Origin of the sequence: Mycobacterium sp. E1386, assembly GCF_001672745.1 — a bacterium.
Lineage (GTDB): Bacteria > Actinomycetota > Actinomycetes > Mycobacteriales > Mycobacteriaceae > Mycobacterium.
The window spans coordinates 1-53,497 of sequence record NZ_LZKH01000174.1 but is presented as its reverse complement, the minus strand read 5'-3'; the positions used below and the strand labels follow the sequence as shown (position 1 = coordinate 53,497).

Here is a 53,497-nt window from a genome sequence, read left to right as displayed (position 1 = left end):
GTGTAGCTTTGTCGCCGACAGCGGACTGCGTCCGCGCTACCCGGCCGTAGAGGTTTACCGGGTGGAGGTCGCCGGCGATCCGGGCGCCCCCTACTTCGCGGACGTCGACCGGTTGCCCCGGGTGGACGGCGGACCGGAGGCGCTGCTGCGCCTCGACGAGCGGCGCCGGCTGCAGGGCCTGCCGACGCTGGGCCCCGCGCTGATGACCGCCGACGCGCGCGGCGCCGGATTGCCGGTGCCCTCGGTGACCGTCACCGACACCCCGGTGGCCCGCGAGACCGATTACGGCCGGGTGGACCAACATTCGTCGGCCATCCGGGCCGCGGGCGACGCACGGCATACCTACAACCGGGTGCCCGACTATCCCGTCCCCGGGGCCGACCCGGTCGTCGGCGCCTGGAGCGGCGGCCGGATCACCGTGTCGAGCTCGTCGTCGGACTCCACCGCGATGCCCGACGTCGCGCCGGCGACCTCCCCCGTCGCCGCCATCGACGGCGACCCGGCGACCGCGTGGGTGTCCAACTCGCTGCAATCGGCGGTGGGCCAGTGGCTGCAGGTCGATTTCGACCACCCGGTCACCAACGCGGCGATCACCCTGACACCCAGCGCGACGGCCGTCGGCGCGCAGGTGCGCCGCATCCTGATCGAGACCGCCACCGGCAGCACCACCTTGCGGTTCGACGAGCCCGGCAAGCCGCTCGCCGCCGCGTTGCCCTACGGCGAGACGCCGTGGGTGCGGATCACCGCCGCGGGCACCGACGACGGGTCCCCGGGCGTGCAGTTCGGCATCACCGACCTGTCGATCACCCAGTACGACGCGTCCGGATTCGCCCACCAGCTCGACCTGCGGCACACCGTGCGCGTCCCGGGGCCGCCGCCCGGCGCGGCGGTCGCGGGCTGGGACCTGGGTTCCGAGCTGCTGGGCAGGCCGGGATGCGCGTCGACGCCGGAGGGCGTGCGCTGCGCGCCGTCCATGGCGCTGACACCCGAAGAGCCGGTCAATCTCAGCCGGACGCTGACCGTTCCGGCACCGATGTCGGTGACCCCGTTGGTGTGGGTGCGGCCGCGGCAGGGGCCCAAGCTGGCCGACCTGCTCGCCGAGCCGAACACCACCAGGGCACGGGGCGACTCCGACCTGGTGGACGTCCTCGGCTCGGCGTATGCGGCGACCGACGGCGACCCGGCGACGGCATGGACGGCACCGCAGCGGGTGGTGCAGCACAAGACCCCGCCCACCTTGACGCTCACCCTGCCGCGGCCCACCGAGGTCACCGCGCTCCGGCTGGCGCCGAGCCGGTCGGCGTTGCCCGCCCATCCGACGATGGTGGCGGTCAACCTGGGCGACGGCCCGCAGGTGCACGCGTTGAAGCCCGGTGAACCGCAGACACTCCCACTGCATCCCCGGGTGACCGACAGCGTCACCGTCAGCCTGTTGGACTGGGAAGACGTCATCGACCGCAACGCGCTGGGTTTCGACCAGCTCAAGCCGCCGGGGGTGGCCGAGCTGTCGGTGCTCGGTGCCGACGGCACCCCGATCGCGCCCGCCGACGCTGCCCGCGATCGCACGCGCGAGATCGCCGTCGACTGCGATCACGGCCCGGTCATCGCGGTCGCGGGACGGTTCGTGCACACGTCGATCAGCACCACCGTCGGCGCTCTGCTCGACGACGAGCCCGTTGCGGCCCGGGCGTGCGACCGCGACCCGATCGCGTTGCCGGCGGGGCAGCAGGAGTTGCTGATCAGCCCGGGCGCCCAGTTCGTCGTCGACGGCGTTGCGCTGTCCCCGCCGGCCGCGGCCGCCGCCGCGCCCGGCCCAGTCGGGGTTCCGGCGTGGCGGGTGTGGGGCCCGGACCGTCGCGAGGTGCAGGCTCCGCCGTCGGCCACGTCGCGGGTGCTGGTGGTCCCGGAAAGCATCAACCCCGGATGGGTGGCGCGCACCAGCGCCGGGGCGCGGCTGACCCCGGTCGCCGTCAACGGGTGGCAGCAGGGCTGGGTGGTGCCGCCGGGCGATCCCGGCACGATCACGCTGACCTTCCCGTCCAACGCGCCGTACCGGGTGGGGCTGGGGTTGGGGCTGGCCTTGCTGCCGCTACTGGCCATGCTCGCGCTGTGGCGCACCAGAGGCAGGCCGGCCGACGACGCGCCCGCCCAGCCGTGGCGGCCGGGGCCGTGGGCGGCGGTCGCGGTGCTGGCCTGCGGGGCGGTGATCGCCGGCGTGGTCGGGGTCGTGGTGGTCGGCGGCGCCCTGGGCCTGCGGTACGCGCTGCGCCGCCGGCGCGTGGACGGGGCCACGATGGTCCTGAGCGCGGGCGGGCTCATCCTGGCCGGCGCGATGTTGTCGCGGCATCCCTGGCGGTCGGTGGACGGCTACGCGGGCCATTCCGCGAATGTTCAGCTGCTGGCGCTGATTTCGCTCGCGGTGGTCGCCGTTTCCGCGGTGACGATGGGCGATGCGGCGGGCCGCGCCCGCGACGAATAGCGGTCGGGGGTATTGGCTGACGGTTTACCGGCTGCTTGACTGGATATGCGGGTATGTGTGACCGCCACCGTCCAAGGAGTTACGGCCATGGGCTGGTTTTCCGCTCCCGAATATTGGCTCGGCAGACTGGTGCTCGAGCGGGGCACCGCGGTCGTCTACCTGCTCGCGTTCGTCGCGGCCGCGGCGCAGTTCCGGGCGCTCATCGGGGAGCACGGCCTACAGCCGATTCCGCGGTTCTTGGCCGGGCAGTCGTTTTGGCGGGCGCCCAGCCTGTTTCATCTGCATTATTCCGATCGCCTGTTCTCGGCGGTTTCCTGGTTCGGCGCCGCGCTGTCAGCGGCGATCGTCGCCGGTGCGGCAGATGCGGTGCCCGTCTGGGCGGCCATGCTGATGTGGCTGGCGCTGTGGGTGCTCTACCTGTCGATCGTCAACGTCGGTCAGACCTGGTATGCGTTCGGGTGGGAATCGCTGTTGCTGGAGAGCGGTTTTCTGCTGATCTTCCTCGGCAACGACCAGGTGGCGCCGCCGGTGCTGACCTTATGGATGGCCCGGTTGCTGCTGTTCCGAGTGGAATTCGGCGCCGGGTTGATCAAGATGCGGGGCGATCCGTGCTGGCGCGACCTGACGTGTTTGTACTATCACCACGAAACGCAGCCGATGCCCGGGCCGTTGAGCTGGTTCTTCCACCATCTGCCCAGGCCGCTGCACCGAATCGAGGTGGCGGGCAACCATTTCTCGCAGCTGGTGGTGCCGTTCGGATTGTTCGCGCCACAACCGGTGGCCGGCATCGCCGCCGCGATCATCGTCGTCACCCAGCTGTGGCTGGTGGCGTCCGGTAACTTCGCCTGGCTCAATTGGGTGACGATCTTGTTGGCGTTCAGCGCGATCGACGACTCATGGGTCGGTTCGGTTGGTTTGCATGATCGTCCGGCGTTCCCGGCGACGCCGGTGTGGTTCGCCGCATTGGTGATCGCGTTCGCGGCGGCGGTGTTGTTCATGAGTTACTGGCCGGTGCGCAACATGCTGTCCTCGCGGCAGCGAATGAACATGTCGTTCAACTCTTTTCACCTCGTCAACACCTACGGCGCGTTCGGCAGCATCGGGCGCGTCCGCCGCGAGGTGGTGATCGAAGGCACCGAGGACACCCGCCTCAGCGACCAGACGGTGTGGAAAGAATACGAATTCAAGGGCAAGCCCGGCGGCGTGCGCCGGCTCCCGCGCCAGTGGGCGCCCTACCATCTGCGCCTGGACTGGCTGATGTGGTTCGCCGCCATCTCGCCCGGCTACGCGCAGCCATGGCTGACCCCGTTTCTGCAGCGGCTGCTGCGCAACGATCGGCCCACGCTGCGCCTGCTGCGGCGAAATCCATTTCCGGATTCACCACCGCGCTATGTGCGTGCGCAGCTCTACGAGTATCGCTTCACCACCCCCGCCGAACTGCGCCGCGAGCGGGCCTGGTGGCATCGGACACTGATCGGTGGCTACGTCCGGCCGCTGGCGCTGAAGACGGCGACGTCACAGCACGGCTGACCGAGGCCGTGTCGCCATCGTGGGGCGAGGGCGCGAAAGTTTGCCAAATGCCCATCGAACTGAACGTCGACGGTGTATAGCGGTCACTGTGAGCTACGTAGGTATTAGCTCAGCAGGAGGATGGGACCATGGCCACCACACGGATGATCGGCGCAGCCGCCATGTTCGCCGGTTTGGCTGTCGTCACCGCTGGTGCCGCGTGGGCCGACACGACGATGAGCGGCCACTACACCTGGACCTCGACAACCCCTCGGGGCTCGGCGATGTCCGGCGACTACTACTTCACACCCTGCGGCGACGGATGCGCTTCGGTGGCAACCACACCCGGTGGACAGGCCGTTGCCCTGGCGCGGCTGATCAACGGGCAATGGACGATGGAAGGCACCTGGGCCATCCGGTGTGCCGACGGTAGCTCCGGTCCCAATGAGCCGTACCACGACACGTGGGATCCGAATACCCTGGAAGGCACCAGCACCCTGACGTATAACGTGCCGGCCTGCGGCCACCCACCGGGATATCAACAGACCAATCACCTTCAACTCAGGCAGGTGCCCTGACGCGAAATGCCAGTCTTGTCAAGGACTTACGCCACGGTAAAGGAGTCGAGCATGAGAACAGCCCTCATAGGGTTGGCAACGGTGCTGGCCCTCTCCGGCTTCCTGTGGACCGCCGACCTGATGCTGGGCGCCGGCACCGCCCACGCCGTCTGCTCCACGAACAACGGCGGCAACCAGCCGCCGGAGTGCGCCCCGCCCGAGGGACCGCCGGGCTGCTACACCTCACACATCTGCAGCCAGATGTGGTGCCCGAACCTGGGCGAACTGCGGCGGATGCCGGACTGGGACAGAAACGTCTGCCACACCTATTACTTCGCGCCCGACTCGGGCCTGCCCGCCCTGATGGTCCAGGGACAGCCGCCGGGATTACGGCTGCCGCCCAACACCGGCGTCTGCCCGCCGCTCGCCTGGATGTGCCCGTGAATTACAGCGTCTCGTCCAGCTCGCCGAGCCGGTCGGTCAGCCGCAGGTTCTCCGAGTAGTCGACCGGGCAGGAGATCACCGACACCCCATCGTCGTCGAGTGCGGCCCGTAGCGTCGGCAACAGTTCCTCCGCACTGTTGATCCGATACCCCTTGGCGCCAAAGCTTTCCGCGTAGGTCACCACATCGGGGTTGCCGAACTTCACGTAGTAGTGGGCGCCGAGCTCGAGATCCATTTTCCACTCGATCAGGCCGTAACCGCCGTCGTCCCAGATCAGCACGACCAGTGGTATACGCTCGCGGACGGCGGTCTCGATTTCCTGCGAGTTCATCAGGAACGCGCCGTCCCCGACGACCGCCAGCACCTTGGACTCGGGACGCGCCAACTTGACACCCAGCGCGCCGGGTAACGCAAACCCCATGGTGGACAACCCATTTGATACCAGGCAGGTGTTGCACTCATACGTCGGGTAGAGCCGCGCCATCCACATCTTGGTGGCGCCGGTGTCCACCAGGACGACGTCACTGCGGCCCAGCGCGGCGCGGGTATCGGCCACCACCCGCGCCGGAGCGAGCGGATAGCGCGAATCCTCTTGCCCCCGTGCGAATTCCTCGGCCAGCAGGCCGTGGCCGGGCACCTCGGGATCGGCCTCGTAGGCGTGGCCGTCGAGCCCGTCGGTCAATGCGTCCAACGAGGCGCTGATGTCGCCGATGATCCCGACGTCCACCGAATAGTGCGCGTCGACCTCGGCCGGGAACCGGTGGATGTGGATGATCTTCTTGTCCGCCTGCGGGTTGATCCGGACGGGGTCGAACTCCTGCAGCTCGTACCCGACCGCAATGACCACGTCGGCGTTGTCGAAGCCGAAGTTGACGTAGTCGTGCCGCATGAACCCCAGGGTCCCGATGCTGTTGGGATGGTCGTCGGGCATCACGCCCTTGCCGTGGAAGGTGTTGGCCACCGGGATACCGAATTGCTCGGAGAACCGGACCAGCGCCGCGGTCGCGTTGCCGCGGGCGGCGCCGTGCCCGGCCAGCACCACCGGCCGCTTCGCCTGGCGCAGGATGTCGACCGCGCGCTCCACCTGACCGGGTGCGGGCGCATCGGGGCGGACGACGTTGCGCGGCAACGGCGTCAGGTCGTAGTCGGTCTCGTCGGCGTCGATGTGCTCGGGCACCGCGAGGTAGACCGCCGCCGGGCGTTCGGTCTCGGCGACCTTGAACGCCTTGCGGAACATCTCGGGGATGGCCCGCGCCGTGGGGACCCCGGCCGCCCACCGAGTGATGGGCGCGAACATCGACACCAGGTCGACGTACTGGTGCGACTCCTTGAACTCCCGGTCGTGGCCCACCTGCGCGGAGATCGCGACCAGGGGGGTGCTGTTGGTGGTGGCGTCGGCCACGCCGAGTTGCATGTTGATCGCGCCCGGCCCCAGGGTGCTCGACACCACCGCGGCGCGGCCGGTCACCCGTCCGTACATCTCGGCCATGAAGGCCGCGCCCTGCTCGTGCCGGGTGAGCACGTAGCGGATGCTCGACGACGCCAGCGCCTGCACGAAGCGGATGTTCTCCTCCCCCGGCAGCCCGAAGACCACGGAAAGGCCCTCGTTTTCCAGGCACTTGACCATCAGCTCGGCGGCTTTACTCATCCGGCACCTCCCTCGAGGGAACGATAGTGGCAGGCTGGGTGTTGGAACTTTTACCAACCCCGAAGCGAAGGATGTCAGCGTGCCCATCGCCACCATCAACCCGGCTACCGGCGAGACAGTCAAAACCTTCACCCCGGCAACCGACGAAGAAGTCGATGCGGCCATCGCCGCCGCCTACGCCCGGTTCCAGGACTACCGCCATAACACCACCTTTGCCCAGCGCGCGGGGTGGGCAAACGCCACCGCCGATCTGCTGGAAAAAGAGGCCGACGACGTCGCCGCGATGATGACCCTGGAAATGGGCAAGACCTTGAAGTCGGCCAAGGCCGAAGTGCTCAAGTGCGCCAAGGGCTTTCGCTATTACGCGGAGAACGCCGAAAAGCTGCTGGCCGACGAGCCGGCCGACGCGCAAGCGGTCGGCGCCAAGCGGGCCTACACCCGCTACCAACCGCTCGGCGTGGTCCTGGCCGTGATGCCGTGGAACTTCCCGCTGTGGCAGGCGGTGCGGTTCGCCGCACCGGCGCTGATGGCCGGCAACGTCGGCATCCTCAAGCACGCCTCGAACGTCCCGCAGACCGCGCTCTACCTCGCCGACGTCATCGCCCGCGGCGGGTTCCCGGAGGGCTGCTTCCAGACACTGCTGGTCTCGTCCAGCGCCGTCGAGCGCATCCTGCGCGACCCGCGGGTCGCGGCCGCCACCCTGACGGGCAGCGAGCCGGCCGGGCAGTCGGTCGCCGCCATCGCCGGCGACGAGATCAAACCCACCGTGCTCGAGCTCGGCGGCAGCGACCCGTTCATCGTGATGCCGTCGGCGAACCTGGACGAGGCCGCCAAGACCGCGGTCACCGCGCGCGTCCAGAACAACGGCCAGTCCTGCATCGCCGCGAAGCGGTTCATCATTCACACCGACATCTACGACGCGTTCGTCGACAAGTTCACCGAGCGGATGCAGGCGCTCAAGGTCGGCGACCCGACCGACCCGGACACCGACGTCGGGCCCCTGGCCACCGAGTCCGGCCGCGACGACATCACCAAGCAGGTCGACGACGCGGCCGCGGAGGGCGCCACGATCCGGCTCGGCGGCAAGCCGCTCGACGGCCCGGGGTGGTTCTACCCGCCGACGGTGGTCACCGACATCACCAAGGACATGGCGCTTTACACCGAAGAGGTGTTCGGCCCGGTGGCGTCGATGTACCGGGCGAAGGACATCGACGAAGCGATCGAGATCGCCAACGCCACCACGTTCGGGCTGGGCTCCAACGCCTGGACCAACGACGAGGCCGAGCAGCAGCGCTTCATCGACGACATCGAAGCCGGCCAGGTCTTCATCAACGGCATGACGGTGTCCTACCCCGAGCTGGGGTTCGGCGGCGTCAAGCGGTCTGGTTACGGCCGCGAACTCGCCGGCCTCGGTATCCGCGCCTTCGTCAACGCCAAGACCGTGTGGGTCGGCGACGTCGACGCCGGGGACGCAGCCGGCGGCAGCAAGGTCGAGTAACCGCCTCAGGCGGACGCGGCCGCCAGGGCCTTCTCGTCCTCGTCGGCGAAGGTGTCCTCCAGGTGCAGCGGAGAGTAGTCGAGGTCGATCTCTTCGAGCGGCCGCCCCCGCGCGCTGGAGATGGTGCCGAAGCGCCGCATGCCCTTGTCAGACGCGTACTGCATGAACTCGTCCACCGAGAGGCCGAAGGGCATCGGGTCGTACAGGGAGAAGCCCTCTTCGATGAGGCGCAGCCCCAACGGCATGAGCTCGTTCATGCGTGTTTCGAACACGCCCCAGTTGGCATCGTCGGCGGCGACGTGGCGACGGCAGGTGAAGGTGCCCCACGCCATGTGGCGGCGCTCGTCGTCGCCGATGCGCCGGACCAACTCCTGCATGCCGGGCAGGATGCCGCGCTCCACGCAGATCTTGTGCCAACCGAAGTAGCCCGTGAGCGCCAGCATGCCTTCGACCATGTGGTTGTAGGTGACCGAGGCCCGCACTTGGGCGGCCGGTGACGGGTCGACCGACAAGGCGTTGAGGCAGTCGGGCAGCTCCTCGTAGAAGATGGTCCGGTAGGTGGGGATGTCGTCGAGGTACTGGTGCAGGTCGTCGGTGACGCCGACGGCGTCGAGCCACATGCGGAACACCTGAACGTGCTTGGCTTCCTCGAACGCGAACTGCGTCAGGTACATCTCGTCGCCCAGCCGGCCCTCGACCCGCATCGCGGACATGAACGGTTGAATGTCCTCGGTGACCGCTTCCTCGCCGGCGATGAATTCCGCGCACAGCCTGATGGCGTAGTGACGTTCGTCCTCCGAGAGCTGCTCCCAGTCGGCGCGGTCGCGGGAGAAGTCGATGTCGGCCGGGTCCCAGAACTTCGCGTTGCCGCCGGCGAACAACCGCAGCGGCAGGCTGTCCCAGTTGAGTCCCCCTCGAACCATCGAGTTCGTATGCGTGCGTGTCATGAGACCTCCTCGGATCGTTGTGGGGCTGACTGGACGGGCGGGCGCGCTGACGCCGCGAAGGCGGCGGCCAGCACACCGACGAGCCGGCGCACGGCCAGGGCCGGCTGCTCCGGGGTGGGTTCGTCGAGCCCGAGGATCGGGTCCAGGCCGCGCATGTAGGGCGCCAGCGCCAGGTGCGGAAAGATCAAGAGCAGCAACGACATCAGCGCGTCGGTATCCGAGTCGGCGCGCAGATCGCCGCGCGCCTTCGCGTCCCGAACGAGGGGCCGCATCACTTCCAGGTAGTGCCGGTGGATGACGTTCTGCACGCTGACGCGGGCTTCGGTGTCGACCTCGAGGGTCGCCGCGGCGTGCAGCGCGCGCTCGTGCGGGTGGTCGGCGAAGTAGGCCACCCACGCGTCGAGCCAGTCGGTGAGGAAGTCGAAGAACGGCCGGCTCGGGTCCAGCTCCTGGATGCGGTCCTCCATGTACGCGCGCACCCGCTGGCTGGCGATGTCGGCGATGAAGGCGTACAGGTCGCGCTTGTCCGCGAAGTACTGGAACAGGCTGCCTTTGGCGACACCGGCCCGCCGCGCGATGACGTTGAGGCTGCCGCGGGAGAACCCGTGCGCCCCGAACTCGTGTTCCGCGGCTTCGATGATCGCCGCCCGTCGGGCGGGGTCGACCCGCCCCCAAGTCACCGTTGGCAATGCGCCCCCTAACGTCGATGACCACTGGTCATATTACGGTGAGCTGCGTCACAGTCAAGGGTAGGCGCATCGCTTGCGGCCGAGCATCACGCCAGCGTGGCGTTCGCGTCTAAGGCCGCATCTGGTACGCGCCGTTGAGGGGAAGGATGTGCTCCTTCCAGATCTGCGCATAGCGGGAGGGGTCGTGCACCGGGCGGCGGATCATCCGCGTCGCGAATCGGGCTTGGTCGTCCGTCGTCGCGGGTTTGCCGCTCAGCTCCACGGCATAGCCGTTGAAGTCGCGGACCAGCACGGCGAAGATCTCGTCGATCAACGTCTCGTCGACGTCGGACAGCGCGGCCTCCTCGAGGATGAGCTGCGCGTAGGGCACCGTCGCGAACAACTGGCCCACGGCGAACGCGAAGTCGACGTCCCGCTGCTGCGCGGCATCGGGGGTCGCGCTGGCCAGCATGTCGGCGAGCACGTCGATCTGCTTGCGCAGCAATGCCACGTTGGGCAGGTGCCCGAAGCCGTCGAACGGCGCCCGCCAGTCGTGGAAGCGCACCTTGCCCAGACCCCCGGTCGGTCCTTGCGCGAACAGGAACGTGTCATCGGCCGCGTCGTCGCGCCGGCCGATGATCGGCAGGTCGGCGTTGGGGGCGAACAGGAAGTTGGGCATGAACTTGGCGAGCAGCCCGATGTTGATGTGCACCGTGCCCTCGAGCCTTGGCAGCAAACCGATCTCGCGGGTCACGGCCTCGAAGAAGGTGTCCTTCTCCACCCCTTTGGCGGCGATCACGTCCCACAGCGCGATGACGACCCGCTCCCCTTCGCTGGTGATCTTGGCCTTGGTGAGCGGGCTGTACAGCAGGTAGCGCCGGTCATCCGCCGAGGCGCCGCGCATGTAGTCGCAGGCTCGGGTGGCGACCAGCCTCATCGCGACCAGCCGCAGGTAGGCGTCAGTGAGCAGCCGCCGCACATGGCTGAAGTCGGTGACGACGGTCCCGTACAGGACGCGGTTGGAGGCGTGGGTGACCGCCTCGTACATGGCGTGGGTGCACATGCCGACCGCGCCCCAGCCCAGGTTGTACTTGCAGACGTTGACGGTGTTGAGCGCGGCGTGGAAGGCCCCGGGACCGCGGTGCAGGATGTCGGCCTCGGTGACCGGGTAGTCGCGCAGCGCGTAGTTGGCGACGTAGTTCTGCGAGTTCACCACGTTCTTGATCAGGTCGTACCGGTCGTGCTGGGAGTCGGCGGCGAAGAACACATACTCGTCAGACCCGGCGATCTTGCCGAAGGTGGAGACCATCCGCGCCACGTTGGCGTTGCCGATGTAGTACTTCTCGCCGCTCGCGGTCCAGCCGTTTTCCGACGGCGTCAGGATCATGTCGGTCTGGTAGACGTCGGCGCCGTGGGTCTGCTCCGACAGGCCGAAAGCGAACACCTCGCCAGCCTCCAACTGTGCGGCGGCCTTGCGCTTGGCGTCGGTGTTGTCGCTCATCCAGATCGGGCCCAAACCCAGCGCCGTGACCTGGAAGGGGTACCAGTAGCTCAGCCCGTAGAAGCCCACGATCTCGGCGAACTCGCTGATCCGGTAGGTGTCCCAGCGGCAGGCACTCGCTTCTGAGGCACCGTACTCGGACGGCGTCAGCAGCGAGGCGAAGATGCGCTCGCGCCCGATGTGGTCCAAAAAGTCTGAGTACCACACCCGTTCGTGATCATCGGACTTCAGCCGCGCCTTGCCCCGCGACTCGAAGAAGTCCACCGTCGCGGCCATGATCTCCCCCGAGCGACGGTCTGGATATTGACGTTGCAGATGGTTGGGATTGAGCAGCATGACGGGGCTCCCGCGGGGTTCCGGTTCGGACGAGGGTGACGGTACTGCACCGCCGGGGCCGTCGGGGCGGACCGGAATAAATCGGCACTGTTGTCCGACCACCGAGTCGACCTAGCATCAGTCCCGTGTCAGAACTCAATACCGCCCGCGGCGCCATCGATACCTCCGACCTCGGCGTGACGCTCATGCACGAGCACGTGTTCATCATGACCACGGAGATCGCCCTGAACTACCCCGAAGCCTGGGGCGACGAGGAACGCCGGGTGGCCGACGCCGTCGACCGGCTCAACGAGCTGAAGTCCCGCGGGGTGGACACCATCGTGGACCTCACCGTGATCGGGCTCGGCCGCTACATCCCGCGCATAGCGCGCGTCGCCGCGGCCACCGACCTGAATATCGTTGTGGCGACTGGGCTTTACACCTACAACGACGTGCCGTTCCGGTTCCACTACGAGGGCCCGGGCGGCATGTTGGACGGTCCGGAGATCATGACGGAGATGTTCGTCCGCGACATCGAGCAGGGCATCGCCGACACCGGCGTCAAGGCCGGGATCCTCAAGTGCGCCACCGACGAGCCGGGCCTCACCCCCGGCGTCGAGCGGGTGCTGCGCGCCGTCGCCCAGGCGCACAAGCGCACCGGGGTGCCGATCTCCACGCACACCCACGCCGGGCTGCGGCGCGGGCTCGAACAGCAGCGCATCTTCGAAGAGGAGGGCGTCGACCTGACCCGGGTGGTCATCGGCCATTCCGGTGACAGCACCGACATCGGGTACCTCGAGGAGCTCATCGCCGCGGGCTCGTATCTCGGGATGGACCGTTTCGGCCTCGACGTGATCTCGCCGTTCGAGGAGCGGGTGAAGATCGTGGCACAGATGTGCGAGCGCGGGCACGCCGACAAGATGGTGCTCTCGCACGACGCCAACTGCTATTTCGACGCGCTGCCCGAAGAGCTGGTTCCCCAGATGGCGCCGAATTGGCATTACCTGCACATCCACAACGACGTCATCCCCGCGCTCAAGGAGCGCGGCGTCACCGACGAGCAGCTGCACACCATGCTGGTCGACAACCCCCGCCGCATCTTCGAGCGCCAGGGCGCATATGAGTGAGCCGGTCGCGCCGATCGGCACCCAGATCGCCGCGCTGGCCCAACTCGCGCCCGACGAGCCCGCCGTCACCTGTGACGGGCTGACGCTCACCCGCACCGAACTCGACGCCTCCACGAACCGGTTGGCCCGCGCCTACGCCGACCGCGGCGTCGGCGTCGGCGACTACGTGACCATGGTGCTGCCCAACTCCGTGGAGTGGATCCAGGCCGCGGTGGCGTGCTGGAAGCTGGGCGCGGTGCCCCAGCCGCTGTCGGCGCGGCTGCCGGACGCGGAGCTGCAAGGGCTGCTGGAGCTGCGGCCGCCGGCCCTGCTAGTGGGCCGCGAGCATCCCCAAATTCCCAGTGTCCCAGCCGGTTTCACCCCCGGCCCGGAATGCTCCGACGCGCCGCTGCCGGAAGCGGTGTCGCCGGTGTGGAAGGCGATGGGGTCCGGCGGCAGCACCGGCCGGCCCAAGCTCATCGAATCCGGCGGTGACAGCCGGATACCGGCCGCCATCGGCTATCCGCTCGGCGCGCAAGAGGGCGACACCACCCTCGTCCCGATCCCGTTGTCCCACAACACCGGTTTCACCACCGCGACGCTTGCCCTGTTGATGCGCCATCACCTGGTGTTGATGAGCCGGTTCGACCCGGAGCGGTTCCTGCGGCTGATCACCGAACACCGCGTGACCTTCCTGACCACGGTGCCGACGATCATGCAGCGGGCGCTGCCCGTCTACCACGCCGATCCCGGGTCCTACGACCTCTCATCCATCCGGCGGTTCTGGCACATGGGGGCGCCGTGCCCGCCCGCCGTCAAGCAGGCGTGGATCGACCTGCTTGCCCCGGAGAAAGTCTGGGAACTCTACGGCGGCACGGAATTACAGGCGCTCACCTTCATCTCCGGCGACCAGTGGCTGACCCACCGCGGCTCGGTGGGCGTGGTGGTTGCCGGCGAGATGAAGGTGCTCGACGACGACGGCAACCCCTGCCAGCCCGGCGTGGTCGGCGAGATCTACATGCGTCCCGGCGCGGGCAGCGCGCCCACCTACCGCTACGTCGGCGCCACGGCGAAGAGCCGCGACGGCTGGGATTCCCTCGGCGATCTGGGCCATTTCGACGCCGACGGGTTCCTGTACCTTTCCGATCGTCGCGTCGACATGTTCACCGTCGGCGGCCGCAACGTGTACCCAGCCGAGATCGAAAATGCGTTGTCGGCACACCCGGACGTGTTGTCCTGCCTCGTGGTCGGCGTTCCCGACGTCGATCTGGGACAGGTGCCCTACGCGCTGGTGCACGCGGCAGACGGTTCCACGCTGGACGCCGCCGGGGTGCAGGAATTTCTGCGCGAGCACCTCGCGGCGTACAAGGTGCCGCCGACCCCCGACTTCGTCGAATTCGTCGACGCCCCGTTGCGTGACGACGCCGGCAAGGCCCGGCGGTCCGCGGTGCGCGCCGAGATCGTCGCCCGCCTGCAGGCGGCGGAAGCGAGCTGACGTCTGTAGTGCGCCCCACATCGGCCAGAGAATTGGGCTGTTTCGCGCTCGGTGTTTACGAGCTACGCGCTAGATGGTCACCAGTTTGCATATTCGGGGGTTCGGCGTCTCTCACCCTAGTGCGCCATGCCGAAACGGATACACGGCACAACCAGTCGCTCAGTAGCCAGCTTGGCGGATTAACGAGCTGAAAGGTCCCGCGCACGCTGCGAGATGAGGCGGCAATGCATGAGCGGTCACGGTGACTGGCCTACACCGACGTCGGTTGCCTAAACTTTCGCTCGTGCATGAGATATTACGGGTGCATACAGCGGGTTTGCAGGCGATGGCCACCCGCTGGGCCGCCTCTGCTGAGGCACTAAACGCGACGGCGTCGCCGGCCAATCTCGGCTTTTCGTGGCAGCCCAGCACGGCCGCAGTCAATGCCGCCCACGCCGAAGTCACTGTCTTCTCCATGGCATTGGCCACGCGGGTAAGTTCTTGCGCTGCGCACGTCGCTGAAGCAGACACCCGCTACCTTGCCAACAAGGCTCAAGCGGCTAATCGTCTGGCCTCTGTGATGCAACCGGTGACCAGCGTGTAGCGATGGCCGCGATCGCAGGGGTTCCTGGGCTGTCAGCGCTGTTAGCCTGGCCCACTGACCATCTCACGGATGCGGCCGTCCAATGGGAGACCGTTGCCGAGCGCAGCTATGCACTGTCCCACCAGGTCTGGCGGGAAGCCGTCTCGGTCGATTGGCGAGGTGAAGCCGCCGATGCGGTGCGCGTCACGACGCACGCCGACATGCGAACCACCAGCGCGGCAGCCGACCAGCTACAGGCGGCGGCCCGTGTCGCGCGCAACGCATCCTCGGATTTGCACGTGGCCCGCTCCCGCCTCCGCTATGCCGTACAAGTTGCCCAGAGTGCGGGATACGAGGTAGGCGAGGACCTTTCGGTTACCGATCGCCTGAGCGGCGGATCGACCGCACAGCGAGCAGTTCGCCAAGGCGAAGCGCAAACACTCGCCAGCGATATCCGTCAGCGCGCTGCCCAGCTCGTCGCACTGGACCAACAGGTCGCTGGCAAGATTTCCACCGCCCTAGCTGGCATCGGCGCCAGTTTCCCGCGACACCCAGCCCTTGGCAGTCCACCGAAAGACAGCCACGTTTACAGCGTTGACAACCACACCTTTAAAGATGACCCAGCCCGGCCGCCATGGGAGCCACCGCCACCGCCATACCCTCAAGGACCGCCTGCAGGCCCAGGATTGCCACCTGAAGGCCTTCGCCCACCTGTCGAAGGACCACTGACCACAGGACCAGCTAGTAAGCCGAGTGTCGCGTCGAAAGGTGGCCAGAGCTTGTGGGACAAGGACGGTGGCGAGTGGCGATACGACCCCGGCCAGGATTCACGTCACTACCCGCATTGGGATTACAACCCGCACGCACAGAAATTTGATCAGTGGAGAAACGTCGGAATCAACGACCTCCCAACCCATAAGGAAGGGGTAGCTCCGCCGCGCTCGGGCACGGTCGGCACCCCGCCCGCCGCCCCAGCCCCGCAACCCGCACCCCCTGCGCCTAAACCACCAGCGCCAAAGCTCGGTGAGGGGCCGATGATTGGCGGCGGACCCTCCTTCGGACCACAAGTAGTCCCGCCTCCCCACGCCCATCCGCACTGGCTTGGTGAAACCAACATCGAAGAATGGGAGGAAGGTCCGGCCGGCAGCCACTAACACAATCTGGCCATTACGATCTTGTTTAACGGTGAGAAAGCACGGTGCTTATGAGCCTGATCTATGCCGAACTGGCCGAGAAGTTGCACTTCGGCGATGACGCGGTGTTGTTGGCCATGGACGACGCCGGGGTAAGTGAAGTGCGGGCCGCGGTGACCCAAGCGGCGCAGCATGGTTCGGCTCAACTGGACCATGGTGCGACGATTCACCAGTTTTTCATCGAACCCGGCGCAGCTGAGGTTGAGTTCCATGAAGGTCTCGTGGTTTGGCGGCTCGATGCCGCCAAGGCGGAGGAAATCACGGTATTGCTGGACTCAATGGTCGACTCTGGAATCCCCGAAGGCCACCACTATGTGGATATCTCCAAGCCTGCAGACATGCTCGTCCTCTCGCGAAACGAGTACCCCCTGAACCTTCTACCTCCCGAAGCCGTATACCCCCCGCCCGCCCATTCTGCTTTTTGAGGACCGTCGGGTCGGCAGCTACTACGTCTGCCTCGCCGAGATCGCGAACACGCTGGGGCACACGGCCGACGTCTCGGTCCTGGATTCGGTTGGCGTGCAGGCGTTCTGCATGACCCGGGGCGGACCACAAGGTGCCCTATAACGTCGAGTTCGTCCAGCAGACCTGCGGTCGCAACAAGCCGACTCGCAAGCGGCCTGACACGCGCCAAGAATTCTCCAAGCCTGCGGGCTCATCATCTGGCAATGCAGATCGAACCGCTGAGTACCGAGCTGATCGAACGCTACCTGCGATCGCGTGAGTTGCGCTTCTTCCGCAGCGATGACGGCGAGGAGTTCATGATGCTGCCCAGCTACGAGCGCGGCAAGCTGCACGTGAACCTGCGTATCAACGGTTTGCGGCGCGATGTCTTCGAGATCTCGATCAGCCCCGCCGGGCACTACCCCGCCACCGAGCGGACGCGCCTGATGGAGTTGGTCAACGACTGGAATCGCGAAACCCATTGGCCCAAGGCGTTTGTGCGCGAGACCGCCCGGCCCAGCCATGTCAGCGTGGTCGGTGAGAACGCTTACCTGCTGAGCGACGGCATCCACGTCGAGGGGCTGGGTAACCTGGTCCGATCCACCGTCGAGTACGGTGCCGATCTGTTCCAGAAGATCGAGCGCGCAGTCTGCCTGCCGTCCGCCGACACTCTGGAAGAGTGGATGGACCGTACCGGCTAGGGCGCGATCGCGTCCGCCTCGGCGTCCACGGCGTCTGCGGTTTCGGCCGGCCTTTCGCGTTTCTCCCAGTGCCGCAACGCTTCCCGGCAGGGCGACTCTACCAGCCCGTAGCTGACGGCGGCGATCGCCCAGCCGAAGACCATCGTCAGCGCCAACACCGCGGGCATGCGGCCGGTGAACGCGAACGTCCCGAGCACCGGGAACACCATGGCCAGCGCGGCCAGATGCCACACGAACAGGCCGTAAGACCACCGGCCCAGCGTCACCATGCCGGTGCTGCCCAGCAGCCGGTGCGCGGTGTCGACCCGGTCCAGCACCAGTGGGGCGACGAGCGCGAACGCCACCAGCGAGCCCGCGGCCGTCTTCACCGCGAACTGGGTGGCCGTGCCGGGAATCAGGCCCTCCGGGCCCGCCAGCGGGGAGGCCGCCAGCAGGTAGGCCAGCACGGCGACGGCGGCCATCGGCACCCGCCGGCGAGCGCAGCGGTGCGGCAGGCCGACCGGGCTGTGGACCCATTCGGCCAGCAGCATGCCCGCGGCGAACCAGGAGAAGAAGGCCGGCGGCCAATTGAGCGGGTTGGTGCCGGATCCGGAATGGATGGGCACCCAACCCCAGGCCCAGCTCAGCGCCGCCAGCGCGGCGATCGTCGGCACCCGCGCGCCGACCGGCAGCCGCCGGGCCAGCAGCGCCAGCAGCGGCAACGCCAGGTAGAAGCTCACCTCGACCGAGAGGCTCCACATCTGGGTCAGCCCGCCCGTCAGGGTGAGCGGCACATAGATCTGGGTGAGGGTCAGGTTGGCCAGCCACACGGTCGGGCTGGCGTGATCCGCGTCGGGCAGCAGCGACAGGATCACGACGACCGCCACCACGTAGGCGGGCATGATGCGCACCACCCGAGACCGCAGATAGTGGCCGGTGCGGGGACGCGGTCCCAGGCCGCGTGCCGCCGCTGCGTGGCCGCGCCACAACAGGAAACCCGACAGCGCGAAGAACACCGCGACGGCGAGATCGAAGCGGCCGAAGAGCCGGCCGGGGACACCGCTGGAGTGCCCAGTCTGGAAAGCGACGTGCGTGACGACCACGCCCATGGCGGCGCAGGCGCGCATCCCCTCCACGGCGGGCAGGAAGCTGCGCGTCCCGCCCACCTGCCGGCCATCGGTCATCCCCACAGTCTGCATCTGATGGGTGGGGAGAACGAATGGGTACACCCGAGGCACCCGTGCGCGATAGCGACAGGTTCGTAAGCCGAGGCCTTACGTTCTGCTGTTAGGGTCGAACGGGTTTGCCTCGGTGCTTGCTCAGGTCGGGGCGGGTCGCGGCTGACGGCGCAAGAGAGCACTAGGAGGGCACAGCAACGTGAACCGAGCAGTCATGTTGCGGTTCGCCGCATGCGGGATCATCGGTCTCGGGGCCGCCCTGCTGATCGCCGCGCTGCTGTTGTCGACGTACACCACCAGCAGGATCACGAAGGTCCCGCTCAACATCGACAGCACGCTGATCAGCGATGGCACCGGGACCGCGCTGGACTCCGCGTCCCTGTCGACCGATCACGTCGTCGTCAACCAGAACGTCCCCCTGGTCTCCCAGCAGCAGGTCAGCGTCGAGTCGCCCGCCAACGCCGACGTGGTCACGCTGCAGGTCGGAACCTCGGTCCGGCGCACCGACAAGCAGAAGGACAGCGGCCTGCTGCTGGCGATCGTCGACACCGTCACCCTCAACCGCAAGACCGCGATGGCGGTCTCCGACGACACCCACACCGGCGGCTCGGTCCAGAAGCCGCGCGCGGTCAACGACGAGAACCCGCCCACCGCGATGCCCCTGCGGCACGACGGGTTGTCCTACCGGTTCCCGTTCCACACCGAGAAGAAGACGTACCCCTACTTCGATCCGATCGCGCAGAAGCCGTTCGACGTCAACTACGACAGCCAAGAAGACGTCAACGGCCTGACCACCTACAAGTTCACCCAGAACATCGGCTACAACGCCGACGGCAAGCTGGTCGCCCCGGTGCCGTACCCGTCGCTGATGGCCGGCAACGAGGATGCCAAGCAGACCACCTCCGCGGCGATGTGGGGCGTGCAGGGCGGCGACCCGAACGAGCAGATCACCATGACCCGCTACTACGCGGCGCAGCGGACCTTCTGGGTGGACCCGGTCTCGGGCACCATCGTCAAGGAGACCGAGCACGCCAACCACTACTTCGCCCGCGACCCGCTCAAGCCGGAGCTGACGCTGGCCGACTACAAGGTCACCTCCAACCAGGACACCGTGGAATCGCAGGTCAACGCCGCCCGCGACGAGCGCGACCGGCTGTCGCTGTGGTCGCGGGTGCTGCCGATCACCTTCACCGCGGTCGGTTTGATCGCGCTGGTCGGCGGCGGCCTGCTCGCCTCGTTCAGCCTGCGGACCGAGAGCGCGCTGACCGATCCCGGCCTGGACCGGGGTGACCAGGACTTCTTCGGCCGCAGCGGGCTCGAGGAGCCGGTGCCCGGCGCCGAGGCCGAGACCGAGAAGCTGCCCACGCAGCGCCCCGGCTCGCGCGACGAGCCCGGCGCGGGCGCGCCCACTCTGGGCTCCGATGAGCCGCCCGAGTCGGGGCCGCCCGAGCCCGCCGGTCCACCCGAACGGGAATAGCCGGCCAGGTGCGCTGGACCCGACCCGGGTACGCGTTGGTCTTGGCGCTGCTGGTGGTCGGGCCGCTGCTCAAGCCCGGTTACCTGCTGCTGCGCGACGCGGTGTCCACGCCGCGCTCGTTTCTCTCCGATACCGCGCTGGGCTTGACGTCGGCGCCACGGGCGACACCGCAAGACTTCGCGGTGGCGCTGGCCTCACATGTGCTGGACGGCGGCGTGGTGGTGAAGGCGCTACTCATTCTTGGGCTCTGGCTCGCGGGATGGGGCGCGGCCCAACTGGTCGCGACTGCGCTGCCCGACGCGGGTGTGGCCGGTCAGCTCGTCGCGACCACGCTGGCGATCTGGAACCCCTATGTCGCCGAGCGGCTACTCCAGGGCCATTGGAGCCTGCTGGTCGGCTACGGCTGCCTGCCCTGGGTTGCGGCGGCGATGCTGGGGCTACGGACGGCCTCCGGCTCGTTCTTCGGGTTGGTCTTCTGGATCGCGCTTGCCGGGCTGACGCCGACCGGTCTGCTGCTCGCCGCGACCGTCGGGCTCGTGTGCGTGGCCGTATCCGGCGGCGGCCGGTCCCGCCGGGTGTGCGCCGCGGTGACGCTGGGCGCCGCGCTGGTCGCGGCGCTGCCCTGGCTGACCGCGTCGGCGCTGGGCCCGTCGTTGCCCTCCCACACGGCGGCGAACACGCTCGGGGTGGCCGCGTTCGCGCCGCGCGCCGAGCCGGGTCTGGGCACCCTCGCCAGCCTGGCCAGCCTGGGCGGGATCTGGAACGGCGAGGCGGTGCCGATCTCGCGGACCACCGTGTTCGCGGTGGCGTCGGCCGTGGTGCTGCTGGGCGTGGTGGCGGTCGGGTTGCCGACGGTGGCGCGCCGCCCCGCGGTGCGACCGCTGCTCGTGCTGGCGGCCGCGGCCGTCCTGGTTCCGGCCGGGCTGGCGACCGGCCCGGGCCTGCACCTGCTGGGCGCGCTGGTTGACGCCGCGCCCGGATTCGGTGTGCTGCGCGACGGGCAGAAATGGGTGGCGCTCGCGGTGCCGGGCTACGCGTTGGCGGGCGCCGGTGCGGTGGTGGCGCTGAGCCGGTGGGTGTGGCCGGCCCTGACGGCGCCGGTGTGCTGCCTCGCGCTGATCTTCGCGCTGCCCGACCTGGCCTGGGGCGTGTGGGGCCAGGTGTCGCCAGTGCAGTACCCGCGCGGGTGGGCGGCGGTGGCCGCCGCGATCAACGGCCAGCCCGCCGCGGTGGCGGTGTTGCCGGCCGGCACCATGCGGCTGCACTCGTGGTCGGGCCGGGCGCCGGTGCTGGATCCGTTGCCCCGCTGGGTGCGCGCCGACGTCTTGAGCACGGGCGACCTGGTCATCTCGGGGACCGTCATCCCGGGCGAGGGCGCCCGGGCCCGTGCGGTGCAGCAGTTGCTGCTGGCCGGGCCCGACCCGTCCGCCCTGGCCCCCGCCGGGGTGGGCTGGCTGGTCGTGGAGTCCGACACCGCCGGGGACATGGGCGCGTCCGCGCGGACCCTCGATGCGCTGACGCCGGTCTACCGCGACGACGACCTCGCGCTCTACCGCATCGGCGGCCACACCGCGGAGGTGTCCGCCTCGGCCCGCGTTGCGACGCTGATCGCGCATCTGGCGTGGCTGGCGGCGCTGATGCTGGGCGGCGCCGGCGCGGCCTTCGACGCGTGGCGGCGGTGGCGGATTGGTGCTACACCACGCCGCTGACCGGGTGGCCGGTCCGCACGGCCTCCAAGACCGCGCGCATGGCGTCGGCGCTTTGCCGCCAAGAGAATTCACCGCTTCGGGTGTGCGCCTTGGCGCCGAGTTGATCGCGGAGCACGGGGTCGGAGAGCACCTCTTCGAGACGATCCACCAGTTCGGCGTGGGTGTCCACCAGGATTCCGGTCACCTCGTCGACGATCGAGTCCGACAGACCGCCCGAAGACCGGTAGCCGATAGTCGGCACCCGATGCTGGGCCGCCTCGACGACCGCCAGGCCCCAGCCCTCCTTGCGCGAGGGCAGCAGCTGCACCCAAGAGCCTTGCAGCACATGGTGTTTGGTCACGTCATCGACGTGGCCGTGAAACGTCACCGCGTCGGAGATGCCGAGCCGATGGACGTGGTCGACGAGCCGCTGTCGCCACCAGCCGTCGCCGACGATGTCGAGGTGCAGGCCCGGCATGCGCGGCCGCAGCTGCGCGACGGCCTCGAGAGCGTCTTCGATCTGCTTGTGCGGCACCAACCGCGACAGGACCACCACCCGCGGCGTGGCGGCGCGCGGGCCGGACAGCGTGCGCGCCGGGGCCTCGTCGAGGCCGTTGCGCACCACCGCGATCCGCGCGTTGTCGACCCCGAGCGTCACCAGGTCGCGCGCCGACGGCAGCGACACCGTCACGTACTGGTTGCCCCGGTTCAGCCACGGCGACAACGTCGACTCGACGAACCAGCCGAGCCGGCCCAGCACCGGCCCGGCCACCGGCCACTGCTCGCGGTGGCAGTGGTGCACCAGCACGACGACCCGGCGGCCGTACACCAGCCGGGCGAGGAACGGCAGGCCGTTCTGGGTGTCGACGACCACGTCGGGCCGCACCCGCCGCAGCGGTCCGAGGCCCAGCCGCGCCGCCGCCATCGCGAGTAGGGCCCAGACGTAGACGGAATACCGGCCGCCGGCGCGGTCGATGCGCACGCCGTCGACCACTTCGCGCCGTGAAGCCCCGGGGTAGCGGGCGGTGCGCAGCGTGACATCGATGCCGGACGCGGCCAGCTGCGCGCCGATGCGCTGCAAGTAGGCTTCGCTTCCGCCGCCCTGCGGGTGTCCGGTATCGCGCCAGCACAGCAAGAGCACGGAGCGCAGACCAGACATCACCGGTCAGCCTAGCCCGGTGACCTAGCCCAGCGGCGATGCGCTCGCGGGGGCGGCCCGTTCCTTCACTTGGGCCACACTGGCCTCCGCCGGGGACGGACTAGAACTGCCCGACGGCGCGCCCGCGCTGCGTAGGGTTGGCCGGTGGCCGTGACTGACGTCTTCGCGCGCCGGGCGACCCTGTCGCGCGCGCTGCGGCTGCTGTCGGAATTCCGCTTCGAGCAGTCGGAGCCGGCCCGGTTCTACGGCGCGCTGGCGGCCGATACCGCGGCGATGGTCGGCGACCTGTGGCTGGCCGCGACCGGCGAGAGCCCGGCCGGCCGCACCCTGCTCGACGTCGGCGGCGGTCCCGGCTACTTCTCGGCCGCGTTCGCCGACGCCGGAATCCGCTACGTCGGCGTCGAACCCGACCCGAGCGAGATGCACGCCGCGGGACCCACGTCCGCGAACGGGGCGGGGAACTTCGTCCGGGCCTCGGGCATGGCGCTGCCGTTCGCCGACGACTCGGTGGACATCTGCCTGTCGTCCAACGTCGCCGAACACGTGCCGCGACCGTGGCAGCTCGGCACCGAGATGCTGCGGGTGACCAAGCCGGGCGGGCTGGCCGTGCTCAGCTACACCGTCTGGCTGGGCCCGTTCGGCGGGCATGAGATGGGCCTGACCCATTACCTCGGCGGCGCCCGGGCCGCGGCCCGCTACGCCCGCAAACACGGGCATCCGGCGAAAAACAACTACGGGTCGTCGTTGTTCGCGGTGTCGGCGGCCGACGGCCTGCGATGGGCGGCCAGCACCGGGGCCGCGGTGGCGGCATTTCCCCGCTACCACCCCCGATGGGCGTGGTGGATGACCGCGGTGCCGCTGCTGCGGGAGTTCCTGGTCAGCAATCTGGTGCTGGTCCTGCAACCCCAATAGTGAAACGTGTTCTCGTTTCGCGTCGGCTTGGGTAGGGTTGGGCCCATGCGCGCCGGCGACGATGCAGCGCGGAGCAATGAGGAGGAGCGGCGCAGATGGCCGACAGCAAGACCGAATACGACAAGCTTTTCATCGGCGGCAAGTGGACTGAGCCGTCGACCGACGAGGTGATCGAGGTGCGCTGCCCGGCCACCGGCGAGTATGTCGGCAAGGTGCCGCTGGCGGCGGCCGCCGACGTCGACGCCGCGGTGGCCGCGGCCCGCGCGGCCTTCGACAACGGACCCTGGCCCACGACCCCACCGAAGGAGCGCGCGGCCGTCATCGCCAACGCGCTCAAGTTGATGGAGGAGCGCAAGGACCTGTTCACCCAGCTGCTGGCGGCCGAGACCGGCCAGCCGCCGATGGGCGTCGAAACGATGCACTGGATGAGCTCGATCGGGGCGCTGAACTTCTTCGCCGGCCCCGCCGCCGACCAGGTCAAGTGGAAAGAGGTCCGCACCGGCGGCTACGGGCAGAGCATCGTCTACCGCGAGCCCATCGGCGTGGTGGGCGCGATCGTCGCGTGGAACGTGCCCCTGTTCCTGGCCGTCAACAAGTTGGGCCCGGCGCTGCTGGCCGGCTGCACCGTGGTGCTCAAGCCGGCCGCCGAAACCCCGCTGAGCGCAAACGCTTTGGCTGAGGCCTTCGCCGAGGCGGGGCTGCCCGAGGGTGTGCTGTCGGTGGTGCCCGGCGGAATCGAGACCGGCCAGGCGCTGACCTCCAACCCGGGAGTCGATCTGTTCTCCTTCACCGGCAGCTCGGCGGTCGGCAAGGAGATCGGCCGCCGCGCCGCGGACATGCTCAAGCCGTGCACCTTGGAGCTCGGCGGGAAGTCGGCGGCCATCGTCCTCGACGACGTCGACCTGGCCGCCGCGATCCCGATGTTGGTGTTCTCCGGGATCATGAACACCGGACAGGCCTGCGTCGCCCAGACCCGGATCCTGGCCCCGCGCTCCCGCTACGACGAAATCGTCGACGCGGTAAGCGCTTTCGTGCAGGCGCTGCCCGTGGGCCTGCCGTCGGACCCGGCCGCCCAGATCGGTTCGCTGATCTCCGAGAAGCAGCGCGCGCGGGTCGAGGGCTACATCGCCAAGGGCATCGAAGAGGGCGCGCGGCTGGTGTGCGGCGGCGGCCGCCCCGAGGGCCTGGACGGCGGCTTCTTCGTGCAGCCCACGGTCTTCGCCGACGTCGACAACAAGATGACGATCGCCCAGGAGGAGATCTTCGGGCCCGTGTTGAGCATCATTCCCTACGACACCGAGGAGGACGCGATCAAGATCGCCAACGACTCGGTGTACGGCCTGGCCGGCAGCGTGTGGACCACCGACGTGGAACGCGGCATCGCGGTCTCGGAGAAGATCCGCACCGGCACTTACGCGATCAACTGGTATGCGTTCGACCCCTGTTGCCCGTTCGGGGGTTACAAAAACTCCGGCATCGGCCGCGAGAACGGCCCTGAAGGTGTCGAGCACTTCACCCAGCAGAAGAGCGTGCTCATGCCGATGGGCTACACGATCGACAGCTAACGCTCCGCACGCCGAGCGCGCACTCACCGCCAGGGATCACCAGGAACCTCGCGGTGGGTGCGCGCTCGGCGTTTCGCTTTTGACGGCTGTGCCCGCCGCGGTGAGGCATGACCCGCAAATTATGCAATAAAGCATAGAAACCTGCTTGTTACACGACCGTCAATCAGCGTTCAGGCCCTCTCGCAACGACGTTTCCCGTGGTTCGACGTTTGCATAGGGAATAGATTTGCTTACTGGACCGCTGTCTTATATGCTTCTAAGCATAATCATGGGCTGCACTTAGGCCGGGAGAGAATCATGTGGATCATCGAGCTGAACATCGGCGGCTATCAATTCACCCGCGAGATGCCCGACCTCAAGCGCCGGAATTTCCGCTTCAGCCCCCGCAGCATGCATTGGCCGGTACTGCGGCATTCACACGCTGCATGACGTTAGCCACGGGAGGCACGAGAGTGGCGACCACGAGCGAAACGACGCAAGACCTCACCCCGACGAAGCGCGGCGGCACGCGCAGGAAAATGCTGGCCAGTGCCGCCGAGGTGATGCGTGAACGAGGCGCCGCGGGAGTGACCATCGATGCGGTGCTCGCGCGCAGCGGCGCACCGCGCGGCTCGGTCTACTACCACTTCCCCGACGGCCGCAACCAGATCCTGATCGAGGCGCTGCGGTATTCCGGGGATTCCATCACCGCGATGATCGACGACGCCGCCGAGCAGGGCGCCCGGGTGCTGCTGGCCAAGTTCGTCGAGTTCTGGGAGCGTCTGCTGACCGAGGATGGGTTCAACGCCGGCTGCCCGGTGGTGGCGGCGGCGATCGGCTCGGACGACGACGACGCCCAGCTTTCCGCCGAGGCCGGTGCCATCCTTGGCCGCTGGTGCGCGTCGCTGACCCGGGCGTTCACCCACGACGGATTCGACGAGCCATGCGCCGCCTCGCTGGCGGTGATGTCGATCGCGGCGCTGGAGGGCGCCATCGTGCTGTCCCGCTCGACCGGCAGCATCGACCCGTTGCGTCAGGTCGGCGATCAGCTCGAATTCCTGATCAAGGCAAGGGAATTCGTGCTCCGCAACAATATCGGGGAGTAACTCCTCAGTCGCTGGCAGGCAGCGGCTTGACCTCTTTGAGCTGCAGCGCGGTCGCACCGACGCTCAGGCTCCCGGCACCCGGCTTGGTCACCAGCACCTCGGCACCGGTCTCGTCGACGTAGCGCTTGCCCATCACGGTGCCCTCGGCAAAGGCCGGGTCCAATTCGCCCGAACGCTCGGCGCCTATCGGCACCATAGGCGCACCGCCACAACGCAAGTCGTCGAGGCTGTCGGCGCTCCTGACGACGATCACCTGCGTGTCACACACCTGGCTGGCCAAGCGGGTTCCGTTCTTGATCATGCCTTCAGCCCTTCTAGCATCTCGATGATCTCCCGGCGAAGTACCTTGCCGGTGGGGGTCGTGGGCAGCTCGTCGCGAAACACTACCCGGTCCGGGGTTCGCGACCCGCGCAAGCTTTTCCGGACATGCTCGCGCAATTGCTCCGGATCCGGTTCCGCGCCGGGGCGGGGCACCACCACCGCGACGATCGCCTGGCCCCACTGCGGGTCCTCGACACCGACCACGGCGACATCCCGCACGTGCGGGTGCTCCACCAAGACCTCCTCGAGCTCGGCGGGCGCGATGTTCTCACCGCCGCGGATGATGGTGTCGTCGCTGCGGCCGCCGATGAACAGGTAACCGTCCTCGTCGAGCATGGCGATGTCTTTGGTTGGGAACCAGCCGTTTTCGTCGAGCACCGAGCCGATCCCGGTGTAGCGGCCGGAGACCTGCTCGCCGCGGACGAACAGCTCGCCGGTTTCACCCGGCCCGAGCACGTTGCCGTCCTCGTCGCGGATCTCGATCTCGATGCCGGGCACCGGTTGCCCGACCGACGCCAGCCGCCTGGCGACCTGCGGCGTCTCCGCGGCCTGCGCCGCCCGGTGGTCGTCCGGGGTGAGCACCGCGATGGTCGAGCTCGTCTCGGTCAGGCCGTAGGCGTTGACGAAACCCACGTCCGGCAGAAGTTCGAGGGCCCGGCGGACGAGTGGCAGTCCCACCTTGGACCCGCCGTAGGCCAGGTTGCGCAGCGACGGCAGCTCGTGGCCGCCGGCCTCCAGCGCGGCAACGATGCGGTCCAGCATGGTGGGCACCACGGTCGCGGTGGTCACGTTCTCGGCGTTGATCAGCCGAACCCATTCCTGCGCATCGAAATTCGGCAGGTAGACCATCTTGCGCCCGGCGTACAGGTTCGACAGCGCGGCCCCCACCCCGGCGATGTGATAGGGCGGCACGCAGATCAGCGCGGCGTCGCTCTCGGCGGCCGACTCGAATTCCACGGTGCCGGTCACGTAGCTGGTCAAGTTGTTGTGCGACAGTTCGACGGCCTTGGGTTGCGACGTGGTGCCCGAGGTGAACAGCACGATCGCGACCGAGTCCGGGTCGGCAAACTCCGCGGCCGGCTCGTTATCGCGGGCGGCCGAAAGGAATTCGTCGGTGGTCATCAGCCGCGCCGCGGCGTCGCCGACCATGTCCCGGTAGCGGCTGTCGACGATCACCAGCGGCTCGGGCAGGCGGCCGATGAGCGCCTGGATGCCGTCGGCGGACAGCCGGTAGTTGATCGGGGTGAAGGGCAGCCCGGCGCGGGCGGCGGCGAAGATCAGCACCGGCAGCATCGCACCGCCGGTGCCCACGTAGGCGACGTGCCGGGCATTCGATCCCGCGATCACCCCGGCGCCGCCGTCGGCGAGATCGCTGAGCTGCTGCGTTGTCAGCCGTGTGTCGCCGGAGACCACCGCCGTCCGCTCGGGATTGCTCGACGCGGCCATCTCGAGCAGCAGCGAAATGCTCATCCTCGGTCTTTCCGGTTCCTCAGCGGTTTACAAAACTACGCCATAGTGTAACTCGGCCGCTTACGTGCCCGTCCAGCGCGGTGGGCGCTTCTCAGCGAAGGCGATCGCGCCCTCTTTGGCGTCGTTGGACGCGAACACCGGCGCCAGCAGCTTGTTCTGCTCGGCGAACATCTCCTCGGGGCTCCAGCCGCGCGACTCGACGATGATCCGCTTGGTGGCGGCCACCGCCAACGGCCCGTTGGCGGCGATCTTCTCGGCCAGCGCGATGGCCTCGTCGAGCGCCTTGCCCGGCTCGGCCAAGACGTTGACCAGCCCCAGCTTGTGCGCACGTTCGGCCGGCAGGTTGTCGCCGGTGAGCGCGAGCTCCATGGCGATCGCGGACGGGATGCGCTGCGGCAGCCGCAGCAGACCGCCGCCACCGGCGACCAGCCCGCGCTTGACCTCGGGGATGCCGAAGGCGGAATCCTTGGACGCGACGATCAGATCGGTGGCCAGGGCCAACTCGGTTCCGCCGGCCAGGGCGTAGCCCTCGACCGCCGCGATGAGCGGTTTGACGGGCGGGCGTTCGGTGAAGCCCATGCCGCGCCCCTGGACTATGGGGAGCTCGCCGCGCGCGAAGGCCTTGAGGTCCATGCCCGCGCAGAACGATCCACCGGCGCCGGTCAGGATGCCCACCGAAAGACCCGGGTCGCCGTCGAGCCGGTCGACGGCCTCGGCCAGGCCGTTGGCCACCGCGGCGTTGACCGCGTTCTTGGCCTTCGGCCGGTTGATCGTGATGATCAGGATCCGATCCCGTTGTTCGACCAGGACTTCGGGTTCGCTGGCTTCTTCGCTCACGGTGCTCACGTGCCGCACAGCTCCTTAGGGGTAGGGATGGCTGCTTATCCGACCGATGGTAACGGTCCACGGAAATGGCATTGGCACCAGTCGAGAGTCCCGTTTCCGGGAACAGTCCTCAGGCCGGCGCCATCGCGGCTTCAATGACGGTGAGGTCCTCGGAAAGCCCTGCAGCCCTTCGTATTTCGATGAAGTCGGCGACCATGGCCTCGGTCACCTCGTGTGGATCCTTGAGCGTGGCACCGTCGGACAGCACCGAGATGTTGAGCTGGTCGACGTAGCTCCAGACGGTGATGTTGAGGCCGCTACCGGCGGTCAGCGGGCCCACCGAATAGATCTCGGTGACCAGCGCCCCGCCGACCCGCCCACGTTCGCGCGGTCCAGGCACGTTGGAGATGTTCAGGTTGAGGATCTTGTTGTGCCCGTCGCGCCCAGACGCCCACCGGAAGAACGCCTGCGTGGGCGCCGGCGGCATGTAGGCCGCCCAGCGGCTGACCAACTCGGGCCCCATCAGCTGGTTGCTTTCCTTGGCGGCGATGGCGTTCTCGTGAGTGCACCGCACCCGCTCCAGCGGATCGTCGGAGTCGGTCGGCAGGCCCACCAGCACGCCGGTGAAGCGATTGCCCGAGATCCGCTCGGGCGAGAAGTCGAAACTCATCGGCACCGACGCCAGCAGGGGCACAGCCGTGCCGTCGTAGCGCAGCAACAAGGTGCGCAGGGCACCGGTGGCCATGGCCAGGACCATGTCGTTGATCGTCGCCCCGAGCCGCTTGCCGGTTTCCTTGACGTCGGCCAGCGCCAGGGTGGCGGTGGCGAACCGGCGCTCCGCGTTGATCTTGTGGTTCATGAAAGTCGGTGGCGGTTCGAACGGCCGGCTCAACTCCGGTGACAGCTTGCGCGAGCTGCGCCGGACCCGGCCCAGCCCCTGCGCGGTGTAGCGGATATTCGCGGGGATCCGCCCGACGTGGCGCAGATGATCCGCGAACGCCGAGCCCATCAACTGCCGGGTGGTGGGCGCCGGGTCCGACACGTATGGGCCACCCTCCGGCCCGGGCTGCAGGTCCATGCCGCGGGCCATCAGGTTGGCCGAGGCGACGCCGTCGGCCAGCGCGTGGTGGATCTTGCCCACCACGGCGATCCGGTTGTTCGCCAGGCCCTCGATGAAGTACATCTCCCAGAGCGGGCGGCTGCGGTCCAACGGTGTGCTGGCGATGCGCCCGATGGCCTCGTCCAGCTCGCGCCGGCCGCCGGGCGCGGGCAACCGCATCGGGCGAATGTGGTAATCGAGGTCGACCTCGCAATGCTCCCGCCACATCGGGTGGTGCAGCTGGAAGGGGATCTCGACCAACTGGTAGCAGAATGGTTCGAGCTTGCCCAACCGGCCGCGGATGACTTCGCGAAACGCCTCTACGCCGAAGTCAAGCCGATCGGAATCGAGTTCGATCACAGCGGCTTTGATGGTGTGCATGTGCACGTTCGGTGTCTCGCTGTAAAGCAGAACCGCGTCCCACCCGCTCAGCCGTTTCACCGCTGCCCCTTACCCATAAAGGGACCATACTCAGCAGCGGCAGTTCAGATAACCTCTTTGGCCGCGTTTGTCTTGGTGCGATAGACCTGGTTGAGGAACAGCGAAGTCGCGTGCGCCGCCGCGCCCGCGCGCTCCCCGTCGATGAGGTCGTACCCGTGGCCCGCGCCGGGCAACTCGAGGTAGCCCACCATCGAATGCGAGACCGCCCGCATCCGTTCGACGAAGCTGCGCGCCTGCTCGACCGGAATGACGCTGTCCTTGCTGCCGTGAATCACCAAGAACGGCGGCGCATTTCGATGCACACGCGCCATCGGCGACGCGTCCCGGAACACCTGGGGGTGGCGGTCCATCCGGCGCTGGACCACGACCCGCTCCAGGAAGTCGACGAACCGGTCCCGCTCGCGGGTCGACCGGTCCTCCCAGTCGTAGCGACCGTAGATGCCGACGACGGCGTCCACCGAGGTGTTGGCCCCTTCGGGCAGCTTCGCGTGGTACTGCGGGTCGTCGGGGGTCAGACCGGCCAGTGCGGACAGGTGCCCGCCGGCGGAACAACCCGCCACCGCGACGAAATCGCGGTCGCCGCCGAACTTGTCGACGTTGGCGCGCGCCCACGCAATCGCCGTCTTGACGTCGATGATGTGCCGCGGCCAGCGGTGGTGCGGGGCGACGCGGTAGTCGATCGCCAGGCAGACCCAGCCCTGCTCGGCCAGCCGGGACATCAGGGCCGAACCCTGGCCCATGGCCTTGCCGTGCACCCAAGCGCCGCCCGGGACGAAGATCAGCACCGGCGCGGGGTGCGCGGGCAGGTCCTTGCGGCGCCAGACATCGAGCACCTGAGCGGGGTGGTCGCCGTAGTGAACCGCGCGGCGGTGGAGGTAGCGGCGCTGACGCATCGCCTCCCAAATCGGGGGCGTCCGTCCCGCCGTGGGCCATTCCAGCTCCAGGTCGGCGGCCGACACGATGCCCCGCAGCGCCGCGACGGAGAGGTCCTGAAGGCTGACGTCGTCACCGCGGATCGCTTCGGCGGCGTCCTTCGCCTGACGCGGCTTGGTCATTCCGGAGAAGAATTCGGGGGCGTGCCGCGCGCCCCAGATGCCCATCGCAGTGAGGCCACCCAGCGGTTCGAGGTGCTTACCGACCACCGGCAGCGAAGCACCCGCCGCGCTCAAGGCCAGCGCGTAGTCGCCGGGACGAGCCCGCAGCAACCATTTCGCGCACGATGTCATAGGCGGCCTCCTTGCCGTGGTGTTAGGGCAGCGTACCCCCGGCCCCGGGTCCGAAACTGACGTTTGCGTCGACGCGACAGCCGACATTCGAAAGTCACCCGGCCAGCGATTGCTCGGTGCGAATACCGGCTGCTATAGAGCCACTGTGGAATTTGCTGTCGACGCGGGCGGAGGCCGGTCGCGACACGCTCACATCGCCGCCAGGCAGGCGATCACCCGCCCGCCGATCAGGCGGACGCCGGTCAGCGTCAAACCGACCTGCGCGGCGAGCGCGGCGGCGCTGTCCACGCCCACCGACGCCCACCGGAACCAGGGCCCGATCTCGCATGCGGACTCCAGCCGGACCCAGCGCGAACGGATGCCGATGTTCTCGGCGTCGAACTCGGCCACGCAGTGCCCACCGCGGGCCAGCAGCTCGGCGGCCCGCCCCAGGATGCGGCGCGGGTCACCGCCGAGGCCGACGTTGCCGTCGACCAGCAACACCGTCTGCCACGACCCCATCGCGGGCAGCGGGTCGAACACATCGCCCAGCAGGACCGGCGCACCGCCGCGGCCCGCCAACCGGATCGCGGCCACCGAGCGATCGATGCCCAGGGCCGGTATCCCCCGCTGAATCAGCCGGGCGACCAACCGGCCAGGCCCGCATCCCAATTCGATGGTCGGCCCGGTGCACATCTGCGTGACGGCTTCGTCGAAGACTTCGTCGAAGGCGTCACCAGATCCATCACCGGGACACACGTCATCGGGACATCGCACGCCCAGCCAGCGGTGGGCCGGCAGCGGTCGCAGCTCGCCGTCGTCGTGGCGAATCCAACATCGCTCGCCGTCGAGCGCCCGATCGTAGAGATGCCCCAGCATTCACGTCCCTCGCGTCGTGCCCGGCCGGGCGGTCCACGCTCGGTCCCGGTGAGGGACGTTGCGACGACGAAACGCTGGCGCGTACCGTCCTCGCCAGCATTCCACCGATACCCCGATATATGTACGGCTAATCCACCGCCATTGGAGCACGCACCCGCGCACCGAATGGTTCATCCGCGATCGCTTCGCAGAAGTCCGGTCCCCGCGGTCACGTTGCCTCCCCGAAGTCTGAGCCGCCGCATATCAGAGATAGCAGGTCCTCGAGCACTCCGCGTCGGCGATACTGATGCGGTGCCGAACACCGATGTTCACCCCGACCTGCAGCGGATCGCCCGTTTCGCCCCGCGCCGAATCGTCGGCCCCCGCACCCTGCCGATCATGCGGGTGGCGATGGCCGTGCGCGGGCGCCTTGGCAAGCCCGTCCGCGACGTCGAGGTGATCACGCTCGGTTCTGGGGCCGGTGTCCGGCTGTTCCGGCCGGCCGGCGTGGCCGAACCGACCCCCGCGCTGTTGTGGATTCACGGCGGCGGTTACGTGATCGGCACCGCCGAGCAGGACGACCGGCTCTGCAGCGCGTTCAGCCGGCGGCTCGGCGCCACCGTCGCGTCGGTGGAATACCGCCTGGCGCCCGAACATCCATATCCCGCCCCGCTGGAAGACTGCTATTCGGCGTTGACGTGGCTGGCCGCCTTGCCCTCCGTCGACCGGTACCGGGTGGCCATCGGCGGCGCGAGCGCCGGCGGCGGCCTGGCCGCGGCCCTGGCGCTGCTGGCCCGCGACCGCGCCGAGGTGAGCCCGGCGTTTCAGCTGCTGACCTATCCCATGCTCGACGACCGCAGCTCGGCCACCGCCCGCAAGTCCCACTATCGGCTTTGGGACAACCGCAGCAACGAGTTCGGCTGGTCGGCGTACCTCGGCAACGCCGACCCGCAGGTCGCCGTGCCGGGGCGCCGCGATGACCTGAGTGGGTTGCCGCCGGCCTGGATCGGGGTCGGCACGCACGACCTGTTCCACGACGAGGACCTGGCCTACGCCGAGCGGCTGACGGCCGCCGGGGTGCCGTGCCACGTCGAGACCATTCCGGGCGCCTTCCACGGCTTCGACCTGATCATGCCCAAAGCTCAAGTTTCGCAGCGGTTTTTCGACAGCCAGTGCGCCATTCTGCGTTCCGCGCTCGCCGCCGCGCCGTGATCGCCGGTCACATCGCGAAGTAAACGAGCTCGCCGCCGATGATGGTGGCCGCCACCATGCCGGCGTCCAGCTCGGCCAGCGCCGTCTCGGGCGGCTCGCTCAGCACACAGAGGTCGGCCGGCTGTCCGACCGCGACGGCCCGAGTCCGGCCCGGCCGCTCGGGCTCCCCCAGGAACATCGTCAAAGCCTTTCGGGCAGAGACACATTCGTTGGCGTTGAGGACGGTGCCGCTGAGCGTGGTGCGGTAGACCGCGGCGCGCATCGCCGTCCACGGGTCGCCGTGCCCGAAGGGCATGTCGGTGGAGAGCGCCACCGGCACCGTCGCCTCCAGCAGGGAGGCGACCCGCCACAGCTGAGGATGCTCGGCGGCGGGCACATCGGCGAGGTAGTGATCGCCGCGCTCGGCGACGAAGTTGGGCTGCGTCACCACCGTGACCCCCAGGCCGGCCAGATCGGCCAAGTTGTCCTGGGGCACGACGGCGGCGTGCTCGATCCGATCGCGGGGATGGCTGCCGGCCGCCCGCAGGGCCGCGATGGTGACGACTAGTTGGGCCGCGGTCACGCAGTGCACGGCGACCGGCCGGTCCGCGTCGTGCTGCCCGGCGATCCAGTCCGTCAGGGCGTCCAGGTCGAGGCGGTCGTCGTGCAGGATCTTCTTGCCCGGGGACAGGAAACTCGGCCGGGGCCGGAACTCGCCGCGCCGGTGCGCCACCATGAGCGACACCATGTCATCGACGTCGAGGTCCGGGGTGGCGTCGGTGACGCCGGTGACGCCGGTCGCGGTGATTCGCCGGCTCAGTTCGGCGAGGTCGCTTTCGCGCCGCGCCAGCAGGTCCGACCAGCCGTGGTCCGCGCTGCGCAGGCGCCCGTCGGGATGGTCGGCCAGCCCGACCCGGCCCAGCGCCTCGGAGTTGAGGATCCATAGCGCCCCACTGCGGTGCTGGATACGCACCGGGGCGCTGCGAACCATCGCGTCGAGGGCGCTCCGGTCCAGGTCGCCGGCCACCGACTCGTGGTAGCCGACGGCACGAATCCACCCATCGGGACCCGGCGTCGCATTCGACAGCAGTTGTGTCAGTTCGGCTTTGGTGCTGACCCCGGGCGGCCCGACGAGGAACGAATCCAGCGCGGATGCCGCCGAACGCACATGCACATGGTGATCATGCAGGCCGGGCAGGACGGTTCCGCCACCGGCGTAGAGCACGCCCTCGCCCCGCTCGGCGAGCAGGCCGTCACCCATTTCTTCGATCTGGTCGCCGACCCGGAGATCGGTGATCGTCCCGTCCAGCAGCGTGGCACGCCGAATCAACATGGCGCGCAACCTCGTTCGTACACCATTGCGCGCACAGCCCGGTTGTCGGCGCCCAGCCGCGCCGCGGGCCGGCCCGGCGGCGGAACCCGCGGGGGCGGGGCGGGCAGATCCGAGAGCGACGCTTGGGTCGGCAGCGCAGCATAACCGGCGGCGACGGCGGCCATCGAGACCTCGACCAGCTCGCCGCCACCGCGGCCCAGCGATTCGGCGACGGCCCGAGCGGCCTCCAGCCCCGTCAGCGGATCGGCGATGGCGTCGCCGCAGAACACCGGTCCGTCGGCGGCGACGCCGACCAGGCCGCCGCCCACCGCCGCGTCATCGCCGAACGCCGGCCTGCCGTCGGCATATCCTGTGATGCGCAACCAGATTCGGCCCCTCCCCGGCGAAAGATCGTCGGGTCCCAGCCGGCGCCGCGTCAGCGCCGCGGGGCGCGAGCCCTCGATCACCACATCGGCGGCGGTGAGCAACTCACGCAATTCGGCGGCCTGGGCGTCGAAATCGACACAGTACGAGAGCTTTTGACCGTTCATCCAGTCGAAAAACGCCGGGTTTCCGCCGCGGGTACCGTCCGGGCGGCGCGGGCTCTCGACCTTGACGACGGTAGCGCCGGCGCACGCCAGCAGCTGGCCGCACAGGGGGCCCGCCCACATGGAGGAGAGGTCGGCGACCAGTAACCCCGCGACGGCGCGCGCCGGTCCGCGGCCGCCCCACGGCCGTGTTCGCGGCGCGGCGGCCGTCGCTTCACCCAGACCCGCCGCGGGGATGTCGAGCAGCGTCGCCCGCTCGACGATAGCGCGGACCGGTTGCGTTGTGGCCCAGTGCCGCAACGCCGGCCACGGCTCGCAGGCGATCTCATCGGTCTGCACCAGCGCGGGAACGGCGGCGGCGTCGTCGGGGCGCGACAGCGTGATCGCACACCAGCCGTCGGCGGCGGCCAACAGCCGGGTGGCCCCACCGGCGGACAGCCGGCCGCCGCGGGTCAGGCCCAGCAGCGCGGCCCGCCCGGCCAGCAGGCCGGCGGCATCGACGGTGATGCCCCAGCGCTCTGCGACGGCCGCGGCCACCCGCCGGGCGTGGGTCAGCACGTTCGCGCGGGAGAAGTCGGGCGGCCCGTCCGGCAGGCCGGTCAGATAGGCCAGCCCGCTGCTCCCCCACATCGACGTAGCCGAGCTCACGTCCCCCATTGTGCTCGTGTTGCGCCGCTAAAACTGCAGCGCGCTGAATCGCCAGTCCAGCACCGCGCGGTCGGGTTCACCCGCGACGTCGCTCGCGGCGTAGACCAGTGCCCGCAGCCCCAGCACGCCCCCCTGGCCGGTCGGCGCGGCGGACTCGACGTGCAATTCGCTGTAGAGGGTGTCGCCCTCGTGGACGGGACCGGTGTGGTCGCAGGACTGCCAGCCCAGCACCGTTGCGAGGTTGGGCAGCAGCCTGCTCGCCTGCGCGAGTGCCAGCCCGATGGTATGCCCGCCATAGACCAGCCTGCGCCCGCTGACCCGCGAATCGTGGTGAGTGGCAGCGATATTCATGGTCAGCCGGGCCAGCTCGGGTGCGCTGCTGACCACGTCGGCCGTGCTGTGCAGCACCGCACCGGCCAGGTCGGGGTGAAAGTGCGGACCGGGCACCTTGGTCCGGAACACCTCGCCGTCCCAGTGCGCGGTCGGATCATGGGCGGGCCCCGGTATGTCGGCGCCTATCGCCGACAGGTCGTCGGCGGGCCCCGCGCCGGGGTCCCAGCCCGGGCTCGCGGGCAGCATGGCGCACCGGTAGAAGTCGAGGACCAGCCGATCGGCCTGGTCGATCGTGATCATCCGCAGCGCCGCCAGCCCTGTCGGCGCCCGGCCCGGCTTGGGCGAATTGGCCCGCAGCCCAACCACTTCCGTGCGGGTGTAGATGGTGTCGCCGATGACGGGGAACCGGTGAAACGTAAGGCCGCGGTAGAACAGGTTGGCCTTGACCCGCTGGGTGGCCGGCGTGGACTGGCCGATCGCGACGTCGCACACCAGCGCCGGGTGCGCCAGCGGTCCCGGCACGCCGGTCACGGCGGTGCACAGCACGGCATCGCACGCCAGGCGCAGCCGGTCGCCCACGATCGCCTGGTGCGCCGCCGCCAGCCCCGAGGACAGCGTCGCAGCCGGCGCCCAGTCGAAGACCTGGCCGACCGAGAGGTCGTCGAAGTACGGCCCGCCGGGGCGGATTCCCGCATACCCGTCACTAGTCACAACGCCACATGCTGGCAGGGTGTGGAATCGAGGGTCAACCTCGTGGCGATCGCGAGCGCGGCGAAGCCGGGCGAAGCGGGTCGCCACCAACAACTGCGTGGTGATCGCGAGCGCGGCGAAGCCGGGCGAAGCGGGTCGCCACCAACAACTGCGTGGCGATCGTGAGCGCGGCGAAGCCGGGCGAAGCGGATCGCCACCATCGACGCTGGAGGGTGATAGCAGGTGACTGACGAAGAGGACATGTTGGTGGCCACGGTGCGGGCGTTCATCGACCGCGACGTCAAGCCGACCGTCCGCGAGGTCGAGCACGCCAACACCTATCCCGAGGCGTGGATCGAGCAGATGAAGCGGATCGGCATCTATGGCCTGGCCATTCCGGAGGAATACGGCGGGTCGCCGGTGTCCATGCCGTGCTACGTCAGGGTCACCGAGGAGCTGGCCCGCGGCTGGATGAGCCTGGCCGGCGCGATGGGCGGGCACACCGTGGTGGCCAAGCTGCTGGCCCTGTTCGGCACCGAGGAGCAAAAGCGGGCCTACCTGCCGGTGATGGCGTCCGGGGAACTGCGTGCCACGATGGCGTTGACCGAACCGGGCGGCGGCTCGGACCTGCAGAACATGACGACGACGGCTGTGCCTTTTGCGGGCGCGGACGGCGCCCCTGGCGGCCTGCGGATCAACGGCTCGAAGACCTGGATCAGCAACGCGCGGCGGTCGGGGCTGATCGCGCTGCTGTGCAAGACCGATCCGAATGCCACGCCCCGCCACCGGGGCATCTCGATCGTGCTCGTCGAGCACGGCCCCGGCCTCACGGTGTCCCGGGACCTGCCCAAGCTGGGTTACAAGGGCGTCGAATCCTGCGAGCTGTCCTTCGACAACTTCGTGGCACCCGAGTCGGCGGTGCTGGGCGGCGCGATGGGCGAAGGCTTTTCGCAGATGATGAAGGGCCTCGAAACGGGCCGCATCCAGGTGGCCGCCCGGGCGCTGGGTGTCGGCACGGCGGCGCTCGAGGACGCGCTGGCCTACGCGCAGCAACGGGAAAGCTTCGGCCGGCCGATTTGGAAGCATCAGTCGGTGGGCAATTACCTGGCCGACATGGCGACCAAACTGACCGCCGCCCGTCAGCTCACCCGCTACGCCGCCGAGCGCTACGACAGCGGCGAGCGCTGCGACATGGAAGCCGGGATGGCCAAACTGTTCGCCTCCGAAGTGGCGATGGAGATCGCTTTGAACGCCGTGCGAATTCACGGCGGCTACGGCTACTCGTGCGAATACGACGTGGAACGCTACTTCCGCGACGCGCCCCTGATGATCGTCGGCGAGGGCACCAACGAGATTCAACGCAATGTCATCGCCGGGCAGTTGGTCGCACGGGGCGGCATCTGAGCGCGAGACCGAATGTGCGGGCTTGACGTCGGCGTGTGCTGTATCCTTGCCTGACTTCTCAGCAAAGCTGCGCGGAATTAAAAGTTACTGCGACGAAAGAAAGTCGGCTGCCATGAGTTATCCCCCAGGGCCCTACGAAGGCTCACCGGAATGGCAGGGTCAGCAGCCGGAATGGCAGGGACAGCCGCCGCCTTGGCAGGGCCAGCAGCCGGGTTGGCCGGGCCAGCAACCGGGTTGGCAGCCACCGCAGCCGGGCTGGCCGGGCCAGCCGGAGCCGGAGAACTACCTCGTCTGGGCCATCCTGTGCACCGTGCTGTGCTGCCTGCCGATCGGAATCGTGTCGATCGTCTACTCCACCAAGGTGTCCGGACTGTGGGCCCAGGGGCGGTACGCCGAGGCGCAGGAGGCCGCCAACAACGCCAAGAAGTGGGCCATCATCGGCGCCGTCGTCGGCGCGGTGTTCGCGGTGATCATGGCGATCCTCTACGTCGCCATCGGCGTGATCGCCGTCTCGAATATGCCGTCGACCACAACCACCACGTATTCCGGCTTCTGACAAGGCTTTAGGCGTCAGCAGCGTCGACCAGGCCCCAGGCCAGCGCGGTGCCGACGTCGATGGTGCGGCCGGACAGCACGAGATAGGCGGTGCGCCACCGGCCGATCCGGCGGGTGACGCTGAGCGTCCCGCCGGCGCCGGGTATCAGCCCCAGCTGAAGTTCGGGTAGCCCGAACACCGCATCGTCGCGCGCGGTCACCCATCCGCAGAACGCCGCCATCTCCAGCCCGCTGCCCAGCACGCGGCCGTGCACCTCCGCCCGGCAGGCGCGGCCGAGCCGGGCGGTCAGCGCATCGAGCGCCAGGGCCGGACTGTGCCGGGTGCGGGCCAGGTGCGCGCTCGCCGGGTCGGCGAAGGTGCCGAATTCGGCGAGGTCGCCACCGCTGCAGAACGACGGTCCGTTGCCGCTCAACACAATCCCGGTCACCGACGGGTCGAGTTGCGCGACCGTCAGGGCCTCCAGCAGCGCGGCCCGGGCGTCGGTGGAAAACGCGTTGTGGCGTTGCGGGCGGTTGAACGCGATACGCAGCGTGTCCCCGTCGCGGTGGGTCCGCACCGGCTCGGCGATGTCGGGCACGCTGGCCGGACCGCGTTCTTGCAGCCAACGCGCGAACTCGGGACCCGCCTGCAGAGTCGAGTAGGCCAGCGACTCGGTCACCACCGCCGGTAGCGCGGGCCCGCCCGCGTCGACCCCGCGCAACACGTCGTCACAGACGCTGCTGGCCTGCGGCCAGCGCCGGCAGCGCGCGGTCAGCTCGGCCAACGCGCCGGGCACCGAATCGACGGTGACCACCCGGCGGTCGTCACAGCGGTCCTCGGTCAGCGTGAAAGTCGCCACCTGAAGCCATGATTCGCAGCGGGCGAGGTCGGCGGCCGCGCCATGGGCCAGGATCACCCCCGGCGGGGATGCCGGGCCGGCATCCGGGGGGCTCGACAGGTCCAGCACCCGGAGCATGGGTCACACCGAGTATTTCTCGATCAGCCCGTTCTTGTAGAGCTTGCCGGTGTCGGTGCGCGGCAACTGCGCCTCGAACGCGATCGAGCGCGGACACTTGTAGTGCGCCAAGCGGTCTCGCAACCACGTCATCAGCTCGTCGGCGAACTCGTCGGTGGCGTCGGCCGGGTCGACGGTCTGCACGGCCGCCAGCACCCGCTGCCCCATCTCGTCGTCGGGGACGCCGAACACCGCCGCGTCCAACACCTTCGGGTGTGTGACCAGAAGGTTCTCGGTTTCCTGCGGGTAGATGTTCACCCCGCCCGAGATGATCATGTGGTGGCGCCGGTCGGTGAGGTAGAGGTAGCCCTCGTCGTCGACGTAGCCGATGTCGCCGACCGTCGTCCACCCGCGCTTGTCCCGGGACGCAGCGGTTTTCGCGTCATCGTTGAGGTATTCGAAGCTGTAGCCGCCCGCGAAGTAGATCTCGCCGGGATGGCCCGGCGGCAGCTCGTTCCCGTTCTCGTCCAGGATGTGGATCTCACAGGCCATCGGCTTGCCGACCGAGCCAGGATGCGCCAGCCACTCCTCGGCGCTGATCAGCGTCGACCCGATCGCCTCGGAGGAGGCGTAGTACTCGTCGACGATCGGCCCCCACCAGTCCATCATCTGCTTCTTGATCTCCACCGGGCACGGCGCCGCCGCGTGCATCACCCGTTGCAGACTGGACAGGTCGTACGAATTACGCACCGCCTCGGGGAGTTTCAGCATTCGGGTGAACATCGCCGGGACGAACTGGCCGTGCGTGACGCGGTGCCGCTGGATCGCGTCGAGGCAGCCTTCGGGATCGAATTTCTCCATGACCACCGTGGTGACCCCGCCGGCCTGCGCGCTCATCGACCACACCGACGGGGCGGTGTGATAAAGCGGCGCCGGGCTCAGATAGATCGAGTCCGGGTTCATCCAGAAGCTGACCAGGGCCGACATCATGCCGGGCGCCTCGGACGGCGGCACGTGGGGCAGTTCGCGTTTGATGCCCTTGGGCCGGCCGGTGGTGCCCGACGAATACTGCAGCAGATCGCCCTCGCGTTCGTCGTCGATCGGGGTGTCCGGCTCGCCCGCAACGCATTCGGGGTAGCGCTGCCAGCCCTCGAGATCGTCATCCGCGATCAGCAGCAGCTCGGGCAGGCCCCCGGGAAGATGCTCGGCCAGGTTCTCACACGTCTTGCGCAGCGCCGCCGATCCGATGATCGCCTTGGCGGCACTGTTGTCGACGATGTAGGCGGCCTCGGCCGCGGTCAGGTGGGTGTTGATCGGGACGTAGTACAGACCGCTGCGGCGCGCCGCCCACATGACCGCGTGCATGTGTTCGTTGTTCTCCATCAGGATCGCGACGGCGTCGCCCTCGACGAGGCCGGCCCACCGGAAATAGTGCGCCAGCCGGTTGGCCCGCGCCTCCAGCTCGTCGAAGGTGATGACCGTTCCGGACGGGTGAAGAATGACGGCGGGCTTACCGGCGCCGAGGTACTCGCGAATCTGCATGCGCAGACTGTACCGCCGAAAAACTTGACGGGTGTCAAGTGGTCGTGGCCGCCGGACCGATCGACCGGATCGGCGCAGGTGCGGCCCCGATCCGGGTAAGGTACCGTGCCGTGACGACGCCGGCCTCACACCCCGGCCGGTCTCCTACGGAGGTGTGCATGGACGCCGAGCGCCTCCCCGCGCCCGCGCCGTGCTGCTCCGCCACCGATCGGCTCGGCGTCTACGACTACGTGGACGGCATGGAGCGCCTGCTCGAGGCGGTCCAGGAATTGTCGTTGGCGCGCAGCCTGTCCGAAATCCAGCGCATCGTCCGGTCGTCGGCGCGCGAGCTCACCGGCTGTGACGGAGCCACGCTCGTGCTGCGCGACGACGACAAGTGCTATTACGCCGACGAAGACGCCATCGCCCCACTGTGGAAGGGCAGCCGCTTCCCCATCGAAGCGTGCATCAGCGGTTGGGCGATGCTCAACCGCGAGGCGGCGATCATCCCGGACATCTATCGGGATCCGCGTATCCCGCAAGGGATTTACCGCGCAACGTTCGTCAAGAGCCTGGTGATGGTGCCGATCCGCAAGCTCGAACCGATCGGCGCGATCGGCAACTACTGGGCCCACCGGCACCCGCCGTCCGAGCAGGAGATCCGGCTGCTGCAGGCGTTGGCCGATTCGACGTCGATCGCCATGGAAAACGTCCAGCTCTACGCCGAACTCGAACAGCGGGTCCGCGACCGCACCGCTGCGCTGGAAAGTGCCAACGAGGAGATCAGTCGGCTCTCCGTCACCGACGAACTGACCGGGCTCAACAATCGGCGCGGCTTCTATCTGCTGGCCGAGCAGAAGCTGCGCGGAGCGCACCACCTCGGGCACAACTGCGTGCTCGCCTTCCTGGACGTCGACGGGCTGAAGCGGGTCAACGACGAGCAGGGGCACGATGCGGGCGACGCCCTGATCAAAGACGTCGCCCAGGTGCTGCGTAGCGTGCGGCGCGAGTCCGACATCGTCGCGCGCCTAGGCGGTGACGAATTCTGCGTCATGGTCACCGAAAGCGACAGTGGGACCGCGGCGGTCAAAGACCGGCTCGCCGAGGCGTTCCGCTCCTTCAACGAGACCGGCGGGCGGCCCTACCGCCTGTCCGCCAGCATCGGCCTGGTCCAGGCACCCGTCGCCGAGCACGCAACCGTGGACGAACTGCTGGCCCGCGCCGACGAACTGATGTACGCCGAGAAGAAGGCCAGCCCCGATTCGCGGCGCGCGGAGGTGGGCTCGACCTAGTCGGCGTCGGCCAGGCGCTGCTTGAGCGCCTCGAACTCGTCCTTGACGCCCGTGGGCAGCTTGTCGCCGACGAACTCGAACCACTCTTCGATCAGCGGAAGCTCCTGGCGCCACTCGTCGGGGTTGACCGCGAGCGCCTTCGCGACGTCTCCGGGTTCGACGTCCAAGCCGTCCAGATCGAGGTCCGCCGCGGTCGGCACGATGCCGATCGGGGTGTCCTGGCCACCGGCCTGGTGCTCGATGCGGTCGACGATCCACTTCAGCACCCGGCTGTTCTCGCCGAAGCCCGGCCACAGGAACTCGCCCTTCTCGCCGCGGCGGAACCAGTTGACGAAGAACACCTTCGGCATCTTGGACTCGTCGGAGTTCTTGCCGAGGTCGAGCCAGTGCTGGAAGTAGTCACCGACGTGGTAGCCGAGGAACGGCAGCATGGCCATCGGGTCGCGGCGCACCGTGCCGACCTTGCCCTCGGCGGCGGCGGTCTGCTCGCTGCCCATGGTGGCGCCCATGAACACCCCGTGCTGCCAGTCGCGGGCCTGCGTCACCAGCGGCACCGTGGTCTTGCGGCGGGCGCCGAACAAGATGCCCGAGATCGGCACGCCCTGCGGGTCGTCCCATTCCGGGGCGAGGATGGGGCATTGCGACATCGGGGTGCAGTAGCGCGAGTTCGGGTGGGCGGCCTTGGTTTCCGTCTCGCGGATGTACCAGTCGTTGCCCTTCCAGTCGATCAGGTGATCCGGCTCGCCCTCCAGGCCTTCCCACCACACCTCGTCGTCGTCGGTGAGCGCGACGTTGGTGAAGACGGTGTTGCCCGCGGCGATCGTGCGCATGGCGTTGGGGTTGGACTTCCAGTTGGTGCCCGGCGCCACCCCGAAGAAACCGAACTCGGGGTTGACCGCGTACAGCCGGCCGTCCTTGCCGAACCGCATCCAGGCGATGTCGTCGCCCAGGGTCTCGGCGCGCCAGCCCGGAATGGTGGGCTGCAGCATCGCGAGGTTGGTCTTGCCGCACGCCGACGGGAAGGCCGCGGCGAAGTAGTACGCCTTGTTCTCCGGGGAGATCAGCTTGAGGATCAGCATGTGCTCGGCCAGCCAGCCCTCGTCGTGGGCCATCGCCGACGCGATGCGCAGCGAGTAGCACTTCTTACCCAGCAGCGCGTTGCCGCCGTAACCGGAGCCGTAGCTCCAGATCTCGCGGGTCTCCGGGAAGTGGGTGATGTATTTGGTGTCGTTGCAGGGCCACGGCACGTCCTGCTGCCCGGGCTCCAGCGGGGCGCCCACCGAGTGCAGCGCCTTGACGAAGAACCCGTCGTCGCCCATTTTCTCCAGGGCCGCCTTGCCCATCCGGGTCATGGTGCGCATGGACACGACGACGTACTCGGAGTCGGTGATTTCCACGCCCAGCTTGGGGTCGTCCGCGCCGAGCGGGCCCATGCAGAACGGCACCACATACATGGTGCGGCCGCGCATGCAGCCGCGGTACAGGTCGGTCATCAAGGCCCGCATCTCGGCCGGTTCCATCCAATTGTTGGTGGGGCCGGCGTCGATCTCGCGCTCGGAGCAGATGAAGGTCCGCGACTCCACCCGCGCAACATCGGACGGGTCGGACAACGCCAGGTAGGAGTTGGGGTGCTTCTTCTCGTTCAGCTTCGTGAACGTGCCCGCCTCGACCAGGTGGGCGGCGAGCCGATCGAACTCTTCGGCGGAACCATCCGTGAACACCACGCGCTCGGGCTGAGTGAGCTCGGCGACCTCCCGTACCCACGACAGCAGCCCCTGATGCTTCGTGGGTGCGGTGTCCAATCCGGGAATGGTCGCTGAGGTCATCGAAGTCTCCTGAATTCTTCTGCGTACTCGGGCTGCTTTGGGTGCCTATCGCGTATGCGGTCGCCCACACAACGGTTGACATGGTGGCGTTAACTACAGGTTATCGTGAGGACCTTGTCGTGTAAGTCTCGGGCAGGTATAAGCCTTCTCACAACAACGATTCAGAAGCTCCGGCAGAATCGCCATCACCGCTCCTAGAAGCCGGTTTTTGGTTTGCCTCGGTTTCGCCGTCTTTTTTCAGCTCCGAGGCCGAATGGTCAGTAGGAGATATACCCGCTTCACCCAGTTCTGCACGCACGGCGTCCAGGGCCGCCAACACCGTAGGCATCTCCTTCTCCCTGGCGGCGGCGGCCCGCGACGCGGCCATGGCGTGCGCGCGCAGCTCGCGGTCGATCGCGCTGACCTGGCCGCTCACCTCGGCGTTCTCCACCTCGTCCTGGGCCAGTACCGCCTTGCTCAGCACCGACTCGGCGACCAGGACGCGGGTCGCGACCAACTCTTCCGTCACCGACCGCAGCGAAGAGGTCACATCGCCCGCCCAGCGGTCCAGCAGCGCCCGGTCGCGCAGCAGGCTCCGGATGTTGACCACCAGCAGCGTGACCGCCAGCCCGATCGCCACACACGTCACCGCCGCGACGACGGACAGCGCTGGACTGAGCCGAGCGGCCGGCCCGCTCAGCAGCCGGCTCAGGGTCAGCGCCACGCCCAGGCCGAACCCGGCGCCCAGCAGCATCATCAGCCAGGTCTCGTGCCGCCGCGATTTCAGCGGGGGCGGCGGGACGTCCACCGTCGGCAGCACGTCGACGGCCGGCAGGGTCGTCGCGACCCCCACCACCTGCGCGACATCCGCGAGGTGGGTGGCGGTGCCCTCGTTCACTTCGGCGACCACCTCGTCCAGCCGGCCACGCGTGTGCGCCTCGAAGCCGGACATGTGGCGCCGGGACAACCCCGCGGCGTCTTCCTGCAGTTCGCTGCGCACCGACGAGCAACGATTGCGCGCGAAGTGGGACAGCTGCACCCGCGCCTGCTGAATCTGACCGCGCAACGTGATGGTGCGCTCGGTCTTCGCCTCGCGCCGCTGCCGCAGCGCCGTGCTGCGTTCGTCGCGCAGCGCGTCGACCCGTGCCCGCCGCCCGGCGCCGTCGGCGTCGCGGTCGAACCGCTGCATGACGGTCTTGAGCCGGAACTCCCACGCCCGCAGCCGGTTTCGGCGGGCGAGCTCGGAGTCGGCCAGTCGCGCCGACAGCGTCTGCACCAAGTCGTCGACGTCCTGCTCGCCGAGGTCGGGCAACGCGGCCGCGCCCACCCAGGGCACGTCGCGGTAACGGGGCGCGTGCGCGGCCAGCGTTTCGCGGTTGGCGGCCAGGACGTCGCGCCAGGCCCGATGCACGTCGATCTTGGACACCACCGGAACCACCACATCGGTGTGTGCGGCGGCGGCGTCCAGTAGCGCGCAGTCGGATTGCGTGAGGTGGGCCGCCGCCGAGACGACGAACACCACCGCCGTCGGCGCCTCGCCCGGGCCCAGGTCCACCGACTCGACGAACTTGTGCTCCGGGAGCCGCTCGCGCAGCGCCGCGGCCACCGCGGTCACCCCGGCCATCCACGGTCCGGTCACCAGCACCACGTCGCGGCGGTGGATGGCGGGCGCATCCAGCTCCGGACCGATGCTCGCCACCAGCGCGTCGACTCGGGCGACCGGATCGTCGTGCTTGTCGCCGCTCATCGCCAGCCCCCTAGCGGCTCCCCCGGCAGCGACCCGCAGGCCTGCGACCACAGCCGCATCGATCCCCTGGCGATGTCGGCCCCGCAGGCGCGGTGCAACTCGCTCGCCGACGCCCTGCTGTAACGCTGCCACCGCACCGCGCGCGGCAGGTGCGCGGACGGGTCGCGGTCCCAGTCAGCCGGTTCCACGTGGTCCGGCTCCAGCCCGGCCGCCTCGGCCAGGTCGACGGCGGCCGCCATCCGGGCGACCACCGTGTCGTCGCGGGACAGGAATCCGCTGATCGTCTCCGCGGATTCGCCCAAGCCGACCGCCAGCGCCTCCAACTCCGCGACGGCGTCCAGCACCCGCTGGTAGCGCACTTCGGCGCCGGCGATCGCGATGTGGGACAGCACGGCGTCGATACCGCTCGTCCGGCGCAGCAGGGCCCGCACCTGCGCGGCCGTCCGGCCCTGCCGTAGCGCGGCGACCGCGAGCGCGATGCCGAACAGGTCCAGGGTGTGCAGCAGGCGCAGCCGCACGTCGGCCGGCACCGGGTTGTCCGCCGCCATGAACCCCGCGAACGAGCCGTCGAGGGAGGCGGCCACCCCGGGGTGCGCGGCCAGCGTCCGCAGCCCCGACCACAGTGAGGCGTCCAGGTCGTCGACCGCGGCGACGGCGAGCAGGCCGGCCATCGGCACCATGGGCACGCCCACCAGGTCGGCAAGCTCCGCGCAACGCGTCCGCGCTGCCGCGATCGGCCCGTCCCCGCGGGCCAGGGACCCGGCCAGGTCCGCCTTGTTCAGCACCCCCACCACCGGGCGTCCGGTGGCGGCGATCGCGTCGATGTCCTCCGGCTTGACCACCTCGGTGGTCACGTGCACGACCACGTCGGCTTCGCGACCGCCGGCGGTCGTCACCGCGATCCCCACGGCGGCTCCGGCGCGGTCCAGCGCCCGCGCCACCGTGGCGCGCCCGACGCCGCGGCGTCCCCGGATCAGCGCACGCAGGGGCGCGGACGTCCGCTCGGCGACGGCCGTCACGCGCGGGTCGGCGTGCCCGGCGGCGAACCGCGCCAGCGCGTCGACGAATTCCTGGTGCCCTTGTCCGTTCATCGTCCCCTCATGATCTGCCTTCGGTTCGATGGATCCGACCCGGGGGCCGGTCGGGTCCCACCGAATGGTGGCACTTACGTCACTTTGATGCGAGCCACCGTCTGACTGTTACCAGCTGAAGGCAACTGTTGGGTATCAATCTGGACCAGGGGCGGCTACATCACTCCTTTATGGGCCACCATGGACAAATGCATGCGCAACCCCGGGCGGGAGTGGTTCCCGACGCGCCTGAGGAGGAGTCGGACGACCGCCGCGGCCAGCGCTACCTTCCAGCATCGACCTTTCGCTCCCGAAGATCCGCGCTTTCCGACGCCCAGCGGCAGACCTGGGAACGGCTGTGGCCGGAGCTGGGCCTATCCCTGGGCTCTCCGGGCGGGGAAGGCGAGGGCGGCGGGGAGCCCCGGCTGGACACCCGCGCCTGGTTTGGCCGCCAGGCGCCGCTGGTGCTCGAAATCGGTTGCGGGAGCGGCATATCCACGCTGGCGATGGCCAAGGATGAGCCCGACGTCGACGTGATCGCGGTGGAAATCTACAAGCGGGGGCTGGCGCAACTGCTGTGCGCGATCGACCGCGAGGGGGTCGGCAACATCCGCTTGATCCGCGGCAACGGCGTCGAGGTGCTGCAGCGGCTGATCCCGTCCGGTTCGCTGACCGGGGTGCGCGTGTTCTTTCCCGATCCCTGGCCCAAGGCCCGTCACCACAAGCGCCGGTTTCTGCAACCGGGCACGATTGGCCTCATCGCCGACCGGTTACTCCCTGGTGGTGTCCTGCACGCCGCGACGGACCACCCCGGGTACGCCGAACACATCGGCGAGGTCGGCGACGCCGAGCCGCGGTTGCGTCGCGTCGACCCCCGCGAGCAGCTGCCGATCTCGGTGGTGCGGCCGACCACGAAATACGAGACAAAGGCCCACGAGGCGGGCAGCGCCGTGACCGAATTCATCTGGCTACGACATGAGTAGGCGATGACCATGAGCCTGGCGGAAGAACAGACCGCGGCAGCTGAACCTTTGCCGGCGTTGCCCGACGATGCGCTCGGAAGCTTCACACCGCCGGGCGGACGTGTGTTGCTGGTGTGGGACGCGCCCAACCTCGACATGGGGCTCGGGTCGATCCTGGGCCGACGCCCCACCGCGCTGGAGCGCCCGCGGTTCGACGCGCTGGGGCGCTGGTTGCTGGCGCGCACGGCCGAGATCAGTGCCGGCCGGCCCGGTGTCGTGGTCGAACCCGAGGCCACCGTCTTCACCAACATCGCACCGGGCAGCGCCGACGTCGTCCGCCCCTGGGTGGACGCCCTTCGTAACGTCGGGTTCGCGGTCTTCGCCAAACCGAAGATCGACGAGGACAGCGACGTCGACCGAGACATGCTCGCCCACATCGAACTGCGACGTAGCGAAGGGCTGGCGGCGCTGGTGGTGGCTTCGGCCGACGGCCAGGCGTTTCGTCAACCGTTGGAGGAGATAGCACGCTCCGGGGTCACCGTTCAAGTCATCGGATTTCGCGAACATGCGAGTTGGGCGCTAGCGTCGGATACCTTGGATTTTGTCGACCTGGAAGACATCAGCGGTGTGTTCCGGGAGCCCTTGCCGCGAATCGGCCTAGATTCGCTGCCTGACCAGGGAGCATGGCTGCAGCCGTTCCGGCCGCTGTCCGCTCTGTTGACCGCGCGTGTGTGACACTGGCTTGAAAAACCGAAAGGTACCGTGCGGGTCGTTAACGATCCAGTAAGGAGCTTGCGTGTTCGCCTGGTGGGGTCGAACTGTGTACCGCTACCGGTACATCGTTATCGGGGTCACGGTAGCTCTGTGCCTGCTGGGTGGCGTGTTCGGGATGAGCCTCGGCAAGCATGTCACACAGAGCGGCTTCTACGACGAGGGCAGCCAATCGGTGAAGGCCTCGGTGCTGGGCGACCAGACCTACGGCCGCGACCGCACCAGCCACGTGGTGGCCACCTTCACGGCTCCCAACGGGCAGACGGTCAACGATGCGGCGTGGCGGGACAAAGTCGTCGGCGAACTCAACAAGTTCAAGACCGACCACCCCGATCAGGTCGTCGGCTGGGCCGGCTGGCTGGCCGCGCCCGACAGCACTAACCCCCTGATCAAGGGCATGGTCAGCGAGGACAAGAAGCACACGTTCGTGTCCATCCCCCTCAAGGGCGACGACGACGACACGATCCTCAATAACTACAAGGCCATCGCGCCGGGTCTGCAGAAGCTCAACGGCGGCGCGGTGGAACTGGCCGGCCTGGAACCGATCGCCAACGCACTGACCGGCACCATCGCGACCGACCAGCGTCGCATGGAGGTCCTCGCGGTGCCGCTGGTGGCCGTCGTGTTGTTCCTGGTCTTCGGGGGCGCCGTCGCCGCCGGCCTGCCGGCCATCGTGGGCGGGCTGAGCATCGCCGGCTCGCTCGGCATCCTGCGCCTGGTCGCCGTGTTCGGGCCGGTGCACTTCTTCGCCCAGCCGGTGGTGTCCCTGATCGGCCTGGGTATCGCGATCGACTACGGCCTGTTCGTGGTGAGCCGGTTCCGGGAGGAGATCGCCGAAGGCTACGACACCGAGGCCGCGGTGCGAAGAACCGTGATGACGGCCGGGCGCACGGTGACGTTCTCCGCGGTGCTGATCATCGCGTCCAGCGCCAGCCTGCTGGTGTTGCCGCAGGGCTTCGTGCATTCGCTGACCTATGCGATCTTCGCCGCGGTGGGGCTTGCGGCGCTGCTCTCGATCACCTTCCTGCCGGCCTGCCTGGGCATCCTGGGCCGCCACGTCGACGCGCTGGGGGTGCGGACCGCGTTCCGGGTGCCGTTCCTGCGGAACTGGAAGTGGTCGCGCGCCTACCTGAACTGGCTCGCGGACCGGCTGCAGAAGACCAAGACGCGCGAAGAGGTCGAGGCCGGCTTCTGGGGCAAGCTGGTCAACTGGGTGATGAAGCGACCGCTGGCCTTCGCCATCCCGATCGCGGTCGGCATGATCCTGCTGGTCATCCCGCTGGGCAACCTGTCGTTCGGCGGCATGAGCGAAAAGTATTTGCCGCCCAACAATTCGGTGCGCCTGGCCCAGGAGCACTTCGATAAGCAGTTCCCCGGCTACCGGACCGAACAGCTGACCATGGTGATCCAGAGCACCAACGGCAGCAAGGTCACCGACCAGCAGGTGGCCGACATCCGCAACCGGATCGCCGGGATCAACGGGTTCACCGACAAGCAGTGGCAGGAACGGCCGTGTCCGGCCATCGCCGGCAACCCCTGCGTCGCCGGCCCCAATGGAACGACCGTGCCCAAGGACGGCTCGGTGCGGGTGATCCAGAACGGCCTGGTCAACAAGAACGATGCCGCCAAGAAGATCGCCGAACTACGGGCCGTGAACCCCCCGAAGGGGCTCAATCTCTATGTCGGCGGCACGCCGGCCCTGGAACAGGACAGCATTCACAGCCTGTTCGACAAGGCTCCGCTGATGCTGGTGCTGCTGCTGGGCGCGACCATGCTGTTGATGTTCTTGGCGTTCGGATCGGTGGTGTTGCCGGTCAAGGCCGCGGTGATGAGCGCGCTGACGCTGGGCTCCACGATGGGCATCCTGACGTGGATCTTCGTCGACGGGCACCTATCGGGCGTGCTGAACTTCACGCCAACGCCGCTGATGGTGGTGGTGATCGCACTGGTTGTCGCCGTCGGATTCGGCCTGGCCACCGACTACGAGGTGTTCCTGGTGTCCCGCATGGTCGAGGCGCGCGAACGCGGTATGTCGACGGCCGAGGCCATCCGGATCGGCACCGCGACGACCGGGCGGCTGATCACGGCCGCGGCGCTGGTCCTGGCCGTCGTCGCCGGTTCGTTCGTGTTCTCCGACCTGGTGCTGATGAAATACCTGGCGTTCGGCCTGATGGCGGCCCTGTTGCTGGACGCCACCGTGGTCCGGATGTTCCTGGTGCCGTCGGTGATGAAGCTGCTCGGCGACGACTGCTGGTGGGCCCCGCGCTGGGCGAGGCGCCTGCAGAACAAGATCGGGCTGGGCGAGATCGACCTGCCCGACGAGCGCAAGCGGCCGACCCTCAACGGGCGCCCCGCTCGGCCCCCCGTGGCGGCCAGCCTGGTCGCCGCCACGCCGCGACCGCCGCACGACCCCACGCACCCCGCGGCCCTCGAGCCGTCGCGCGCGACCCGTCCCGGACCGGCCGAACCCAAGCCCGGCACGGAAGTGCCCGCGGGCGCGGCGTCGCGCGCTGCGGTGCCCCCGGCCGACGCCGCCAACACCACGCGTTTGCAGACCCGGCAGCCGACGGAGGCCAAGACGACGCGCCTCTCGGTGCCCAACGCCGCCCCCGCCAACCCGGCGCACCACCCGGCCCACGAGCGGCCGGCCAATGCCGCCCCGCCGGCGCCGGCGCGGGTCGCCGTTTTCACCGCGGGCGTTGATCTTTTCCGTGGCCGCGTCGGACTCGTTTCCCTCCGGCCGCGGGAAGGCGGTGGTGGGTTCGACGGTGTCGTCCTTGTCGTCAGAACGGTTGGGGGGCAACGGGATCGCCCGGGTTTCCCCGCCGGACGGTGGTACTGGCGGTGTGGTCGGCCCCGGGGCGGGGGGCCGCGCCAGCGCCGGCGTTCGGGCGGCGGCTTGTCCGCCCAGGACCTGCTGCGACGCGAGGGTCGGCTGTAAGCCTCAGTCGGCCTTTGCGGGTTCGTCTGGCTCGGCCTCCAGGAGGCTGCCCTCGTCGGCCTCCTCGGTCTGCTTCTCGGCTTCGGCGGCCGGATCCGCGGCGAGGAGCACCTGCATCGCGTTGTTGAGGAACGCGACCGTCGGCACGGCCAGCAGCGCGCCGACGATCCCGGCGAGCACGCCGCCTGCGGAGATGGCCAACACCACCCCGAGCGGGTGAATCGAGACGGCGCGGCCCATCACCAGCGGCTGCAGCACGTGGGCCTCGAGCTGGTTCACCGCGATCAGCAAACCCAGGGTAATCAGCGCGTACACAATGCCTTTGGCCAGCAGGGCGACCACCACGGCCAGCAGACCCGAGATCAGCGCACCGACGAGCGGGATGAAGGCTCCCAGGAACACCAGGGAGGCCAGCGGCAGCGCCAGCGGGATGCCCATGATCGCCAGGCCCGCGCCGACCCCGGCCGCGTCGGTCAGGGCCACCAGGAAGGTGGCCCGCACATACCCGGTCAGCGATCCGTAGCCGGCGCGGCCCGCCTCGCTCACCCGGTCGCGGACGTCGACCGGGAAGATCTTGACCACGTAGGCCCAGATGTTGCGCCCGCCGTAGAGAAAGAAGATCAACGTGAACAGAACCAAAACCGCCGCGGTGACCAGCTCGGTGATGGTGGCCGCGGTCGACAGGGCGCCGCTTTCCAGCTTCGCCTGATTGTTGCGCAACGCCTCGATCGCGGCGTTGCCCGCGTTGTCGATCTGTTCGCTGCGCAGGTGCGCGGGCCCGTGGATCAGCCAGCGCCGGGTGGACTCGATGCTGCGGGTCACCTGTTCGGTCAGGCCGGGCACACCGTCGATGAACTGGAGGACGACGAACGCCAGGATGCCGCCCAAGATCGCGAACCCGCCCAGCAACACCATCGCCACCGCGCCACCGCGGGGCAGGCCCCGCCGGTCCAGCCAGTCCACCACCGGCAGCAGCAGCGCACTGACCAGCAACGCCACCAGTACCGGCACGACGATGATTTCGAGCTTCTTCACCACCCACAGCAGGGCGACCACCGCGGCGAGGATGACCAGCAAACGCCAGGCCCAGGCTGCGGTCTTGCGGACAAGGGGTTCGACCGAAGCGTCGTCGGTGTTTGCCGGCATTGGGTGAGCCTATCCGGCGGGGGGCACCCCCAAACGTCCGCGCGGCCGCGGGCCCCGACCACCCCGGCACGATCCGGTTACGACCCCGACACGGTCGGCGGCGCGCGACGATCCCCGCGCCACCTGCACCGTTACCCTAAATCACGTGTCGCACGACGCACCCGCCCGCAATCTCGACTTCCCGCGCGAAGAGGCCCCGCGCGGGAAGTACTGGTGGCTGCGGTGGGTGATCCTCGGGATCGTCGCCATCGTGCTTGCCGTGGAGGTCGCCCTGGGCTGGCATCAGCTGGCCAAGGC

General features: G+C 68.8%; 43 protein-coding genes and 2 pseudogenes. 24 read left to right on the top strand and 21 right to left on the bottom strand.

All coding sequences use genetic code 11. The features are described 5' to 3' along the window. The 4 genes from A5709_RS17735 to A5709_RS17720 form a co-directional block, all read left to right on the top strand. Window positions 1–2,479: discoidin domain-containing protein (locus A5709_RS17735; RefSeq protein ID WP_156768093.1), on the top strand; the 2,479-nt coding region annotated here is incomplete at its 5' end. A gap of 87 nt (window positions 2,480–2,566) precedes the next feature. Continuing rightward, on the top strand, window positions 2,567–4,009 hold the full coding sequence (locus A5709_RS17730) for a lipase maturation factor family protein (protein ID WP_068121182.1): 1,443 nt from the start codon (window positions 2,567–2,569) through the stop codon (window positions 4,007–4,009). Window positions 4,010–4,137: 128 nt separating this feature from the next. Next, complete coding sequence (locus tag A5709_RS17725) at window positions 4,138–4,566, top strand: hypothetical protein (protein ID WP_068121181.1); 429 nt, start codon at window positions 4,138–4,140, stop codon at window positions 4,564–4,566. Window positions 4,567–4,617: 51 nt separating this feature from the next. Then, on the top strand, window positions 4,618–4,989 hold the full coding sequence (locus A5709_RS17720) for a hypothetical protein (RefSeq protein ID WP_156768092.1): 372 nt from the start codon (window positions 4,618–4,620) through the stop codon (window positions 4,987–4,989). Between the two features lies 1 nt (window position 4,990). On the opposite strand, the gene A5709_RS17715 is transcribed toward A5709_RS17720, so the two are convergent. Further along, complete coding sequence (locus A5709_RS17715) at window positions 4,991–6,637, bottom strand: acetolactate synthase large subunit (protein WP_067947566.1); 1,647 nt, start codon at window positions 6,635–6,637, stop codon at window positions 4,991–4,993. Window positions 6,638–6,716: 79 nt separating this feature from the next. Here A5709_RS17715 and A5709_RS17710 point away from each other — a divergent pair, with 79 nt between their 5' ends. Next, window positions 6,717–8,135: an NADP-dependent succinic semialdehyde dehydrogenase gene (locus A5709_RS17710; RefSeq protein ID WP_068121177.1), complete on the top strand. Its 1,419-nt coding sequence runs from the start codon at window positions 6,717–6,719 to the stop codon at window positions 8,133–8,135. Between the two features lie 5 nt (window positions 8,136–8,140). Here the strand turns inward: A5709_RS17710 and A5709_RS17705 are convergent, their stop codons facing one another. From A5709_RS17705 to A5709_RS17695, 3 genes are all read right to left on the bottom strand, one after another. Continuing rightward, window positions 8,141–9,082: a R2-like ligand-binding oxidase gene (locus A5709_RS17705; RefSeq protein WP_067947562.1), complete on the bottom strand. Its 942-nt coding sequence runs from the start codon at window positions 9,080–9,082 to the stop codon at window positions 8,141–8,143. Next, window positions 9,079–9,771 (bottom strand): TetR/AcrR family transcriptional regulator, encoded by a 693-nt coding sequence (locus A5709_RS17700; RefSeq protein ID WP_067947561.1) that lies wholly within the window; start codon window positions 9,769–9,771, stop codon window positions 9,079–9,081. Before A5709_RS17700 ends, A5709_RS17705 begins: the two co-directional genes overlap by 4 nt. Window positions 9,772–9,880: 109 nt before the next feature. Then, complete coding sequence (locus tag A5709_RS17695) at window positions 9,881–11,587, bottom strand: acyl-CoA dehydrogenase family protein (protein WP_068121174.1); 1,707 nt, start codon at window positions 11,585–11,587, stop codon at window positions 9,881–9,883. Window positions 11,588–11,712: 125 nt separating this feature from the next. On the opposite strand from A5709_RS17695, the gene A5709_RS17690 reads away from it, so the two are divergent. The 5 genes from A5709_RS17690 (at window position 11,713) to A5709_RS17670 (ending at window position 17,067) form a co-directional block, all read left to right on the top strand. Further along, window positions 11,713–12,693, top strand: coding sequence for a phosphotriesterase (locus A5709_RS17690; RefSeq protein WP_068011601.1), 981 nt, complete (start codon window positions 11,713–11,715; stop codon window positions 12,691–12,693). Further along, window positions 12,686–14,167, top strand: coding sequence for an AMP-binding protein (locus tag A5709_RS17685; protein ID WP_068121172.1), 1,482 nt, complete (start codon window positions 12,686–12,688; stop codon window positions 14,165–14,167). The genes A5709_RS17690 and A5709_RS17685 overlap by 8 nt, the downstream gene beginning before the upstream one ends. Before the next feature lie 283 nt (window positions 14,168–14,450). Continuing rightward, window positions 14,451–14,750 carry a hypothetical protein gene (locus tag A5709_RS27620; RefSeq protein ID WP_231986997.1) on the top strand — a complete coding sequence of 100 codons (300 nt, stop codon included), beginning with the start codon at window positions 14,451–14,453 and terminating at the stop codon, window positions 14,748–14,750. 1,183 nt (window positions 14,751–15,933) lie between these two features. Then, window positions 15,934–16,347 carry a hypothetical protein gene (locus tag A5709_RS17675; protein WP_067947554.1) on the top strand — a complete coding sequence of 138 codons (414 nt, stop codon included), beginning with the start codon at window positions 15,934–15,936 and terminating at the stop codon, window positions 16,345–16,347. A 243-nt stretch (window positions 16,348–16,590) separates the two neighbouring features. After that, on the top strand, window positions 16,591–17,067 hold the full coding sequence (locus tag A5709_RS17670; protein WP_068011599.1) for a YbjN domain-containing protein: 477 nt from the start codon (window positions 16,591–16,593) through the stop codon (window positions 17,065–17,067). On the opposite strand, the pseudogene A5709_RS17665 reads toward A5709_RS17670, so the two are convergent. After that, window positions 17,064–18,303: pseudogene (locus A5709_RS17665) on the bottom strand (acyltransferase family protein). The gene A5709_RS17670 and the pseudogene A5709_RS17665 sit on opposite strands and share 4 nt — an antisense overlap. A gap of 120 nt (window positions 18,304–18,423) precedes the next feature. Here A5709_RS17665 and A5709_RS17660 point away from each other — a divergent pair. Together A5709_RS17660 and A5709_RS17655 are read left to right on the top strand one after the other, a co-directional pair. After that, a complete protein-coding gene (locus tag A5709_RS17660) occupies window positions 18,424–19,701 on the top strand; it encodes a DUF3068 domain-containing protein (RefSeq protein WP_197501059.1) in 1,278 nt (425 codons plus the stop codon). Window positions 19,702–19,709: 8 nt separating this feature from the next. After that, window positions 19,710–21,410, top strand: coding sequence for a hypothetical protein (locus tag A5709_RS17655; protein ID WP_068121169.1), 1,701 nt, complete (start codon window positions 19,710–19,712; stop codon window positions 21,408–21,410). Here A5709_RS17655 and A5709_RS17650 read toward each other — a convergent pair. Further along, entirely contained in the window at window positions 21,394–22,548 is a 1,155-nt protein-coding gene (locus A5709_RS17650; RefSeq protein WP_068121166.1) for a glycosyltransferase family 4 protein, read from the bottom strand. The genes A5709_RS17655 and A5709_RS17650 overlap by 17 nt on opposite strands. A 144-nt stretch (window positions 22,549–22,692) precedes the next feature. Here A5709_RS17650 and A5709_RS17645 point away from each other — a divergent pair, with 144 nt between their 5' ends. The 4 genes from A5709_RS17645 to A5709_RS17635 all read left to right on the top strand — a co-directional run bounded on the left by A5709_RS17645 (window position 22,693) and on the right by A5709_RS17635 (window position 26,110). Next, window positions 22,693–23,460, top strand: coding sequence for a class I SAM-dependent methyltransferase (locus A5709_RS17645; protein ID WP_068121165.1), 768 nt, complete (start codon window positions 22,693–22,695; stop codon window positions 23,458–23,460). A 95-nt stretch (window positions 23,461–23,555) separates the two neighbouring features. Beyond that, window positions 23,556–25,025, top strand: coding sequence for an aldehyde dehydrogenase (locus tag A5709_RS17640; protein WP_067947532.1), 1,470 nt, complete (start codon window positions 23,556–23,558; stop codon window positions 25,023–25,025). Window positions 25,026–25,322: 297 nt separating this feature from the next. Beyond that, entirely contained in the window at window positions 25,323–25,454 is a 132-nt protein-coding gene (locus A5709_RS29115) for a hypothetical protein (protein WP_255360740.1), read from the top strand. An 89-nt stretch (window positions 25,455–25,543) separates the two neighbouring features. Continuing rightward, the gene (locus A5709_RS17635) at window positions 25,544–26,110 is read left to right on the top strand and encodes a TetR/AcrR family transcriptional regulator (protein ID WP_067947586.1); all 567 of its coding nucleotides are present in this window, start codon (window positions 25,544–25,546) and stop codon (window positions 26,108–26,110) included. Window positions 26,111–26,114: 4 nt separating this feature from the next. Here A5709_RS17635 and A5709_RS17630 read toward each other — a convergent pair whose 3' ends face one another. The 6 genes from A5709_RS17630 to A5709_RS17605 form a co-directional block, all read right to left on the bottom strand. Next, entirely contained in the window at window positions 26,115–26,411 is a 297-nt protein-coding gene (locus A5709_RS17630; protein ID WP_067947530.1) for a hypothetical protein, read from the bottom strand. Next, window positions 26,408–27,901, bottom strand: a complete 1,494-nt coding sequence (locus tag A5709_RS17625; RefSeq protein ID WP_068121161.1) for a class I adenylate-forming enzyme family protein — start codon at window positions 27,899–27,901, stop codon at window positions 26,408–26,410. Before A5709_RS17625 ends, A5709_RS17630 begins: the two co-directional genes overlap by 4 nt. A gap of 60 nt (window positions 27,902–27,961) precedes the next feature. After that, window positions 27,962–28,738, bottom strand: coding sequence for a crotonase/enoyl-CoA hydratase family protein (locus A5709_RS17620; protein WP_369827369.1), 777 nt, complete (start codon window positions 28,736–28,738; stop codon window positions 27,962–27,964). 118 nt (window positions 28,739–28,856) lie between these two features. Next, window positions 28,857–30,266 (bottom strand): wax ester/triacylglycerol synthase family O-acyltransferase, encoded by a 1,410-nt coding sequence (locus A5709_RS17615; protein ID WP_067947524.1) that lies wholly within the window; start codon window positions 30,264–30,266, stop codon window positions 28,857–28,859. A gap of 44 nt (window positions 30,267–30,310) precedes the next feature. After that, a complete protein-coding gene (locus A5709_RS17610) occupies window positions 30,311–31,492 on the bottom strand; it encodes an alpha/beta hydrolase (protein ID WP_068011594.1) in 1,182 nt (393 codons plus the stop codon). A 189-nt stretch (window positions 31,493–31,681) separates the two neighbouring features. Next, a complete protein-coding gene (locus A5709_RS17605; RefSeq protein ID WP_067947522.1) occupies window positions 31,682–32,350 on the bottom strand; it encodes a methyltransferase domain-containing protein in 669 nt (222 codons plus the stop codon). A 291-nt stretch (window positions 32,351–32,641) separates the two neighbouring features. Between A5709_RS17605 and A5709_RS17600 the strand changes: the two genes are divergently transcribed. Beyond that, complete coding sequence (locus A5709_RS17600; protein WP_067947521.1) at window positions 32,642–33,541, top strand: alpha/beta hydrolase; 900 nt, start codon at window positions 32,642–32,644, stop codon at window positions 33,539–33,541. A gap of 7 nt (window positions 33,542–33,548) precedes the next feature. Here A5709_RS17600 and A5709_RS17595 read toward each other — a convergent pair whose 3' ends face one another. The 3 genes from A5709_RS17595 to A5709_RS17585 are packed head-to-tail and all read right to left on the bottom strand — an operon-like array spanning window position 33,549 to window position 37,072. Beyond that, window positions 33,549–34,853 (bottom strand): amidohydrolase family protein, encoded by a 1,305-nt coding sequence (locus A5709_RS17595; protein WP_068121159.1) that lies wholly within the window; start codon window positions 34,851–34,853, stop codon window positions 33,549–33,551. After that, the gene (locus A5709_RS17590) at window positions 34,847–36,037 is read right to left on the bottom strand and encodes a CoA transferase (protein WP_068121156.1); all 1,191 of its coding nucleotides are present in this window, start codon (window positions 36,035–36,037) and stop codon (window positions 34,847–34,849) included. Before A5709_RS17590 ends, A5709_RS17595 begins: the two co-directional genes overlap by 7 nt. An 18-nt stretch (window positions 36,038–36,055) precedes the next feature. Further along, the gene (locus A5709_RS17585; RefSeq protein WP_068121153.1) at window positions 36,056–37,072 is read right to left on the bottom strand and encodes a MaoC family dehydratase; all 1,017 of its coding nucleotides are present in this window, start codon (window positions 37,070–37,072) and stop codon (window positions 36,056–36,058) included. Window positions 37,073–37,294: 222 nt separating this feature from the next. Between A5709_RS17585 and A5709_RS17580 the strand changes: the two genes are divergently transcribed. Together A5709_RS17580 and A5709_RS17575 are read left to right on the top strand one after the other, a co-directional pair. Then, the gene (locus A5709_RS17580) at window positions 37,295–38,455 is read left to right on the top strand and encodes an acyl-CoA dehydrogenase family protein (RefSeq protein WP_067947513.1); all 1,161 of its coding nucleotides are present in this window, start codon (window positions 37,295–37,297) and stop codon (window positions 38,453–38,455) included. 112 nt (window positions 38,456–38,567) lie between these two features. Further along, window positions 38,568–39,011, top strand: coding sequence for a CD225/dispanin family protein (locus tag A5709_RS17575; protein WP_067947511.1), 444 nt, complete (start codon window positions 38,568–38,570; stop codon window positions 39,009–39,011). A gap of 7 nt (window positions 39,012–39,018) precedes the next feature. Here A5709_RS17575 and A5709_RS17570 read toward each other — a convergent pair whose 3' ends face one another. Both A5709_RS17570 and fadD4 read right to left on the bottom strand, forming a co-directional pair. Next, window positions 39,019–39,966 (bottom strand): enoyl-CoA hydratase/isomerase family protein, encoded by a 948-nt coding sequence (locus tag A5709_RS17570; protein ID WP_067947510.1) that lies wholly within the window; start codon window positions 39,964–39,966, stop codon window positions 39,019–39,021. 3 nt (window positions 39,967–39,969) lie between these two features. Continuing rightward, complete coding sequence (fadD4, locus tag A5709_RS17565; RefSeq protein WP_068121150.1) at window positions 39,970–41,487, bottom strand: fatty-acid--CoA ligase FadD4; 1,518 nt, start codon at window positions 41,485–41,487, stop codon at window positions 39,970–39,972. A 239-nt stretch (window positions 41,488–41,726) separates the two neighbouring features. Here fadD4 and A5709_RS17560 point away from each other — a divergent pair, with 239 nt between their 5' ends. Further along, entirely contained in the window at window positions 41,727–42,758 is a 1,032-nt protein-coding gene (locus A5709_RS17560; protein WP_231986998.1) for a sensor domain-containing diguanylate cyclase, read from the top strand. On the opposite strand, the gene A5709_RS17555 is transcribed toward A5709_RS17560, so the two are convergent. From A5709_RS17555 to A5709_RS17545, 3 genes are all read right to left on the bottom strand, one after another. Further along, window positions 42,755–44,584: a phosphoenolpyruvate carboxykinase (GTP) gene (locus A5709_RS17555; protein ID WP_067947508.1), complete on the bottom strand. Its 1,830-nt coding sequence runs from the start codon at window positions 44,582–44,584 to the stop codon at window positions 42,755–42,757. The genes A5709_RS17560 and A5709_RS17555 overlap by 4 nt on opposite strands. 148 nt (window positions 44,585–44,732) lie before the next feature. Next, window positions 44,733–46,310 carry a hypothetical protein gene (locus A5709_RS17550; protein ID WP_068121147.1) on the bottom strand — a complete coding sequence of 526 codons (1,578 nt, stop codon included), beginning with the start codon at window positions 46,308–46,310 and terminating at the stop codon, window positions 44,733–44,735. Next, window positions 46,307–47,401, bottom strand: a complete 1,095-nt coding sequence (locus A5709_RS17545; protein ID WP_068121145.1) for a hypothetical protein — start codon at window positions 47,399–47,401, stop codon at window positions 46,307–46,309. Before A5709_RS17545 ends, A5709_RS17550 begins: the two co-directional genes overlap by 4 nt. A gap of 170 nt (window positions 47,402–47,571) precedes the next feature. Here A5709_RS17545 and trmB point away from each other — a divergent pair, with 170 nt between their 5' ends. The 3 genes from trmB (at window position 47,572) to A5709_RS17530 (ending at window position 52,054) form a co-directional block, all read left to right on the top strand. Then, entirely contained in the window at window positions 47,572–48,363 is a 792-nt protein-coding gene (gene trmB / locus A5709_RS17540; RefSeq protein WP_197520186.1) for a tRNA (guanosine(46)-N7)-methyltransferase TrmB, read from the top strand. A gap of 9 nt (window positions 48,364–48,372) precedes the next feature. Continuing rightward, the gene (locus A5709_RS17535; protein WP_067947573.1) at window positions 48,373–49,077 is read left to right on the top strand and encodes an NYN domain-containing protein; all 705 of its coding nucleotides are present in this window, start codon (window positions 48,373–48,375) and stop codon (window positions 49,075–49,077) included. A gap of 61 nt (window positions 49,078–49,138) precedes the next feature. Beyond that, a complete protein-coding gene (locus A5709_RS17530; RefSeq protein WP_068011588.1) occupies window positions 49,139–52,054 on the top strand; it encodes an MMPL family transporter in 2,916 nt (971 codons plus the stop codon). A gap of 3 nt (window positions 52,055–52,057) precedes the next feature. On the opposite strand, the gene A5709_RS17525 is transcribed toward A5709_RS17530, so the two are convergent. Then, window positions 52,058–53,200, bottom strand: coding sequence for an AI-2E family transporter (locus tag A5709_RS17525; protein ID WP_067946226.1), 1,143 nt, complete (start codon window positions 53,198–53,200; stop codon window positions 52,058–52,060). A gap of 145 nt (window positions 53,201–53,345) precedes the next feature. Between A5709_RS17525 and A5709_RS28150 the strand changes: the two are divergent. Further along, a pseudogene (locus A5709_RS28150) lies at window positions 53,346–53,497 on the top strand (TIGR00374 family protein); the annotation flags it as partial.

Coding starts and splice junctions, on each gene's coding strand:
- A5709_RS17650 (WP_068121166.1), bottom strand. CDS start 22,548: ATGTCTGGTCTGCGCTCCGTGCTCTTGCTGTGCTGGCGCGATACCGGA.
- A5709_RS17535 (WP_067947573.1), top strand. CDS start 48,373: ATGAGCCTGGCGGAAGAACAGACCGCGGCAGCTGAACCTTTGCCGGCG.
- A5709_RS17560 (WP_231986998.1), top strand. CDS start 41,727: ATGGAGCGCCTGCTCGAGGCGGTCCAGGAATTGTCGTTGGCGCGCAGC.
- A5709_RS17670 (WP_068011599.1), top strand. CDS start 16,591: ATGCAGATCGAACCGCTGAGTACCGAGCTGATCGAACGCTACCTGCGA.
- A5709_RS17715 (WP_067947566.1), bottom strand. CDS start 6,637: ATGAGTAAAGCCGCCGAGCTGATGGTCAAGTGCCTGGAAAACGAGGGC.
- A5709_RS17630 (WP_067947530.1), bottom strand. CDS start 26,411: ATGATCAAGAACGGAACCCGCTTGGCCAGCCAGGTGTGTGACACGCAG.
- A5709_RS17685 (WP_068121172.1), top strand. CDS start 12,686: ATGAGTGAGCCGGTCGCGCCGATCGGCACCCAGATCGCCGCGCTGGCC.
- A5709_RS29115 (WP_255360740.1), top strand. CDS start 25,323: ATGTGGATCATCGAGCTGAACATCGGCGGCTATCAATTCACCCGCGAG.
- A5709_RS17695 (WP_068121174.1), bottom strand. CDS start 11,587: ATGCTGCTCAATCCCAACCATCTGCAACGTCAATATCCAGACCGTCGC.
- A5709_RS17730 (WP_068121182.1), top strand. CDS start 2,567: ATGGGCTGGTTTTCCGCTCCCGAATATTGGCTCGGCAGACTGGTGCTC.
- A5709_RS17605 (WP_067947522.1), bottom strand. CDS start 32,350: ATGCTGGGGCATCTCTACGATCGGGCGCTCGACGGCGAGCGATGTTGG.
- A5709_RS17705 (WP_067947562.1), bottom strand. CDS start 9,082: ATGACACGCACGCATACGAACTCGATGGTTCGAGGGGGACTCAACTGG.
- trmB (WP_197520186.1), top strand. CDS start 47,572: ATGGGCCACCATGGACAAATGCATGCGCAACCCCGGGCGGGAGTGGTT.
- A5709_RS17570 (WP_067947510.1), bottom strand. CDS start 39,966: ATGCTCCGGGTGCTGGACCTGTCGAGCCCCCCGGATGCCGGCCCGGCA.
- fadD4 (WP_068121150.1), bottom strand. CDS start 41,487: ATGCAGATTCGCGAGTACCTCGGCGCCGGTAAGCCCGCCGTCATTCTT.
- A5709_RS17555 (WP_067947508.1), bottom strand. CDS start 44,584: ATGACCTCAGCGACCATTCCCGGATTGGACACCGCACCCACGAAGCAT.
- A5709_RS17625 (WP_068121161.1), bottom strand. CDS start 27,901: ATGAGCATTTCGCTGCTGCTCGAGATGGCCGCGTCGAGCAATCCCGAG.
- A5709_RS17640 (WP_067947532.1), top strand. CDS start 23,556: ATGGCCGACAGCAAGACCGAATACGACAAGCTTTTCATCGGCGGCAAG.
- A5709_RS17675 (WP_067947554.1), top strand. CDS start 15,934: ATGAGCCTGATCTATGCCGAACTGGCCGAGAAGTTGCACTTCGGCGAT.
- A5709_RS17525 (WP_067946226.1), bottom strand. CDS start 53,200: ATGCCGGCAAACACCGACGACGCTTCGGTCGAACCCCTTGTCCGCAAG.
- A5709_RS17725 (WP_068121181.1), top strand. CDS start 4,138: ATGGCCACCACACGGATGATCGGCGCAGCCGCCATGTTCGCCGGTTTG.
- A5709_RS17545 (WP_068121145.1), bottom strand. CDS start 47,401: ATGAACGGACAAGGGCACCAGGAATTCGTCGACGCGCTGGCGCGGTTC.
- A5709_RS17550 (WP_068121147.1), bottom strand. CDS start 46,310: ATGAGCGGCGACAAGCACGACGATCCGGTCGCCCGAGTCGACGCGCTG.
- A5709_RS17590 (WP_068121156.1), bottom strand. CDS start 36,037: ATGGGGGACGTGAGCTCGGCTACGTCGATGTGGGGGAGCAGCGGGCTG.
- A5709_RS17635 (WP_067947586.1), top strand. CDS start 25,544: ATGCTGGCCAGTGCCGCCGAGGTGATGCGTGAACGAGGCGCCGCGGGA.
- A5709_RS17595 (WP_068121159.1), bottom strand. CDS start 34,853: ATGTTGATTCGGCGTGCCACGCTGCTGGACGGGACGATCACCGATCTC.
- A5709_RS17720 (WP_156768092.1), top strand. CDS start 4,618: ATGAGAACAGCCCTCATAGGGTTGGCAACGGTGCTGGCCCTCTCCGGC.
- A5709_RS17610 (WP_068011594.1), bottom strand. CDS start 31,492: ATGACATCGTGCGCGAAATGGTTGCTGCGGGCTCGTCCCGGCGACTAC.
- A5709_RS17575 (WP_067947511.1), top strand. CDS start 38,568: ATGAGTTATCCCCCAGGGCCCTACGAAGGCTCACCGGAATGGCAGGGT.